Here is a 57,155-nt window from a genome sequence, read left to right on the forward strand (position 1 = left end):
GGGTCGGCGAGTCCACGATCCCGCAGATCAACATCTTCAACCGCATGCTGGGCCTGGACGAGAACGAGTTCGTCCGCCGGACCAAGGCGACCTTCAAGCTGGCCATCGACTTCGTCGACTGGAAACAGATCGGCCACAGGTACTACCACCCGTTCGGCCCCTACGGCGTCGACATGGAGGGCGTGTCGTTCCACGCCTACTGGCTGCGGCTGAAGGCCATGGGCGAAGCGGCCGACCTGACCGACTACTCGCTGCAGGCCCTGGCGGCCGACCAGGGCAAGTTCATGCGGGCCAACGGCCAGACCAACTCGCCGCTGGGCACGATCGCCCACGCCTATCACATCGACGCCGGCCTCTACGCCCAGTACCTGCGCGGCTATGCCGAGGATCGCGGCGTGCGCCGCCAGGAAGGTAAGATCGTCCAGGTCCACCAGCGCGCCGAGGACGGCTTCGTCGAGGCCGTAACCCTGGAAGGCGGCCAGCGCGTCGAGGGCGACCTGTTCATCGACTGCTCGGGATTCCGCGGCCTGCTGATCGAGCAGACCCTGAAGACCGGCTTCGAGGACTGGTCCCACTGGCTGCTCAACGACCGCGCCGTGGCCGTCCCCTGCGAGTTGGCCGGCTCGCGCCAGCCGGTGACCCGCGCCACCGCCCGCCCCGCCGGCTGGCAATGGCGCATTCCGCTGCAGCATCGCCTGGGCAACGGCTACGCCTATTCCAGCGAGCACATCGGCGAGGACGAGGCCACCACCTACCTGCTGGCCAATCTCGACGGCGCGCCGCTGCGCGATCCCTTCACCCTGCGGTTCAAGGCCGGGCGGCGTCTGAAGAGCTGGAACAAGAACGTCGTGGCCATCGGCCTGTCGGCCGGCTTCATGGAGCCGCTGGAGAGCCAGAGCATCCACCTGATCCAGGTGGGCATCTCGCGGCTGCTGGCCATGTTCCCCGACAAGCGGTTCGAGACCCCCGACATCGACCGCTACAATCGGGTCATGCGGTTCGAATACGAGAAGATCCGCGACTTCATCATCCTGCACTTCCACGCCACCCAGCGCAGCGACACGCCCTATTGGGATTATCTGCGGGAAATGCCGATCCCGGACTATCTGGCCGACAAGATGGCGGTGTTCAAAAGCTACGGCCGGGTGTTCCGCGAGAACGAAGAGCTGTTCAACGACACCAGCTGGTTCGCGGTGATGATCGGCCAGGGGATCGAGCCGCGCGGCCACGATCCGATGGCCGACGTGATGTCCGAGGAGGATCTGCGGGCCAAGATGGGCAACATCCGCGCCGTCATCGCCAAGTCGGCCGAGGTGATGCCCGACCACCTGAAGTTCATCGCCGACAACTGCGCGGCGATCTAGGACGCAAGGACGCCTTCTGTCGAACGTCTGCCCGAACGCGGTCGCGAAGCGCGGACCGCGCGCCCGCGCTTGCTTGAATTCGAGGATCTCTCGCGGAGCGCGCTATTGGTAAGACCAATAGCGAAGGTCATTGTCAGATATCTTCCCTTTTTCGGGCGATATCGCCTGTTCCCCGGACGTTCCCGGGTGGTCGGTCGGCAACACCTGTCGCAAATGGTCAAACATTGGTTTTTCAAGAGGTATGACCTCGTTGACTTGCGAGGCCTTACCTCGTAACCATCACCTCCTGTGACCGCTACCATGGCCGCCCCATTCGTCGCCAAACGCCGACGACCCGAGGACGGACTGGCGACGCGTAAAACGACAAGTGCGCAGAGCACTGAGACTTCAAGGGGAGAAACATGGTTCAAACACTTCAGTCGCGCGCCCTTCGCCTGGCGCTCATCGGGGCCAGCTGCCTGACCGGCCTGGCCGCCGCGCCGGCCTTCGCGCAGCAAGCCGCGCCGGCCGCCTCCAACGCCGATACGGTCGAGGAAGTGGTCGTCACCGGCTTCCGCAAGAGCCTGACCGACGCCACCAACGCCAAGCGCGACAGCATCGCCTTCACCGACTCGGTGTTCGCCGAAGACATCGGCAAGTTCCCCGACCTCAACATCGCCGAGTCGCTGAACCGCATTCCCGGCATCCAGCTGACCCGCGAAATCAACGGCGACGGCCTAAACATCGCCGTGCGCGGCCTGGGCACCAACTTCACCAAGATCCTGCTCAACGGCTCGCAGATCGCCGTGGCCTCGTCGGGCCGCACCGACGCCCAGAACCAGAACCGCGAAGTCGACCTGAACCTGTTCCCGACGGAACTGTTCACCCGCCTGGACGTCAGCAAGACCCCGATGGCCAGCCAGGTCGAAGGCGGCGTCGCCGGCGTGGTCAACATGCGCAACGCCCGTCCGTTCGACCGGGCCGGCCGCCACTTCACCTATTCGCTCCAGGGCGGCTATCAGGAGAGCGCGGGCAAGTGGAGCCCCCGCGGCGCCATCCTGGCCAGCGACACCTGGGACACCAGCCACGGTGAGTTCGGCCTGTTGCTCGGCTATGCCGGCGCTCGCACCAAGAGCCGCACCGACGGCTTCGAGACCATCGGCTGGACCAACGCCAACCTGACCTACGCCCAGTGCGGCACGACCCCGCCCGCCGGCACGGCCGCGACCGCCATCTCGCCCGCCTGCAACAGCGCCGTCGGCGGCAACGGCTACAGGATCCCCGACACCGTCCCAGCCACCGCCGGCAACGGCCTGGTGGCCGGCACGCCGATCACCGCCGCCTATCTGCAGAGCCTGAACCCAGGCACGACCGCCCAGCAACTGGGCGACGGCATTATCCCGCGCCTGGGCCGCCAGTCCTACAGCGAAGGCACGCGCAACCGCGACTCCGTGCTGATCTCGGGCGAATGGCGTCCGAACGACGCCCTGGCCTTCTATAGCGACCTGCTGCTGGGCCAGACCCACAACGACTTCAACCGCCTCGACATGGACTGGATCGTCCGCAACTCGGGCGGCATGGTTCCGATGAACGTCAAGGTCGACGCCAACAACGTCGTCACCAAGGGCACGTTCGCCAACTCCCAGTTCTTCCTGGAAGCGCGGCCCTATGACGAGAAGACCGACTTCTACAACTTCAACCCGGGCGGCTCCTGGCAGATCAATCCGTGGCTGCTGCTGGACGGCCAGTTCAACCTGAGCCGCAGCGTGTTCTTCCGCGAGGCCCCGACCATACTGGTCAACTCGCCCGCCGGCCTGACCGTCGACTTCGACAACACCGGCGGCGACATGCCGTTGATCAAGACCGGCGTCAACCTGAACGACCCGAACCTGGGTTGGACCTTCGCCGGCGGCCGCCTGAACATCCAGAACGAGAAGCGCGTCACCTCCAACAAGGGCACGCACTGGAACCTGAAGATCGGCGAGGACAGCGAGAACTACATCAAGGTCGGCGTCGCCTATGACGACATCAGCCGCTCGATCCAGGCCCTGGACAACAGCGGTGCCTGGCAGACCTTCACCTGCGGCGGCGGCCTGGTGAACAACGCCGTCCCCTCGCCCACCCCGCCCTGTAACGGTCAGGCCGGCTCGGCCATCACCCAGGCCCAGCTCGCCTCGTACCTGCGCCCGGGCCCGATCGGCTTCATCACGGTCGACTACGACTCGTTCAAGGCCGCCAGTTCGTTCGACCGCTTCAACGAAACCGCCCCGGCCGTGTCGTCGGCCGCCACCGCCGCCAGCTCGGGCTTCATCGAGGAAGAGAACATCGGCGCCTATATCGAGGCCAACGCGGTCACCCAGATCATGGATCGCGACCTGGCCTTCAACTTCGGCGGCCGTTACGTCACCACCGACCAGACGATCCGCGGCCCGCAGACCGTCAACGGCGTGACCTCCACCCTGGAGCGTCAGACCACCTACGACGCCTTCCTGCCGGCCTTCAACGCCGTCTACAAGGTGCGGGACGACGTCAATCTGCGCATGGCCGCCTCGCGGACCATCACGCGCGCCAACCCCAGCGCCATGCTGCCGGGCACGACCTTCAGCGACGTGTCGGCTCAGACGGCCAGCCAGGGCAACCCGGCGCTCAGCCCCTATACCTCCAACAACTTCGACATGGGCGGCGAGTGGTACACCGGCGGCGCGGGCTATGTCGGCGTGGCTCTGTTCCAGAAGGTGATCAACGGCTTCACGGTCCAGGGCACCAACACCATCCCGTTCACCCAGCTGGGCGTGGCCTACGCCAACCTGACGACCCAGCAGCAGCAGGCCATCGACCTGCGCGGCGGTCCGAACGTGGCCACGGTCACCGTCAACCAGCAGGTCAACGCCGGCGGCACCCTGACCATCCGCGGCTACGAACTGAACTGGGTCCAGCCGCTGGACTTCCTGATCCCGGGCACCGGCTTCACCGCCAACTACACCCGCATCAACCAGACCGGCAGCGGCAGCGGCGCCCCGGCCGTGGCGGTCGGCGTCTCGCCCTACACCTATAACCTGACCGGTTACTACGAAGGTCACGGGGCCTCGATCCGGCTGTCGTACAACTACAACGACGCTCAGATCAGCTCGGACCCCAACCAGCAGAGCATACCGGTCGCTCGCCTGAAGACCGACGCCTACAAGCAGGTCGACCTGTCGGCCAGCTACCAGCTGCCCTGGAAGCATGCGCCGCAGATCACCTTCAACGCGATCAACATCACCGACGAAGTGCAGCGTCAGACCTTCCAGTACTCGAACGCCGCATTCACTTACTACAAGCCCGGCTCGACCTATCTGATCGGCATCCGCGGTCAGTTCTAAACCTTACGCGAACGCCTTCCTTCCTTCGCGTTCCCCAGCGGCGTGTCTTCGGACACGCCGTTTTTTTGTGCCGAAAGCTATCGTGGATTGACCTAAACGCGCATAGCGCGCGAAGGTTGTCTTCGCGCCGCGGACAAGGGAGGGGCGAGATGAGGCTGGGCATACCCGTCTATGAGGGAGTCGATCTGCTCGACGTCACCGGTCCGGCCGAGATGTTCTACTGGGCCGGCAAGGCCCAGCCCCTGGAGACCCTGATCCTCTCCGAAGACGGCGGTCCGGTGACCGCGATGAACGGCGTCCGCTTCGAGGCCCATGCCAGTTTCGACGAGGTTCCGACCCTGGACATCCTCTGGACGCCCGGCGGCGACCCGGACGTGCTGGGCCGGATCATGAGCGATCCCTGCTCGCCCTATCTGGCCTATCTGCGCCAGGTGGCGGAGAACGCGACCTGGGTGTGTTCGGTGTGCGAGGGCGCGTTGCTGTTGGCCCAGGCGGGGCTGCTCGACAGGCACAGGGCCACGACGCACTGGGCGTTCATCGCCTGCCTGCAGAGCTTCTGCGAGATCGACGTCGACACCAGCAATCCGCGCTTCGTGGTGTGCGGCAACCGGCTGACCGGCGGCGGCATCTCCTCGGGTCTCGACGAGTCCCTGCAGCTGATCATGATGCTGTTCGGCCAGGCGGCGGCCGAGGCCGTCCAGGTGACGACCCAGTACTTCCCCGATCCGCCGGTGATGGGGACCATTCCGCCCACCCCGACCTGCCCGGTGACCTGGTCCTGACGCCACGCTAGTCGTCGGCGCGTAGGGGAAGCTCAGGCTCTCGCGATCGTCCAGCGAGAATGGGCCGACGGCGCTTCGCCGGCCGGTCGACGCCCGCCATGAAGATTGGCGAGCCCGTCTCAGGTGCTCACCCGAGAGAACACCGGGTCGCAACGGAGTGCGGCGCGCACGCCGTCCAGGCCTCAATGACCCAGGTCCTACGGCTTCGTCGAGCGACGGGCGCGCCCGCGTCGAAGCCAACCGGTGTGTCCGGGACAAATGGATGAGGGTCGAAGCTGTGAATGTGAAGCGTCTGACGTCGCGGCCTCGGGCCAGAGCAGCCCTTGTCGGTCTTGGCCTCGGCCTGCTCGGGCTCAGCGCCCAATCGGCCGGCGCGCAGACCGCGACCGGCGCCCAGCCCGCGCCCGTGCCCGTGCCCGACGCCCAGCGGCAACGCATGGAACAGCAGCTGCAGGAGCTGATCGACATGCGGGCGCAGTTCGACGGGCGCATTCGGGCGCTCGAGGTCGAACTCCACGGAAGTGCGGCGGCGCCGGCGGCGCCCGCCCCGGCCGTCGCCACCACCGCCCCCACGCCTGAGGCTGCTGAGCCCATCCAGACGCTCCCGACGCAGCGGGCCGAGGCGGCGGCGGAATACCCGGCCAAATGGGGAGGCTTCGAGCCCGGGAAAGGGCTCATCCTCATGAGGTCGGACGTCGGCGAGGTCGACCTCGGACTGGTGAGCTACCTGCGGTACCTCAACCAGCATGGCCTCGATAAGACCTACACGGACTCCTTCGGCAGGACCTCCACTGTCGTACCCAGGGAGGACCTCCAGCTGGCGAAGGTGCAGATCACCCTGCGAGGTTGGCTGTTCGATCCCAGATTCGGTTACAACGCCTACGTCTGGACGTCGCAGGCCAGCCAGGGGCTCGGCGCCCAGGTCGTGGTCGCCGGGAACATCAACTGGACCTTCAATGACGCCTTGAAGGTCTATTTCGGCATCCATTCCCTGCCGTCCACGCGCTCGACGAACCGGACCTTCCCCTACTGGCTTCGCAACGACAACCGGCCGATCGCCGACGAATTCTTCCGCGGCTCCTACACCCAGGGCATCTGGGCCGAGGGCAAGATCACACCCAAACTCGAATACCGGGCCATGATCGCCAACAACCTGAGCGCGCTCGGCGTCCAGGCGCGTCAGCTCGACGCCAAGATCAACACCTATTCGGGCGCGCTGACCTGGACGCCGACCACCGGAGAGTTCGGACCGGCCAACGGCTTCGGTGATTTTGAAAAGCACGAGAAGGTCGCGACGCTGTTCAGCGCCCACTACACCCGCAGCACCGAAACGCCGCAATCCCAGCCCGCCACGGATTCGATCGAAAACACCCAGCTTCGACTTTCCGACGGCACCCTGCTGTTCGCCAACGACGCCTTCAACACCCCGGGCAGGATCATCGAAGCCCGCTACCAGATGATGGCCCTGAACGCGGGGGTCAAACACAAGGGGTATGCCCTGGAACTTGAATACTATGCGAGATGGCTCGACAATTTCCGCACCGAAGGCCTGGTTCCCGTGGACGACCTGTTCGACAGCGGACTCCAGGTGCAGGCATCCGCCATGCTCATCCCCAAGACGCTGCAGCTTTACCTTTCCGGATCCAAGATCTTTGGCGAATACGGTGATCCCTACGACGTCGCCGTCGGCTTCAACTATTTCCCCTTCAAGCGCCGGGATCTGCGGGTCAACGTCATGGGGCTGTACACCGACAGGTCGCCGGTCGGCTACACGGCCTATCCCGTGCCGGTGGGCGCCAACGGCTTCACCCTCGTCACCGACTTCTCGCTCGCCTTCTGATCCGCATCCTCGCTAGTTCCCCGGCGCGTACGGGAAGCTCAGCCCCTCGTAGTAGTCCAGCGAATGGGCCGGAGCCGCCTCGCCGGCCGGCAGCGGCAGGCCCGAGAAGGTCTGGAAATAGGCGATCGAGGCGTCGCGCCACCACTGGGCTTCGTTGCGCTGGATGGCCAGGAAGTCGGCGACCTGGGCGTGACGCTCGGGGTCGACATAGGGCGCCAGATCCGCCCAGGTCTTGCCCATGCCGTCCACCGTGGCGACGCCGCGCGAATAGTGCGTGACCATGCCGTCCCACAGGGTCTGGCCGGACTTCAGCCTGTAGGTCCACGGCAGGTGGTGGAACCACAGCAGGTCCCGCTCGTCGACGGTCTTCAGGTCCGAGAAGCGCTTGGCGACCACAGGCGCGTACTGGGCCGTGGCGTTGCTGCCGGCGGCGGTGCGGTCGAAGCCGATCCCGTCCTTGCCGGCCTTGGCGTAGTAGACGCTGGTCCAGTCGGCGCGCGGTCCGCCGGTCACCCACGGGCCGGGGCCATAGTGGTGGCCGCGGCCCATCTGGTGGTGCAAGCCCAGCGGGGTCATGTAGTCGACCGCCGCCTCGCGCGAGCCCATCATCATCGCCACGGTCGGCGTGACGAAGCGCGGATCGGTCGAGAAGGTCATCCTGGCCCAGTCGGCGGCGATGTCCTTCGTCGAGGTCTCCGGATCCCAGGCCAGGCGGCCGAAGACGTACCAATTGGCCTGGTCGAACTGCGAACCGCTCCAGTTGCGGTCGCGGCCGATGTTCGACACCCCGGCCATCAGGGTCAGCGGGCGGTGATCCAACGTGCCGTCCACCACCTTGGCCACGGTCGAGCCCGCGCCGTGGGCGTAGGTGTCGGACTTCAGGGTCTCTTCGTAGAGCGGGCCCAGATAGACCAGGTGGGTGGCGAAGCCGAGGTATTCCTTGGTGATCTGGAACTCCATGCCGAGGTTGGTCTTGGGCATGGCCCCGAACAGCGGGTGGAACGGCTCGCGCGGCTGGAAGTCGATCGCCCCGTTCTTGACCTGGACGATGACGTTGTCGCGGAACTGGCCGTCGAACGGCTTGAACTCGCTGTAGCCCTGCTTGGCGCGGTCGTCCGGCTGCTCGTGCGAATAGACGAAGGCCCGCCACATCACGATCCCGCCGTGCGGCCCCACCGCGTCGGCCAGCATGTTGGCGCCGTCGACATGGGTGCGGCCGTAGTCCTGCGGGCCGGGCTGGCCTTCGGAATTGGCCTTGACCAGGAAGCCGCCGAAATCGGGGATGGCCTGGTAGATCTCGTCGGCCTTGGCCTTCCAGAAGGCGCGCACGGCTGGGTCCGCCGGGTCGGCGGTCTTCAGGCCGCCGATCTCGATCGGGGCCGAGAACCGGGCCGACAGATAGACCTTGATGCCGTAGGGCCGGAACACGTCGGCCAGGGCCGCGGCCTTGGCGATATAGGGCGCGATCAGGCTGTCGGCCTTGGCGTTGACGTTGTTCAGCACCGTGCCGTTGACGCCGATCGAGGCGTTGGCGCGGGCGTAGTCGACGTAGCGGGGGTCCTTGTAGTCGGGCAGCTTCCACCAGTCCCACAGCGAGGCGCCGGCATAGCCGCGCTCGACATGGCCATCCAGGTTGTCCCAGTGGTTCAGCAGGCGGTGATTGACCTTGGGGGCCGACAGGATGTCCAGCTTGTCGACGCCCTGCCCCGTCTGGATCAGGCGCAGATAGTGGAAGACGCCGTACAGCACGCCGACGTCGGTGTTGGCGGCGATGACCGTGGTCTTGCCCACGGTGCGGATCAGGTAGCCTTCGTCGCCCGCGCCCTTCAACGGCAGGTCCAGGGCCGCGACGGCGGGCGAGCCGGCGGGGGTGCCCAGCAGAATCGACGGCGCGTCCGTCGCCGGCGGGCCGCCGACCAGGCCGTCCAGCCCGCGCCGCAGTTCGGCGCGCGCGATCTTCAGCGTGGGGGTGTCGGCGCCGGGGGCGATCGTCCGGGCGGCCGGACGGTGGTCCGCCGGCAGCGGCCGATAGCGCAGCCACAGGTCATAGCCGTCCTCGGCCCGGGCCGCCGAAGCGCCCAGAGACGCTGAAATCAGGCCGGCCGCCAGGCAGAGCCCACGCACAAACGACACAAGACGCATGTTTTCTCCCTAACGACACCATGCCGTGCGACGCGAGGGGGCGCGACGGTCTTGATCTTGTGATACCGCTACCTTGATCAAAGGTCGAGACACCGTGACACCAGTGGTCAGACCAATAGGTTGACAACCGCCACGCCTGATTTAGACCGATACCGCTACCATCCGACTTTTGACGGTCGGGTCAACGAAAGCGTCCCATGCCGAAGATCACCGCCGCCAGAGTCATCGTCACCTCCCCGGGGCGAAATTTCGTCACCCTGAAGATCGAGACCAGCGACGGCGTCCATGGCGTCGGCGACGCCACCCTGAACGGCCGCGAGCTGGCCGTCGCCAGCTATCTGACCGATCACGTGATCCCCTGCCTGATCGGGCGCGACGCCCATCAGATCGAGGACATCTGGCAGTACCTGTACAAGGGCGCCTACTGGCGTCGCGGCCCCGTGACCATGGCGGCCATCGCCGCCGTCGACATGGCCCTGTGGGACATCAAGGCCAAGATCGCCGGCCTGCCCCTTTACCAGCTGCTGGGCGGCGCCTGCCGCACCGGCGTGATGGTCTACGGCCACGCCAACGGCGCGACGATCGAGGAGACCCTCGAGAACGCGGCCGTCTACGCGTCCCAGGGCTACAAGGCCATCCGCCTGCAGTCGGGCGTGCCCGGCCTGAACGGCGTCTACGGCGTCTCCAAGGACAAGTTCTTCTACGAGCCCGCCGACAGCCACCTGCCGACCGAAAGCCTATGGTCGACCGAGAAATACCTGCGCAGCGCGCCGGGCCTGTTCGAGGCGGCGCGCGACAAGCTGGGCTGGGACCTGCACCTGCTGCACGACGTCCACCATCGCCTGACCCCGATCGAGGCCGGCCGCCTGGGCAAGGACCTGGAGCCCTACCGCCCCTTCTGGATGGAGGACGCCGTCCCCGCCGAGAACCAGGCCAGCTTCCGCATCATCCGCCAGCATACGACCACCCCGCTGGCGGTGGGCGAGATCTTCAACTCGATCTGGGACTGCAAGCAGCTGATCGAGGAACAGCTGATCGACTACATCCGCGCCACCGTGGTCCATGCCGGCGGCATCACCCACCTGCGCAAGATCGCCAGCTTCGCCGACCTGCATCACGTGCGCACCGGTTGCCACGGCGCCACCGACCTGTCGCCGATCTGCATGGCCGCGGCCCTGCACTTCGACCTGTCGATCCCCAATTTCGGCGTCCAGGAATACATGCGCCACACCGAAGCGACCGACGCGGTGTTCCCGCACGCCTACAGCTTCGCGGACGGCATGCTGCATCCCGGCGAGGCGATCGGCCTGGGCGTCGACATCGACGAGGCGCAAGCCGCCAAGCACCCCTACAAGCGCGCCTACCTGCCGATCGCCCGCCGCGAGGACGGTTCCATGCACGATTGGTGAGGCTGCTTTGACGCCGGTCCCCGACAGGTTTTGAGGCTTAGGCCAAGCTTTGGGCGACCGGTGTCAGAAATAGCCCGCGCGGGCCAGGTCGGCTATGCTATCGCGAGTCCGAGGGGCCGTGCGGCCCGCCGCCGAGAAACTGACGAAAGCACATGGCCGAGAACGTCAAGCTCTACCGCCGGATCGCCGACTCGATCGCAGACGCCATCGAGAGCGGTCAGTACAAGCTTGGCGACCGTCTGCCCACGGAGCGCGAGCTGGCCGAACAGTTCGGCGTCAGCCGCCCCACCCTGCGCGAAGCGATGATCGCCCTGGAAATGCTGGGCATGATCGAGGCCCGCCACGGCCTGGGAATCTATGTCACCGGCGACGTCCGCCCGATCACCCCGGCCAGCGCCGAGCCCGCCCTCGAGATCGGGGCGTTCGAACTGATCGAGGCCCGCCGCCTGTTCGAGGGCGAGGCCGCCGCCCTGGCCGCCACCGCCATCACCGACGACCAGATCCTTGAGCTCGAGGCGCTGATGGAGCGCATGGCCCGCGAGGAGGAGATCCTTGGCGAGGACGCCGACCGCGAGTTCCACATGGTCATCGCCCGGGCCTCCGGGAACGGCGCGATCATCGCCACGATCGAGAACCTGTGGGACTGGCGCAACCGCTCGCCCCTGGCCCGCAACATCCTGACCCGCGCCCGCGGCATGGGGCTGGAGCCCCGCATCGTGGAGCACCGCCGGGTGTTCGAGGCCCTGAAGGCCCGCGACCCCGCCGCCGCCCGCCAGGCCATGCGCGACCACCTGGAGCGCGTCATCGACCACCTGCTGCACGCCACCGAGACCGAGGCCGTGGAGCGGGCCAAGCAGGAAACAGGCGCTAGGCGCAGCGCCATCGCCAAGCGCGTCGCCATCTGACTGCGCTATCGCGGCCCGTTCGGGCGATCTTCGGCTGGAGGCGGTCATGTTCGGTTTGATCTTTATGCTGCAGACGGCCCCGATCCAGGACGCGCCCTCGGCCGTGGACTCCGTGACGGTCTCTCCCGAGAAGCAGGCGACCCAGCGGATGCCGCTGTGGGCCGAGAAGATCCAGCCAAGGGACTGGCCGTTCATCGGCGGCGTCGCGGACCGATCGATCCTGGTGTTCGCCAAGACCGCCGCCACGCCGCCCGGATCGCCCTATCCGCGGGTCTGGATCCGCCACGAATACAGCGGCCCGCAAGCCGACGCCGCCGACGGGGTCGCCCTGGCGCCCTATCGCTCGGAAAAGCTGGTCGAGGAGGTCGATTGCGGCAAGCAGCTGTTCCGCCGGCTCAAGGCCTATCGCCACGGCGACAACAATCTGGAGGGCCCGACCCAGGCCCTGGGCTTCACCGAAGCGGCCTGGACGGTTCCCGAGCCCGACACCTTCGACGCCACGATCGTCCGCGACGCCTGTCTCTGAAGAATTTTCAAGCGAAGTGGATTCCGGTTCGCGTGAAGAACCCCGGCCTGATGCAGTCAGGTCGGGAAAGGCTCCAGGCGGCTACAGCCCCTGGATCTTCAACACGTCGGGGTCGATCGCCAGCCCGTAGAGATAGCGATGACGCGAGGCCGAGCCGCGCTTCAGCTGCTTCAACTGGGCGTTCTGCTCGTCGGTCAGCTTGAACGGCCGGTAGCCGCGCGATCGCAGACAGGACTCCAGCGCTGGCTCCAGCTGATCGGCGACGTTGTTCCACACCCGGTACTGGCTGCGCTTGGCGCTTTCCATCACCTCGAAGACGTCCTGGCCGTCCATGGCGAACACCTGGTCGACGCTCGCCACGGCAACCGGCGCGGCGCTGCCGGCCAGCCAGGCGCATTCGACCGCGTCGGTGCGGTACTGCAGGAACGAGATCCCGGGCTTGCCCCAGCTCTGGCGGTCCGGCGCGGGCTGGGCCTGGGCGGTCCCGGCCAGCGACGCGATCTGAGCGGCGGCGGCCGCGACGGCCAACGATCGGATAAAAGGACGCATCTTCAGCCTCCTCGTCTCGCCCCGATTATCGCAGGGCCCGGGATCGAAACAAAGTCCTAGCGCCGCGCGCCCTCGACCGGGCCCAGATAGCTTTCGGGCGCCTCGCCGCGCGAGATGACCAGCCGTTCGAACACCACGCCGGGATCCACCCGCCACAGCCGGATGCGATGGGCGCCGGCCCTGGCCGCCGTCAGCCGGATGGTCTGGACCCGGGCGTTGTCGGCCACGGCTTTCTCCCAGCTCTTCTGGCCTTCGCCCGTGCGCGTTTCGCCCTCGTGCAGGTTGGCGATCACCGGCGGCGCGTCGTCCAGCGAGACGGCGTAGCGCAGCCCGGTCCCGCCCCGGAAGTCCAGACTGGGCGCGGTGAAGACCCGCAGGTCGAAGTCGCCGGCCTGCTCCAGGTCGACGGCGTAGTCCAGGAAAGCCCCCTGCCCCGGCGCGCTGGACGGCGCGGTCGAGGGATAGCTGGCGACGCCCGACAGGGTCCGGCCCAGGCCCGGGATCGTCGTCCACGCCACCCCGCCCGCGCCGGTCGCGGCGACGTGATGCTCGGCCTCGATGGCCAGCGGGCCGCCGGCCTCGACGAAGGCGCCCTTGGCGACCTTGCGTCGCGCGCCGTCGACGACCGCCGTGACGACCACCGTCTGGTCATCCGGACCCGTGATGGTGATCGGAACGCGGCGCGCGCCCGTCGGGGCGGCCTTCCAGTCGACCGATACCTCCAGCCGCGTGTCGCCGTTGGCGGCGGCTGGGCCGGAAGCCACCTTAACCCAGGGCTCGCCGGCCTTGGCGGTGAAGGCCAGGGGCGCGGCGCCCCGATTGAACACGTCGATCCAGCGGCTTGCGGCGCCGTCGCGGGCCAGGGTCGGCAGGTCGGCGGCGGCGGCCACCGCCTCGGCCCGTCCCTCGACCGCGACGCCCCAGCCAGGCGCGGCCTTCACGGCCGCCGTCGCGGGCATGACGTTGGTCGGCGGCTGCTGCCAATAGGTGTAGCCGATGTGGGTCTGGCTCATCATCTTGCGCCACTTGCCGCCCGCCAGGTCCTCGTCCCACTGGCGGACCAGCTCGGCGTCGCGGGCGAACAGCGCCTGGACCTTGGCCGCCTGGTCATTGGCCGCCGCCCGGCCCTGCGCCGCGTAGAGCCTGTTGCGGCCGGCGGCGATATAGAGCCGGGTGTGGTTGGCGCTGGCCTGGATCGGGAACCAGACCAGCTGGAAGAAGGCGTCGTCCTGGTCCTTGGGCAGCACCCGACGCAACACGTCGGCGCGCCGCTCCAGGTCGGCCCACTCGGCCTCGACCCGCTCGGCCTCGCGGAAATTGACCAGGCTGAAGGTCGAGCCGTCGATCAGCTCGGGCTTGCGCCGGGCGTTCAGCCGCGTGTAGCCGTCCAGCAGGGCGGCGATCTCGTCGGCGTGCTCGGGCCCGAACTGGGCGGCGGCCCAGTCGCGCGTGAAGCCCGACATCTTCCCGACCGTCATGGCGTCCGGATCCCAGGCCATGTCGAGGAAGAACGCGATGGGCAGCTCCATCGGCTTGAGGTCGCCGACATTGACGATCCACAGCCGGTCGGCGCCGTAGTCCCGGGCCAGCTTCATCTGCTCCCAGGTGCGCGAGACCTGGTTGGTGTTGAGCCACTTGTAGTTCCGCGGCCCGCCCACATAGTCGAAATGGTAGTAGACGCCGTAGCCGCCCGGCCGGGTCTTGCCCGGTTCGGGAAGCCGGCGGATGTCGCCCCAATTGTCGTCCGAGAACAGCAGGGTCACGTCATCGGGCACGCGCATGCCGGCGTCGTAATAGTCCTGCACCTCCTTGTAGAGCGCCCAGACCTGCGGGGTGTTTTCTGGAGCTTTTCCAGTCACTTCGCCGATGATCTTGCGCTGGTCGGCGACGATGGACTCCAGCAGCTGGGTGGCCGTGCCCTGGGTCATCGGCTCGTCGCCGTCGCCGCGCATGCCCACCGTGACCAGGCTCTCGTTGGCCCCCAGACGCTTGACGCCCTCGCGCCAGAAGTCCCGCAGCGCCTCGGGGTTCTTGGCGTAGTCCCACGGCCCCTGGCCGTAGCGCTCCCACTCGACGTGGGCGCGGCCCAACGGCTCGTGGTGCGACGTGCCCAGCACCACGCCGTATTCGTCGGCCAGCGGCGCGCTCAGGGGGTCGTCGTCATAGATCGACTTGCCCCACATGGCCGGCCACAGGAAGTTGCCCTTCAGGCGCAAGGTCAGCTCGTAGACCTTGGCGTAGAAGTCGTGGTTCACCCCGCCAAACCGGACCTTGGCCCAGCCCGACAGGGCCGGGTCCTCGTCGTTGAGGAAGATGCCGCGATACTTGACCGCCGGCTTTTGCACGCGGCGGCCGGCGGCGACATAGGCCTGGTCCTTGACCGGGATCGGCGTGTCGGCCCACCAGCTCCACGGCGAGACGCCGGCCCGCTCGATCAGATCATAGGCCCCGAAGATCGTGCCGCGCTTGTCGGCTCCAGCGATGACCAGGGCCCGGGCCACGCCCGGGCGCGGATTCTCGACCACCTGCTGGACGAAGGCCTCCCACTGGCCGCCGACGCCGGTCGCGTCGAGCTTGCCGGAGGCGATCAGGGCGTCGATCGCGGCGCTCTTGCCGATGGTGCCGATGATCACGACCGGCGCGTCCTTGGCCGGCTCGGCCTCGGCCGACAGCTTGGCGAGGTCGCCGCGGACGTCGTTGACCGCCCGCAGCACGCCGGGCCAGTCGGTGATGTCGGTCTCGATCCGCGCCGAACGCCCCTGGGCGATCAGCGGAAAGGCGCCGGCCGCCGGCGCCGCGGTGATCGCCGCGGGCTCGGCGGCGCGCGCGGGCGCGGCGATGGCCACGCCGACCGCCAGGACGGCGGCCAGGGCCAGAGCGGAAATCGCGGCGCGGATCATGGGTTGGGCTCTCCGTGCAAGGCGACGCCCCCTCCGTCACGCGGCTGCGCCGCGCGCCACCTCCCCCGTTTCACGGGTGAGGAGAGTCTTCTCCTCCCCTGCGCAGCAGCGGAGGTGGCGCGGCGCGACGCGCCGTGACGGAGGGGCGTCCCTACTAGGCGACGACCGTCAGCGTCGCAGGCTTCAGCTGGGCCGAGTTCGGGCCCGACAGCAGGGTGAACTTGCCCGGCTCGACGACGCGCTTCATCTCCAGGTTCCACAGCGACAGGTCCAGCGGCGAAACCTCGAAGGTGACCGTGGTCTTGGCGCCGGGCGCCAGGGTCACGCGCTTGAAGTGCTTCAGCTCCAGCAACGGACGGGTCACCGAGGCGGCCTCGTCGTGGATGTAGAGCTGGACCACCTCGTCGCCGGCGACCTTGCCGGTGTTGGTCACGTCGACCTCGACCTTGACGCTCTCGTTGGCGCCGATCTCGGCCTTGGCCGGGCGCGGAGCCGAGATGTCGAAGGTGGTGTAGGACAGGCCGAAACCGAACGGATAGAGCGGCGTCGTCTCGTCGAACAGATAGCCCCGACGCGAGGTGGGCTTGCGGTTGTAGTAGATCGGCAGCTGGCCCACGTCGCGGGCGATGCTGACCGGCAGCTTGCCGCCCGGATTGGCCCGGCCGAACAGGATGTCGGCGGCGGCGTTGCCGGTTTCCTGGCCCAGGTACCAGCCCTCGACCAGGGCGTCGGCGCGTTCGGCCAACAGGTTGACCGACAACGGCCGGCCGTTGAGCAGAAACACGACGGTGGGCTTGCCCAGGTCGAAGATCGCCTTGGCCAGGTCGTTCTGCTGGCCCACCAGGTCCAGGCTGTCGCGGTCGCCCAGATGGTTGTCGCCCCAGCCCTCGCGGCTGGTCTGCTCGTTGTCCCCCAGCACCATGACGATGACGTCGGCCTTCCTGGCCACCTCGACGGCCTCGGCGATCAGCTTGGCGTTGACGGCCGGGTCGACCAGCTTGACCTCGTCGGCGGCCCACACGCGGCTTTCGGTGATGCGCACGGCCTCGGCGTAGTCGAGCGTGAAGCCGCTGGTCTTGGCCTCGGCCTGCAGGCCGTCGAAGATCGACACCACGTGGCGCGGCACGTCGCTGTAGCCGCCGATCGGCGTGTCCTTGGCATGGGTGCCCAGCAGGGCCATGCGCTTGAACTTCGAGGGGTCGAGCGGCAGCAGGCCCTTGTCGTTCTTCAGCAGCACCACCGCCTTGCGGGCGGCTTCGCGGGCCAGGGCGATGGCGTCGGGCGTGGCGGTCTTGGCGTCGGCCGTCTTCTCGTCGGCATAGGGGTTCTCGAACAGCCCCCCGTCGAACTTCATCTCCAGCACCCGGGCCACGGCCACGTCGACCGTCGCCTGCGGAATGCGCCCCGACTTCACCAGTTCGGGGATCAGCACATAGGCCTCGCCGTCCGGCAGCTCGACATCGACGCCGGCGTTCAGGGCCATCACGGCCGTGTCCGCGAGGCTGTCGGTCAGCTTGTGGCGGGCGATCAGTTCCTTGATCGCGAAATAGTCGCTCTGGACCGAACCCTTGTAGCCCCACTCGTTACGCAGGATGTCGGTCAGCAGCCAGTGGTTGGCGTGGGACGGCACCCCGTCGATCTCGTTGTACGACGGCATGACCGAGCGCACCGGCAGCTCCTTCACCGCCCGTTCGAACGGCGGGAAGAAGTTCTCGCGCAGGGTGCGCTCGGCGATCTGGGCCGGGCCCACATTGGTGCCGTTCTCGGGCTGGCCGTGGCCGGTCATGTGCTTGAGGGTGACGAACACCTTGTCGGGCGCCAGCGGCAGGGTCTTGCCCTGGAAGCCGCGGATCGCCGCCAGGCCGATCTCGGCGCACAGATGCGGATCCTCGCCGTAGGTCTCCTCGATACGGCCCCAGCGCGGGTCGCGGGCCACGTCGACCACCGGGGCCAGGGCCAAGTTGGAGCCGCGGGCGCGCATCTCGCGGGCGGCGACGGCGAAGACCTTCTCGGTCATCTCGGTGTCGAAGGTCGAGGCCAGGGCGATGGCCTGCGGGAAGCTGGTGGCGTCGCGCGCGACATAACCGTGCAGGGCCTCGTCGTGCATCAACATCGGAATGCCCAGGCGGGTCTTCTCCATCGCCCACTTCTGGGCGGCGTTGATGTAGCGCGCGGTTTCCTTGGCGTTGCGGTTGACCGAGCCGTCGTCGGCGCCGGCGGCGGCGTCGACCACCGTGGCGGGCTTCAGGCCCTTGCGGTCGGTCGGGCGCGAGATCTGGCCCAGGCCGTTGGGGAAGTTCTTGCTGGCCTCCGTGGGCGAGAAGTCGCCGCTGGGAGTCTGGATCTTGGCCTTGGTCAGCCAGATGCCGATCAGCTGGGCGGCCTTCTCTTCCAGCGTCATGCGCGAGAGCAGATCGCGCACGCGCAGTTCGACCGGCTGGGTCGGATCCTTGTACAGCGGCTTGCCGGAAGCGGGCGCGGCGGCGCGGGCCAGGGTCGAGGAGGCGGCCGCCAAGGCGGCCAGGCTGACGCCGAGCGTGCGGCGAGTGACGGCGGTCTGGCTCATGATCTTTTCGTTTCCCCACGAATGGAACGGACCGTCGAACGGTCGATGGCGGCGTTGGTCGCCGACGTTGAGGACAGTATGGAAGGTGAGGTCAGACCACTCAAGTTTTTTATGGTACCGGTCTCATTTCCTCGCCTAGGATCGAGGCGAACAAGCAAGACCCCTCGTCGGAAGGGCTGGAGGAAACATTGGATATCGGAAAACGGGCCCTGGTCGGGCTGGCGATCGCTGTTTCGATCGGCGCCGCCCCCCTCTCGATCGCCCAGGCCGCCGCGGCCAAGACGCCGGAAGCCGAGCGCTGGGTGGGGTCCTGGGCCTCGTCCCAGATGATTCCGGCGGCCAAGGACGCCCTGCCCGCCGCCGACGTCACCGACGGCACGCTGCGCCAGACCCTGAGGCTCAGCACCGGCGGCGGCAAGATTCGCGTGCGACTGTCCAACGCCTTCGGGACCGAGCCGCTGAAGCTGTCGGGCGTCCACGTCGCCCTGACCGTTGCGTCCGGCTCGGCCCGCATCGACCCGGCCAGCGACCGCGCCCTGGCCTTCCTCGGCCGCCCCGACGTGATCATTCCGGCCGGCGCTGAATATCTGTCCGACCCGATCGACTTCCCGGCCGCGCCCCTGGCGAACCTGGCGATCACGATCCGCTTCGACGGCGCGCCCCCCGTCCAGCAGACCAGCCATCCGGGCTCGCGCACCACCTCGTGGTTCGGGGCCGGCGACCAGCTGGCGGCCGCCGAGCTGACCGGCGCCAAGTCGGTGGAACGCTGGTTCCAGATCTCCGGCGTCGACGTGCTGCGTCCGGCCGGCGCCAGCCTGGTGACGTTCGGCGACTCGATCACCGACGGTCACGGCGTCACCACCAACGGCGACAATCGCTGGCCCGACATCCTGGCCGCCCGCCTGCAGGCCGATCCGCGCACCAAGGGCGTGGGCGTTCTGAACGCCGGCATCGGCGGCAACCGGCTGCTGCTGGACGGCCTGGGCCCCAACGCCATGGCCCGCTTCGAGCGCGACGTGCTGAACCAGGCCGGCGTCAAGTACGTCATCGTGCTGGAGGGCGTGAACGACCTGGGCACGCTGACCCGCGACAAGCCCGCCAGCCCCGAGGTCCATGCCGCCCTGGTGGCCCGGATGATCGCCTCGTACGACCAGATGATCCGTCGCGCCCGCGAGCGCGGGATCAAGATCTACGGCGCCACCGTCATGCCCTACGGCGGCTCGGGCTACTACCATCCCGACGCGGCCAACGAGCAGGACCGCCAGGCGATCAACGCCTGGATCCGCACGCCCGGCCGCTTCGACGCGGTGATCGACTTCGACAAGTTGACGCGCGATCCGGCCAATCCCAACCGCCTGGCGCCCGCCTTCGATTCCAACGACGGCCTGCATCCCGGGCCGGGCGGCTACAAGGCCATGGGCGAAGCGGTGCCGCTGGGCCTGTTCGTCCCCTGAGAGAGCGCCTTCAGGCGGCCGTCACCCCCGCTTCCGGCGAGACTGACGGCCGCGGCCGAGCCTTCGCCGGGGGACGGCGTGCTGCACTTTGACCCGGTTCCCAAAACCCTCTCGCACGGAAACAAACCTGCAATATCTAGGCCGTAAGTCTTGGCGCCGCTGGAATGACACCGGTTTCCATAACAGACTCGAAACGAGCGATTTCAGGGAGGGCGAATGGCCCGCGTAAGACACACCCTCAAGACCGCGCTGCTGCTGTCGGCCGCGCTGACCGTCGCCCCCGCCCTCGCCCACGCCGCTGACGACAGCGGCCTGCTGTTTCACCTGACGGGCGACAAGGGCCTGACCGCCGACGTCGCCGGCGGCGTGGCCGCGCCCAACTTCGCCGACAAGGTCAAGATCCAGAAGGACCCCATCCGCGGCGCCTATATCGAGGCGGCCGGCGACGAGACGCTCAGCTGGATGGCCCCGGGCAACATCTACGCCCAGCGCGGCACGCTCAGCTTCTACTGGCGGGCCCGCGATCCGGTCGGGACCACGCCCTTCCCGTTGTTCCGCGTCGGCTACGCCGACCACACCAGCTGGGACATGGCCTGGCTGCGCATCGACTGGAACGGCAAGGGCTTCGACGCCTTCGTCACCGACGACAACCTCTCGCGCGTGCGGGTCAGCGCCACCGCCGCGCCGCCCAAGCCCGACCAGTGGATCCTGGTGACCTTCACCTGGGACGAGGCCAAGGGCATCGCCCTCTACATCGACGGCAAGCCGGTGGCCTCGAAGGCCCAGACGGCCGCCCTGGACGCGGGCCTGGACCAGTTCGGCCCACACAGCCGGGTGATCTCGCCCCACCAAGTGCAGAGCGCCTACCAGTTCGTCCGCGGCGGCGACGTCGACGACATCCGCGTCTACGATCGCGCCCTGGACGAGGCCGCCGTGGCCGGCCTGGCCGCCGGCAAGGACCCCGCCCCAGGGAGCGCGACCACCGACGCCCAAGAACGCTCGAAGACCTGGCTCTATCGCTACGGCTGGAACCGTCCCGCCGATCCGCCGCCCTACCTGGCCGACGCCAGGACGGTGATCCGCAAGGTCGAGTTCGCCGACCAGTACGACCGCCAGCAGCGGATGAGCCAGGGCTCGGACGGCATCGCCGAGACCACCTGGCCCGGCGTCTATAACCGTTCGAAACTGCCCGGCCGCCACGACTATTTCGAGCTGCCCGACTGGAACACCTATGTCGAGGGCGGCAAGGCCGTCACCTTCATCCTGCCCGACGAGCCCTATAACCGCCTGGAGTTCCAGGGCGCGGCCTACGGATCGCTGACCACCATCGACGCGGCCGGCAAGGAGACCCCGCTGGCCAAGCGCGCCAAGGGCGAGCTGCGCACCTTCAACCAGTTCGCGGCCCTCAGGGGCGGCAAGCTGCGCTTCGACAACGTGGTGCAGGAGACCCCGATCCAGGAGCTGGCGGCCTACAACGTCACGGCCGCCGCTGAACCGGACGAGTTCACCCTGGCCTACGTCGTGCGCCCCGGCGCCGACCCGGCGACCTACCCCTCGCTGGACGAGCTTTCGACCTTCGTGAAGGGCCGGTACGCGGCCGGCGAGCGGACCATCGTGACCGCCCTGCCCGCCTCCGCGCCCAGCAAGCCCCGCGCCGACGCGGCCGCGGCTCCCGGCCAGCCGATCGTCCACGTGCTGATCCCCGCCGACTTCCGCCAGAACCGCCCCGGCGGTCCGGTCGGCAAGTTCCAGTACGGCTGGCAGGGCATGGACGCGGGCCTGGACGGCGTGGCGCTCGACATCCCCGCCCTGAACGTCAAGGCCACCCACGGCGGCCTGTTCCCGCTGAACATCAAGATCAAGGACCCGCTGTGGCCGGGCCGGGACCTGATCGACGTCAACGTCTCGGTCAAGCCGGGCGAGGCCCGCACGGTCTATCTCGACACCCGCGACCGCATGCTGCCCGAAGGCAAGAGCCTGTATCTGAGCATCGCCGCGGCCGGCGTCGACTTCGACGCCAAGTCGCTGGACGGCATGGCCGTGCGCCTGAAGTTCAAGCCCTCGGCCGACGCCAAGGCCGAGCACGTCGCCGACCGCCTGGCCCAGGCGCGCGACAACCTGGCCTTCCTGGTCGAGGAGCACGACGTCTCCAAGCGCCTGGCCCGCTACGCGCGGCTGGACCTGGAGCTGTCGGACTTGCTGCGCGTCGATCCGACCAACCCGCACGGCCGCGAGATGTGGTTCGAGCTCAATCCCGAGCAGCCGGGCCCGGCCGTCACCGTGCCGACCGCGCCGGCCGGCGTGCCCAAGTGGGCGTTCCTGCAGGTCGAGGATCTCAAGCGGGTGCGCCACTTCATCGAGTGGTGGATCGACAAGCGCCAGGACGCCTATGGCGACTTCGGCGGCGGGATCTCGGACGACGACGACCTGACCGCCCAGTGGCCGCCTCTGGCCCTGATGGGCGACATCCCCGACAAGACCACCGCCTCGCTGAACGCCCTGCTCGACGCGGCCTACAAGAACGACATGATCCCGGCCGGTCTGTCGAAGATCAAGACCGACGAGCTGCACTCGTACGAAGAGGCGATCAACCTCAAGGCCGAGGCCATGTACACCAGCTACGGCGACCCCAAGATCGTCGAGCGGATGATGGAGACGGCCCGGGCCTATCCGATCGTCGCCAACAAGGGCGAGGACGGCCACGTCCACATCCTCAGCCGCTACTTCTCGGCCACCGACGTGTCGCGCGACGGGCCCTGGGGCTGGTCGCATCCCTATTCGTACCTGATCCTGCATCCCGGCATGCTGCTGGGCGACTTCAACGGCGATCCGACGATGCGCAAGCTGATCGTCGAGCTGGCCGACGGCCATCTGGCGCACGGCAAGCAGGATCCGGACGGGACCTGGCGCTATCCGGAAGACATCAACGCCGCCACCGGCCAGTCGCGCGGCGAACTGACCGGCAAGGGCCGCGGCAACGTCGCGACCATGCAGCTGTTCTGGGCCGCCTGGCGCTGGACCGGCGACGAGAAGTACCTGCGCCCCCTGAGGGGCGAGATCGTCCACCAGTCGGGCCGCGGTCTCGAGGAGCTGAACAGCGACGTGATCGACATGCTGGGCCTGCGCGCCCAGGCCACGCCGATGATCAAGTCCATGGTCGCCAAGGGCTCGGACGATCCGTTCACCCTGTACGAGGCCTGGCGCTCGACCGGCGACACCGCCTATCTGGAAAAGGTCTACGGCGACGAAATCACCACCGCCGAGCAGCGAATGTGGATGATGACCGAGGCCCACTGGTGGAGCGACCGGGTGGAGCTGTTCAGCGACATCCTGCAGCGCTCGCGCCTCGGCGGCATGGCTCTGCGCCGCAATCAGATGTTCCCGGGCCATCTGGTCAGCTGGCGGTTCGATACGCCGACCGCGGCCGAGGACGTCGGCATCCTGGTCACCGGCGGACAGAAAAGCTTCAAGGTCGCCGGCTACAACCTGACCGGCCAGCCGCTGCACGCGGTGATGACGGGGTGGGACATCGCGGCCGGCCAGTGGTTGGTGACGCGCGCCGTGGAGGGTTCGGCCGAGCCGGCTTCGTCGGTCGCCTTCGAACGCACCACCGGCCTGGACCTGACCTTCGCCCCCGGCAAGACCACGACCTGGGAGTTCACCCTGCAGACCCCCGCCGCCACGCCCGTGACCGAACGTTCCGACCTCGGGATCGGCCGAGACGACGTCAAGGCCGGCAAGTCGGGCCTGACCGTCACCGTGCACAGCCTGGGCGCCAAGCCCGCCCCGGCCTCGGTGGTGGTGGTGGAAGACGCCTCGGGCAAGGAATTGGCGCGGACGACCACGCCCGTGCTGCCCGCGCCCCTGGACTTGAAGCCCAAAACCGTTCAGGTCGCCCTGAAGGCCAACTGGAAGACCGGCTACCGCGTCCGCATCCTCACTCCGGCCGGCGCGCCGGAGATCACCCAGCTCAATAATATCGTCGCCGCCCCCTGACCTTAGCTTGGAGACCCCGGAGCGGAGGCGTTCCGGGGGCGTTGCTTACCCCATGGCCGAAACCCTCACCGTTCCTCGCGACATCGTCCAGCGCCTGCGCGCCCGCCTTCCCGCCGTGACGCGCGAGCACCTGTTCGACTGCTACGCGATCAGCGAGACCACCTGGACCAAGCTGCGCGACGGCAAGCCGATCAAGCGCTCGACGCTGGATCGGATCCTCCAGCGCTACGAACGGCTTCTGTCCCTGGCGGCGTGATCCCGGACCGACGTCACGACGTTCCAGAACGACGTGTCGCCGGCGCCGCCGACGGGCTCCCGTCTCCTGGCGGAACGAGATTCCGCCGCTGCTCCGAGGACCAGATCGCACCGCCCGGTCGGGCCTCCAGCGAATCCTCGGAAGCGGGTTTGCGAGTCGATTCTGAGGATCCGCCGCCTCTCTTCGCAGACGCACAATCGGTTCGCACTTGCGCAAAGGCCGCCACGCGCCCTGAGAGACCCTCCGTTAACCACCAATAAAGGGTTGTTATAGCGAGGATTTTCCGCAACCTAGCGCCCGCCAGCCGTCCTCGGGAAGGCGCGTTAACCCTCGCTTTTATGATGAGGTGACAAAGCGCGTTCAGCCCGGCAGGGTTGGCTCTCTTTTGATTCCAGCAGATGAGCTGATTTATGAACGTTTCGGATCTGGTCGACGCCGCCGTGGCCGCCGACGACAAGCTGACCAAGACTCAGGCCAAGGCCATCATCGACGGCGTCTTCAAGTCGCTGACCGACGCCGCCGTGAAGGGCGAAGAAGTCTCGATCCCGGGCTTCGGCAAGTTCAAGGTCCAGGCCAAGCCGGCCCGCACCGGCCGCAACCCCTCGACGGGCGCCGCCATCCAGATCGCGGCCAGCAAGAAGGTCGCCTTCACGCCGGCCAAGCAACTGAAGGACGCCGTCAACGGCTAATCCCTCGGCGAGCGGCCGGCCTCACCGCCGGCCGCTCATCCGGCCTTCCAGCGCGAAAGCCTGAAGCGCCCGCCCGTCGGTTCGACCGATGCGGCTTTTCCGGACGGCCCCTGGCCTCCGACGCGGTGGTTCCGCCCCCGCGCTCTGTCTTCCAAGACAATCAAAGACGCTAGCCAGCTCAATCGACATTAGGCTTCGGCAGCGAAGACCTCGTCCTTCGACAAGCTCAGGATGAGGTTTTCTATTGCCGCCGCCTGCACACTGGTCCTCATCCTGAGCTTGTCGAAGGACGAGGGCCACGCACCAGGCTTGACGGTCGATAGACCTACGACGGCTCGGACCTCCCCGCCCGTCCCGACGACCGGCGGAACAGCCGTCGCACGGCCGCGGCATGGCTGCGGCCCACCGCCGGCCGGGCGCCCGTCGACAGCACCGCCGTCAGCCCGCCACCCGGACGCGGCGCCAGCTGGGCCACCCGGTCGCGCTGGACCACCGCCGACCGATGGATGCGCACGAAGGCCTCCGGGTCCAGCCGTTCGACCAGGCCGCGGATCGAGTCCCGGACCAGATAGCTGCGCGTCCCGACATGCAGGCGGACATAGTCGCGCTCGGCCTCGATCCAGTCCAGGTCGCGCACCAGCACCCGCTGGGCCCCGCCCCGGCCCTCGATCCACAGCTCGGTCTCGAAGTTGCTCGCCGCGCCTCGCCCCTCGGCTCTGAGGTCCTGGACGATGGCCCGCAGCTCGCCGATCCGCTGCTCGGCGTCGCGGGCGCGGATCTGGGCCCGGGCCCGAGCCAGGGCCTCGGCCACCCGCGGCCCGTCGAACGGCTTGAGCAGATAGTCCACCGCCGCCAGGTCGAAGGCCTGGATGGCGTAGCGGTCGAAGGCGGTGGCGAAGATCACCACGGGGCCGTCGGGACCGGCCAGGGCGCGGGCCACGCTGACCCCGTCGCGGCCGGGCATCTTGATGTCGATGATCACCACCTGGGCGGCGGTCTCGCGCGCCAGGGCCAGGGCCTGGTCGCCGTCGGCGGCGGTCGCGACGATCCGCACGTCCTCGACCTCGGCCGTCAGGCGCCGCAGGCGGCGCAGGGCCAGGGGCTCGTCGTCGGCCAGCAGGACGGTCAACGCCTCGTCGCTCATGGCGCGCGCTCCAGCGGCAGGTCCAGCCGCACCTGGAAACCCCTGGGCTCGCGCGAGCCGCAGGTCAGGGCCGCCTGGTCGCCGTAGCGGGTCTCCAGCCGCCGGCGGACGTTCTCCAGCCCCACGCCCAGGCCCGGCGGCCCGCCCACCGCCCCGACCCCGTCGTCGGTGACGGTGATCGACATCCGGCCGTCGCGCTGGGCGGCGACCACCTCGATGACGATGGGCTCGCTGGTGCGCGCCAGGCCGTGCTTGACGGCGTTCTCGATGATCGGCTGCAGGATCAGGTTGGGCACCAGGGCGTCGGCCAGGGCCTTGGGCGTGCGCTCGACGTAGCGCAGGCGCTCGCCGAACCGGATCTGCTCGATGGCCACATACTGCCGCTCGCCGTCCAGCTCCTCGGCCAGGGTGACCATCTCGCGCACGTCGCGCTCCAGCGAGCGGCGCAGGAAGCCCGACAGGCCCAGGATCATCTGCTCGGCGCGGTCGTTCTGCCGCTCCATCACCAGGGTGGCCAGGGCGTTGAGGGTGTTGAACAGGAAGTGCGGACTGATCTGGTAGCGCAGCATGCGGTTCTGGGTCTCGGTGGCCAGCACCCGCGCCGCCTCCAGCTTGAACCGGGCTTCGCGCGCGGCCAGATCGGCGTGCACGGCCATGAAGATCGCCGCCCAGGCCGCGAAGAACCAGAACACCGTGCGGCTGATCGACATCACGCCCCAGAAGGTCGACTCCGGCCAGCGCGGCAGGATGGCGCAATAGACCGTGTAGTCGACCACGCCGAACACCAGCGAGCCGACCAGCGACAGGCCGGCGACCAGGGCCAGGCGCCGCACGAACGGCCAGGGCGTCGAGCGCAGCAGCACCGGCCCCATGGCCTGGCACATCAGGGCGCCGATCAGGCAGACCACCGCGCGCCGGAACGCCCCGTCCCAGAAATGCGGGGCCTTGGCGCTGACCCAGCCCAGGGTCATGGCGGCGTAGGCCAGCAGCCAGACCCCCGTCGTGGCGATCAGGATGGTCCGGGTCTGCTGCTGGGCGGCCGGCGTCGACGTCATGGGCCATTGTCGCCGCTGGGGGCTCGCGCGCAAAGCGCCGTTCGCAGACATGACGAGACCGTTGGCAGACGATCGCGCCGCTCGCAGCAGAACGCCGACCGTTGGTCTCCGAGCGCCTGACAGGCCGGTCCCGGCGGGCAAGATCAACGGGCCAAGATTCTCATGCTCACGGAGGGAGCCCAGATGACCGCGCGCTCCAACATTCCGATGCTGACCCTGCGGGCGCAGATCACCATCGAGGTCTCGGCGCTGGACTATGTCGAGGCGGCCGAGCACCAGCGGCGGGCCGAGGCCCTGTTCGCGGCCGTCCGCGCCGAATACCCCGCGGCCGCCTTCGCCTTCCACCACCTGCGGCCCAAGCTGGCGGGCGAGGCCAAGGCCGGCGAACCCACCGCGCCGCGCCGCTACAAGACCCGTCCGCGCGTCCTGGCGGTCTATCATGACAGCTGAGGTCGTGCGCATCCGCCGCCGCGACGCGGTGCTGGCCGCGCTGGAAAGCTTCCGGCGGATCCACCCCGCCATCAGCCTGACCAGCGTCCGGGCCTTCCTCTATGTCGCCGAGAACCCGGGCATCAACGTCACCGAACTGGCCGTGGCCTGCGGGCTGACCGACGCCGGCGCCTCGCGCGTGTCGCGCGCCCTGGCCGGACCGCAGATCGACCGGCCGCTGCCGCCGTCCCTGGGTCTGCTGGCGTGCGAGGTCAGCGCCGTCGATCCGCGCGAGCGCCTGCTGTGGCTGTCGCCGCGCGGCCAGGCCCTGGTCGAACGCATCGAGCAGTTGATCGCCGCCCAGACGCCGATCGCCCTGCCCGCCGCCGCCCTGTCCGACGACCAGCCGGACCCCGAATCCGCCCCCATCCTCGCCACGCGCTCGCACTGAGAGACCCCATGCGAATATCCTTTCGGAAGACCGAAATCGGCCCCCTGACCGCGATCCTGGGCGGCGGGCTCACGGCCGCCTTGCTGGACATCACCTACGCCTTCGTCTTCTTCGGCCTGCGCGGGGCAAATCCGGTCCGGATCCTGCAGACGATCGCCAGCGGCGTGCTGGGCAAGGCGGCCTATCAGGGCGGGGCCGGCGCGGCGATCCTCGGCGCCTTCCTCCATGCCGGCATCGCCGTGGTCATGGCCGCGGTCTATGTCTCGGCCAGCCGCGTGCTCCCCGCGTTGAACAGGCGGCCCTGGCTGTGGGGACCGCTGTACGGGATCGGCTGCTATCTGGTCATGAACTACGTCGTGCTGCTGCTGAGGTTCGGCCCCAGGCCGGCTCCGCACCTCGAGGTGCTGGCGGGCGGCGTGGCCATCCACATGTTCGGCGTCGGCCTGCCGATCGCCCTGTTCGCGGCCCGCGCGGCGCTTTCGTCCCGCCTTCCCGGCTCGACCTCCACGCCCCAGCCCGCCGCCTGACCCCCGCCGGCTCGCGTCAAAACCGGTTCAGCTCTCATCGACCTCGTCGATGAGAGCTTTCGCGCGTCATTACTTGAATATATAGCCCCGTAGTTATCCATAATTCAAATGTACTTACCGATCAGTATTGAAATTCAACCGTGTCGACGCTGTGACAACATTTCAGTATTTCAATAATAAGCGTAAGTTCTATTGACCCGACACGCCGTAATTCGCTGTCTGAAGGTATCGCGAAAGCTTTTCGCCTTCCACGAACAGGGGGTTACATGTCCGCCAATTCGAACTCATCCAACCGACGATTCCAGTCTCCGGCCGCTTCCCGGCGCGCGCGGCTCCTGGCCTCGACCATGGCGGCGGGCCTGGCCTGCGTCGCCGCGCCCGCGGGTCTGGCAGTCCTGATCGGCCTGGCGCCGCAGGCGGCCCTGGCCCAGGACTACAGCTCCGGCGCCCTGGCGGGTACGGTCGCCGACGCCAACGGCACGCCGGTGGCCGGCGCCTCGGTCAAGGTCAAGTCGCTGGCCCAGGGCTTCGAGCGCGACCTGACCACCGACGCCGACGGCCAGTTCCGCATCGCCCTGATCCCGTCGGGCGGCTACTCGGTCTCGATCAGCAAGGCCGGCTACCAGGCTGTCAACAACCCCAACGTCCGCGTCACCGTCGGTTCGACCGCCAATTTCGGCTTCACGATCAACGAGGAAGGCGCGGCGGTCTCGGAGGTCGTCGTCACCGGCACGGCCAATCCGCAGCTGGACTTCGCCGGCACCACGACGGGCCTGGTGGTCGATGTCGAGACCCTGACCAAGCAGGTGCCGATCTCCCGCAACCTCACCGCCCTGGTCCTGCTGGCCCCGTCGGCGATCCCCGGCGACTCCAGCACCAACTTCGTCGTCCAAGGGCAATCCCAGCCCGCCGTCGGCGGCGCCTCGGTCGGCGAGAACGTCTTCTATATCAACGGCTTGAACATCAGCAACTTCGTCAACGGCATCGGCGCGGCGGTCGTGCCGTTCGAGTTCTACAAGTCGGTCGAGGTCAAGACCGGCGGCTATCCGGCCGAATTCGGCCGCGGCACCGGCGCGATGATCAACGCCGTGACCAAGTCGGGCTCCAACGACTTCATGTTCGCCCTGCACGGCAGCTACGAGCCGGACAAGTGGCGCGAGCAGATGCCCAACACCACGATCGCCCGCAACTCGCTGGCCCATCGCACCGACAACAGCTTCACGGTCGAGGCCGGCGGCCCGATCATCCGCGACCGCCTGTTCTTCTACGGCCTGGCCAGCTTCCAGAACCTGGAGGCCCAGAACGCGACCAACAACACCTCGCCCACCGCGGTGCGCAGCAGCGTGACCAAGGACCGCACGGCCGACCCGTTCTACGCCTTCAAGCTGGACGGCTACATCACCGACAGCCAGCACCTGGAGCTCACCTATTTCGACACCAGCCGCAAGCGTAAGCGCGACAGCTATCAATACACCCTGGCCGACGAGCAGATCCTGCCGGAGCGCGCCAGCGCCGACAGCCTCTACCAGGGCGGCGAGAACTATGTGGCGCGCTACACCGGAACCTTCACCGACTGGCTGACGATCTCGGCCGCCTATGGCCGCAGCGAGGTCGACAACAAGTCGATCAGCAATCTGCTCACCGAGTCCCTGGTGCAGGACAACCGCACGGGCACGGCCTCGACGGTCAGCCGCCAGACCGCCAGCTCGGCCACCGTGCCGTCCCTGGCCCAGCGCGAGTTCTATCGCGCCGACGCCGACCTCTATTTCAAGTTCTTCGGCGACCACCACATCCGCGGCGGGTTCGACGAGGAGAAGACCCTGCTGACCCAGTTCACCGTCCGCAACGGCGAGCGCAACTGGATCTACCGCAAGGCCGGCGCCAGCGGCGCCCAAGGCGGCGCGATCGGGCCGAACCAGGAATATGTCGAGATGCGCCGCTTCGAGTCCGGCGGCGGCTACAGCGGCAAGAACAAGGCCTATTACATTCAGGACGCCTGGGACGTCACCAACGCCCTGACCCTGAACCTGGGCGTCCGCAAGGACCAGTTCTCGGTGATGAATCCGCTGGGCCAGGTGTTCTCGTCGTTCGACGACGAGATCGGCCTGCGCCTGGGCTTCGCCTACGACCTGTTCGGGGCGCGCACCGACAAGCTGTACGGGTCCTACGGCCGGACCTATCTGCCGGTGGCGTCCAACACCGCCTTCCGCGCCGCCTCGCCCGCCATCGACGCCTCGGAGTTCTTCTTCCCGATCGGCGGCCCCGGCTCGACCTTCACCCTCGATCCGAAGACCGGCAAGCCCATCGGCGGCGTGGGCACCCAGGCCACCGGCGGCAGCCTGGTGCCTTGCGTGGCGACGGTGAAGAGCATCGCGCCGGTCGGGACCCAGGCCTGCGTGATCCGCAACAACGGCTTGGCGCCCGATCCGGACACGGTCTCGGCCCTGAACCTCAAGTCCACCTATCAGGACGAATACATCCTGGGCTTCGAGCACCGCTTCAACGCCCTGTGGAGCGGCGGCGTCAACCTGACCTACCGCGACCTGGGCCGGGTCAGCGAAGACGCCGTGATGGACCAGGGCATCCGGGTCTGGTGTTCGGCCAACGGTTTCGCCCAGACCAACGCGGCCAAGACCGGCTGCACCGACGTCTGGAACGGCACCCACCAGTTCCTGATCATCAACCCGGGCAGCGACGTGAAGGTCAAGCTGTCCAACCCCTTGCCCGGCGAAACCACCGCCCGGACGATCACCATCACCGCCCAGCAGATGGCCTTCCCCAAGGCCAAGCGCGAATATCTGGGGCTGGAATTCAACTTCGACCGCGAGTTCGACGGCAAATGGGGGCTGAGGGGCTCCTACATCCTGTCGGAGTCCAAGGGCAATTTCGAAGGGGCGGCCCGCTCGGACAACGGCCAGACCGACGCCGGCATCACCGTCGACTTCGACCGTCTGGCCTACATCCCCGGAGCCTATGGCCTGCTGCCAAACCACCGGGGCCACCAGATCAAGCTGTTCGGCTCCTACGCCGTCCTCGAGGACCTGCTGTTCGGCGGCAATCTGTCGGTGCTGTCGCCGCGCAAGTACGGATGCATCGGCCTGGCCGCGCCCAACTCGGCGCCGGACTGGCAGGAGGCCAACGCCGACGGCGCCAACGCGCGCTTCTGCGGCGGCAAGATCGTCAATCGCGGGACCTCGTTCGAAAGCGACTGGGTCACCCGCTTCGACGTCTCGATGCGCTACACGGTCCCGGCCAAGTATGTGCCCCTGATGCCGGGAGTGGGCAGCGAGGGCGACAGCAACCTCGTGCTGCGGGCCGACATCTTCAACGTCTTCAACCTGCAGGGCGCCACCGACTTCGACGAGTTCGGCGAAACCGCCGGCGGCCAGGCCAGCGCCACGTACGGCAAGGTCAGGGCCTACCAGGCGCCGCGTTCGGTGCGCCTGGGCTTCGACTGGCAGTTCTAGGCCAAGTGTCCCCCACGGCCTGAATCGGGAGGCCGTTTCCGATCCGTCGGAAGCGGCCTCTTGATCTCGCCGGCCATTTTGCCGACACCGGTTTCCATAACAGCTCTGCGCGAGCGATCTTGGGAAGGAAGCCATGGCTGTCGCAGCGAACCAGACCCGGGCCGCGCTCGCCCCCGCCCTGCTGTTCGCCGCCGGCCTGCTCTGCGCGCCCTCCGCCGACGCCCTGGCCGCCACCGCGACCCGCGCGCCCTACGGCGTCACCGCCGCCGGCGCCCCCGTCGAGATCTTCACGCTGAAGAACGACCACGGCATGACGGTCAAGGTGCTGTCCTACGGCGGCGTCATCACCCAGGTCGACGTCCCCGACCGCCAGGGCAGGATCCAGAACGTCGCCCTGGAGCTGGCCGATCTGAAGACCTACGAGGCCCGGGCCAATTTCAGTTCGCTGCTGGGCCGCTACGCCAACCGGATCTCGAACGGCGGCTTCTCGATCGACGGCGTCCGCCACGACCTGCCCAGCAGCGCCGAGGGCGTCTCCTCGCACGGCGGCCCCACGGGCTTCTCCACGCGGCTGTGGACCGGGACGCCGTTCAAGCGCCACGGCGCGGCCGGCGTCACCCTGGCCTACACCGCCGCCGACGGCGAAGGCGGCTATCCCGGAACCCTGAAGGCCGCCGTGACCTACACGGTCACCCGCCAGAACGTCCTGCGCATCGACTATCGCGCGACCACCGACAAGCCCACGGTGATCAATCTCAGCCACCACGTCTATTTCAACCTGGCGGGCGGCGGGACCATCTACGACCAGACCGCCCAGGTGCTGGCCCAGAGCTTCACCCCGATCAACGCGCGCAAGCTGGCGACCGGCGAGATCGCGCCCGTCGCCGGCACGGCCCTGGACCTGCGCGAGCCGGTCCGCCTGGGCGACCGGGTCACGGCCGACGATCCCCAGATCAAGTTCGCCAACGGCTTCGACCACAACTTCGTCGTCGACGGCGGCGGGCGCGGCAAGCTGGTCCCCGCCGTCCGCGTGGCCGACCCGGCCAGCGGCCGCACCCTGGAGGTCGCCACCACCCAGCCGGGCGTCCAGCTGTTCACCGCCAACAGCTTCAATGGAACCCTCAAGACGCCCGACGGTCGTCCGCTCGAGAAGGGCGCGGGCCTGGCCATCGAGACCCAGCACTTCGCCGACAGCCCCAACCACCCCAACTTCCCGTCGACCGTGCTGCGGCCGGGGCGGACGTTCAAGCAGACGACGGAGTTCCGGTTCGGGGGGAACCCATGACCAGGACCTGGCTGATCACCGGCGTCTCCGGCGGGCTGGGACGCGAGATCGCCCGAGCGGCCCTGGCGCGCGGCGACATGGTGTTCGGCACGGTGCGCCAGGCGGCCGACGCCGACGCTTTCGCGCGGCTGGGCGGCCAGGCCCTGATCCTCGACGTCACCGACGAGGCCGCCGTGAAGGCGGGCGTCGCCCGGGCCGAGGGCGTCGCGGGCCGGATCGACATCCTAGTCAACAACGCCGGCTACGGCCTGGTCGGAGCGGTGGAGGAGGCCTCGCTCGACGAGGTTCGCGCCCAGTTCGAGACCAACCTCATCGGCCCGCTGGCGATGCTGAAGGCGGTGCTGCCGGCCATGCGCGCCCGCCGCGCCGGGCGGATCATCAACATCACCTCGGTCTCGGGCTTGGCGGTCTGGGCCGGCACCGGCGTCTATTGCGCCAGCAAGTGGGCGCTGGAAGGCCTGACCCAGACCCTGGCCGCCGAGGTGGCCGAGTTGGGGATCAAGGTGACCAATGTCGCCCCGGGCGGCCTGCGCACCGGCTTCTCCGCCGGCTCCAAGGCCGTCGTCGCCGGCAAGATCGCCGACTATGACGGTCTGGCCCGCGACGCCGAGCGGATCATGGCCGACCACGCCGGCCGCGAGCCCGGCGACCCGGCCAAGGCGGCCCAGGCCATCCTGACCATCGCCGACGAAGAGGCCCCGCCCCTGCACCTGTTGCTGGGCGAGGACGCCCTGACCTACGCCGGCCGCGCCGCCGCCGGCCTGCAAGCCGACATCGACGCCTGGAGGGATCTGAGCCTGTCGATCGGCTTCGCCGCGCGCTAGGGCGCGCCGCTCCTAACTCCGGTGCGTGGTCCTCGTCCTTCGACAAGCTCAGGATGAGGACCAAGTGTAGGCGGTGGCCGTAGAAAACCTCATCCTGAGCCTGTCGAAGGACGAGGTTTTCGCTGCCGAGGCCGACGGTCGGCGATCACGCTCTAGACGCCGTCCCCGGCATCCGCCCGCCCGCAGATCGCCAAGGCCGTCAGGGCGTAGACCAGGGCGCTGTCGACCAGGTCCTGGGGCGTGGGCCGCCAGCGGCGGAAGCCGGTGGTGATGGCCGGGATGCGCTGCATGTTGAACACGTTGTGGTCGCGCCACATGCTGGAATAGACCGGGTCGGCCAAGGCGACCGGATGGCCGAGGCTGAGCCTGGTGGCGTCGTCGACGGCGGCGACCAAGGGGGCCACCTCGCGGGCGTCGGCCTCGAAGCCGTGGCGCGCCACCACCGGCTCGATGTCGATCCGGCCCAGGCCGTTGTCGCGGACCATGGCCTCCAGCGAGCGCTGGACGTCGGCCACCCGCTGCTTGGGGGTCAGGCCGACCTCGAGATAGAGGTTCACCACTTCCGTCCCCGCCCCGAAGGCGAACGGCACGCCGCCGCGGATCGAGTCGATCTGCGACCTGGGCTGGGCCACGCCGCCGGGGCTTTCGTAGCGATTGTTCGTCTCGTACGCGCCGCTCCAGGCGTGGATGGCGTCGGTCAGCTTGCCGATCCTGTAGATCGGATTCGGATGCTGGGCCGCCGTGGCCGGATGCTCAAGCAGCGGGGTGAACACCCCCTCCCCCCAGACCCGCAACCGGAACACCGCATAGCCGCAGCCCACCCAGGTCAGGCCGAAATCGCAGCCCTCGGCGGCGATGGCGTAGTCCGGGGCCACGCCCCCATGGTGGAACAGGTAGTGGGCCCCGATGTCCTTGCCCATATAGGCGACGCCCCGGTGCTCCTCGATCGGCTCGGGGCCGATCTCGCCGGGACAGGCGGTCAGATAGAGTTTGCCCGCCAGGTCGTAGCCGGCCGTCTTCAGCGCCTTGGCGGCGATCATGAAGCAGCTCATCGGGCCGCGATCGTTGGCGATCGGATAGCCGTACAGCTTGCCGTCCTCCAGCCAGCACTTTTCCCATTCGGGATTGGCCAGGGTCTCGGGCGCGTACTTGTAGGCGTCCAGATCCGGGTTCCAGGTCGGGGCCTCGGTGTCGAGGTGGGCGGTGAACAGCAGGTTCTTGCCCCCAATGGTGTTGGAGCCCTTGCCGCCGTAGGTCCCGATGATGTTGGGGCGCTCGGGCGTGGCCCCCACCTTGCGCGGCGAAAAGCCCTCGCGCGCCATCCAGTCGTGGACGTAGTTGGCGACTTCGAGCTCCTTGCCGGAGGGCGCGGGGATGTTGCCCAGGGTCAGGGCCAGTTCGACGATCTCGTCCTGGCTGATGGCGGCGGCGATGGCGGCGCGGTCGGCGTCGGTGACCTGGTAGGGCGCGCGGGCGTCCAGGGGCGGAAATCCGTCGGCCATGCTCAGGCGGTCCCTTTCCACGCGGCCGCCACCGCGGCCGTGTCGGTCAGGATCGCGCTGTTCAGCGCCATCACCTTCAGCGACGCGGCGTGGATGTCCGCCTCGTAGGCGGCGCAGGCGTCGGCGGCGACGAACACGTGGTAGTCCAGGTCGAAAGCGTCGCGGACCGTGCCGTCGACGCAGCACTCGGTGGTCAGGCCCGCCACCACCAGGGTGTCGACGCCCATCCTGGTCAGCCGCATGTCCAGATCGGTGCCGACGAAGCCGCTGTAGCGGGTCTTGGACACCACCAGTTCGCCCGGCGCCGGCTTGGGGCCGTAGAACTCCGAGCCCGCCTGCCCGGCCCGGCACAGGGCCGCGCCGACCTCGGGGTCGCCGCCGCGCCGGCGCATGCGCTCGCTCCAGGCCGCGGAGTCGGTCTCCGGCGTGGTCGACAGGCCCACGAACACCACCGGCACGCCGGCCGCGCGGGCCGCGGCGACCAGCTTTTCGGCGGCCGCCAGGGCGGGCTCGACCACGCTCATGTCGATGAACGCGCCCAGAACCCCGTCCGGCGAGGCGAAGTCGACCTGCATGTCGATCACCAGCACCGCCGTGCGGCCCGGCGCGATCCAGGCGGCCAGGCCGTCAGCGGTCTCGGCGCTCGCGGCGCTCACGAATAGACCGCCCGCAGGCTCGGCAGGATGTCGCCCCCGAACATGGTCAGGCCCTCGACATAGTCGGGGAAGATCAGCATCAGCCCGTCCAGCTGGCAGTAATCGACGAACGCCTCGATCTGCTCGGCGCAGGTCTTCGGCGCGCCGACCACGGTGTGGGTCATGAAGGCCCCCTGCTGGGCCGCGACGCTCGACAGCTTCTCGGCCGGCACGCCCCAGCTGGCCAGCATGGCCAGGATCGCGGCCATGTCGGCCCCGTCCTTGTAGTGCTCGACCATCGCCTGGGCCTTGGCGTCGGTGTCGCCGTGGACCACCGTGCACATGGCGTAGGTCTTGATGCTCTTGCCCAGGGCCCGCGCGGTCTTCTTGGCGCGCAGCGAGGCGTCGCGGCGCTCGTCGGCCGTGCGGCCGCCGATGAAGCAGACGTCGGCCTCGCGCACCGAGAACTGGAAGCCCCGGTCGCTCATGCCCGCGCAGATCAGCTCCGGACGCGGCTTGGCCAGCGGCTTGGGCTTGGACTGGCAGTCCTTCATCGTGAAGAACTTACCGGCGAAATCGACGCTGTCCTCGGCCCACAGGCGCTTGACGATGCAGGTCCATTCCTCGGTCAGGGCGTAGCGGTCGTCGTGCGAGAGGCTGTCGTCCCAGGCGCCCATCTGGTCGAACTCGCCCTTGTAGGCGCCGGCCACGATGTTCAGGCCCGCGCGGCCGCCGCTGACGTGGTCGAGGGTGGAGATCAGCTTGGCCGCCACGGCCGGGTTCTGCAGCAGCGGGTGGAGGGTGGCCCAGATGCGCACGCTCGACGTGGCCTCGGCGATGCCGGCCATCATGGTCACCGACTCCAGGGCCGTGCCCCAGTGGTCGGTCTCGCCGCCGAAGCCGCGGAACTTGGCCATGGACATCACGAAGTCCATGCCGACCTGGTCGGCGAGAACCGCCGCGGCCCTGTTCTGCGGATAGAGGCCGTCGAGGACCGGCGTGGTCTTTGAAATGATCCAGCCGCCGTTGGCGACCGGCAGGAACACGCCGAAGTCCTTGTGCTTGGATGGGCTGTGAAACAAGGCGGCTCCTCCTTACGCGACGTCTGGAAGCATACTGGGAACCGGTTCCGGTCTCGAAGCCATATTCCTTTCGTCACATATTTCGATCATATTGGAAGTATGGAATCAAAAGCCGCCGCCGCGACTCTCTCCGCCCTGGGCCACGAGGGCCGACTGGCGATCTTCCGCCTGTTGGTGCAAGCCGGCGCGCAAGGCGTCGCGGCCGGCGAGATCGCCCGCCGCCTGGACATGATTCCCAACACCCTGTCGGCCAATCTGAACGTCCTGTCCCACGCCGGCCTGATCGGCTCGCGGCGCGAGGGGCGCTCGATCATCTATGCGGCCGACTACGGCGCCATGAGCGGCCTGCTGGGTTTCCTGATGCAGGATTGCTGCGACGGAGCGCCCGAGATCTGCGCGCCGCTCGGCGACATTCTGGCCAGGGCCGCCGCCTGCGATGCAACCTGCCTGGCCGAACCGGAGACCGCATGAGCGACCAACCCGATCACCGCCCGCTGAACGTCCTGTTCCTCTGCACCCACAATTCGGCGCGATCGATCTTCGCCGAAGCCATCATGAACCGCGTGGGCGCGGGCCGCTTCCGGGCCTTCTCCGCCGGCTCGGCGCCCAGCGGAACGGTCAATCCGCACGCCCTGAACCTGTTGAAGCACCTCAACCACAAGACCGACGGCCTGCGCTCCAAGCCCTGGGACGAGTTCGCGGTGTTGAACAATCCCGACGCGCCCGAGCTCGATTTCGTGTTCACCGTCTGCGACAACGCGGCCGGCGAGGTCTGCCCGATCTGGCCCGGTCAGCCGATGAGCGCCCATTGGGGCGTTCCCGACCCCTCGGCCGCGACCGGCACGGACGCCGAGATCGCCCTGGCCTTCGCCGAGGCCTATCGCCAGCTGAACAGCCGCATCACCCTGTTCTGCGCCCTGCCCATGGCCTCGCTGGACCGGCTGTCGCTGCAACGCCGCCTGGACGAGATCGGCAAATCGACCGCCTCCGACAAAGCGGGCGCCTCGGCGCGATGACCGTCTTTTCCCTGTCGCGCCGCCTCGCCGCCGAAGCCCTCGGCTCGGCCCTGCTGCTGGCGGTCGTCATCGGCTCCGGAGTCATGGGCGAGCGGCTGTCCGGCGGAAACGTCGCCATCGCCCTGCTGGGCAACACCCTGGCGACCGGCGCCGGGCTGGTGGTGCTGATCACGGTGTTCGGACCGATCTCGGGCGCGCATTTCAATCCCGCCGTCACCCTGGTCGCCCTGCTGCGCCGCGACATCAAGGCCCAGCAGGCCCTGCTCTACGCCGTCGCCCAGATCGTCGGCGCGGTCGCGGGCGTCTGGCTGGCCCACGCCATGTTCGCCGAGCCCATCCTGCAGGTCTCGACCAAGCTGCGCGACGGCCCCGCCCAGATGCTGGCCGAGACGGTCGCCACCTTCGGCCTGGTCGCCACGATCCTGGGCGTCGTTCGCTTCCGCCCCGACTTCACGGCCGTCGCGGTCGGGCTTTACATCACCGCCGCTTACTGGTTCACCGCCTCGACATCCTTCGCTAATCCGGCGGTCACCGTGGCGCGCAGCCTGTCGAACACCTTCGCCGGCATAGCGCCCGCCTCGGCCCCCGCCTTCATCCTCGCCCAGTTCGTCGGCGCCCTGACGGCGGCCTTGACGTTCGGATGGCTTCTCAAGGAAAAACCCGCCCCATGACCGACGCCGATTTTCCCATCACCATCTTCCACAATCCCGGCTGCGGCACCTCGCGCAACACTCTGGCGATGATCCGGGCGGCCGGATACGCGCCCTCGGTGGTGGAGTATCTGAAGACCCGCTTGACCCGCCAGCAACTGGCCGAGCTTCTGGCCCAGGGCGGCGTGCGGCCGCGCGAGTGGCTGCGGGTCAAGGGCACGCCCGCCGAGGCCCTGGGCCTGACCGCGCCCGAGGTTTCCGACGACGCGATCCTGGACGCCATGATCGCCGAGCCGATCCTGGTCGAGCGCCCGATCGTGGTCAGCCCCAAGGGCGTGCGGCTGTGCCGGCCTTCGGAGCGGGTGTTCGACCTGCTGGAGACCGCGCCGGAAAGCTTCACCAAGGAAGACGGCGAGGTCGTCCGCCCACGCGGCTAGCTTTCGGGGGCGCGGGATTGTCCGTGAACGGAGACTGTCGCAAATCTGTCGCCAAACTGTGACAAATGACGGCGGCACAGGACGTACAGTTTGTTCGTTCCCTCCTTATCGCCCCCGAAAGTAGGAATGCCCCCATGAAGACCCTGCTCGGAGCCGCCGCCGCGCTCGGCCTGCTGGCCGGCGCGTCCAGCGCCCACGCCGCCCGCGACTATGTCTGGGCCGCCGGCTCGTCGACCGTGTTCCCCTTCTCCACCCGCACCGCCGAGAACTTCGCCAAGAAGACCGGTAAGAAGGCTCCGAAGATCGAGAGCCTGGGCACCGGCGGCGGGATCAAGATGTTCTGCGGCGGCATGGGCGAGAAGTTCCCCGACATCGCCAACGCCTCGCGTCCGATGAAGAAGTCCGAGTTCGAGGCCTGCAAGGCCAAGGGCGTCAACAACATCGTCGAGCTGAAGATCGGCTTCGACGGCATCGTCGTGGCCATGGACAAGTCCGCGCCCGACTACAATTTCAAGGTCGAGCACCTGTTCCTGGGCCTGGGCCAGAACGTGCTGCGCGGCGGCCAGTTCGTGGCCAATCCCTACAAGACCTGGAAGGACGTCGGCGCCGGCCTGCCGGCCAACCGCATCCTGGTCTACGGCCCGCCGCCCACCTCGGGCACCCGCGACGCCTTCATCGAGCTGGCCGTCGAGGCCGGCGCCAAGAAGTTCCCCACCGCCAAGGCGCTGGCCGACAAGGACGAGAAGGGCTTCAAGGCCAAGGTCGATCCCCTGCGCACGGACGGGTCGTGGGTCGACGCCGGCGAGAACGACAACGCCATCATCGGCACCATCGAGAAGACCCCGGGCGCCCTGGGCGTGTTCGGCTACAGCTTCCTCGAGGAGAACGCCAACCGCATCAAGGGCGCCAGCGTCAACGGCGTGAAGCCCACGGCCCAGACGATCGCCAGCGGCCAGTATCCGCTGTCGCGCTCGCTGTACCTCTACGTCAAGAAGGACCAGGTCGGGGTGACCCCGGGCCTGAAGGAGTTCGTCGCCGAGTTCGTGTCCGACTCCGCGACCGGCCGGGGCGGCTATCTGCAGGGCCGCGGCCTGATCCCCCTGCCCCCGGCCCAGCACGAGGCCATGAAGGCCGCCGCCGGCAAGCTGACGCCGATGGCCGCGCCGAAGTCGTAGGGTTTCGGTCTCGCCGAAACAGGAAAGGCCCCGGAGCGATCCGGGGCCTTTCGCTTTTCAGGTGCAAATGCACAAATCTTGACCCGCGAGGGTCATCGGGGTTCGATAGGCGGCGCGAGCGGAGGACGCCATGAGAGACCCCATCGAAGAGCGCCTGCAGGACCTGGAACGCCTCGTCCTCAAGCAGGCCGAACGCATCGACGCGCTGGAGGACGCCCTGACGGTCATGCACCGCGCGGCCCAGCGGGACCTTCTGGCCAAGATGAAGGAAACCTCCGGGACGAAGGCGGCCTAGTTGGTCGGCTGCTCCGCCGGCGCCCGCGAGGTCATGCCCGCGGCGGCAGCGTCGTCGGCCATCTGGGCGTCGACGGACGGTTGGGGAGCGGCCGGAGCCGGGACGGCGGCGACCGGCGCCGGCTGTTCGGGCTTGGGCGCCGTGGCCACCGGGGTGGGCCGTGCCGAGGCGGCGGCGTTGTCGGCGGCCGTGCCGATCTCGGTCGGCCCCTGTTCATAGCCTCGGTCGAAATCAATCGAGGAGGCCATCAGCAGCACGCCGGCGGTGGCGATGGCGCCGACCAGGGCTCCCAGGAGAATCCATCCGAACGGGTTGCTCTTGCGTTCGGCCTTGGCCATCCGGGCTTTCCTCTGGTGTGCGGCCCTCTTAGGAGCCGACCCAACGCCGGACGGGTCCGACGTCGACGTGGACGAAATTGCTGACGGGGTAATAACCCACGCCGCCGCGTCCGAGATCCAGGGCCGCGGCCCTCAAGCGATCCAGCGCGACATCCTCCAGATAGACATCCATCGCCTTGCCGTCCATGTGCAGGCTGCGTTTGGCGACCTGACCGCTGCGTTCGTGCAACATCGCGTTGGTCCTGGGCGAGCGGTAGCCGGAGATCACCTGGAAGTGCGACTTGGAGCCGGTCTTCTGAGACAGGGCCGAGAGGGTGTCGAACAGCTCCGGATGCATCGAATAGACGTCGCCGGTGCGGTAGTCGCGCAGCACGCGGTCGAGGGCCTGGACGGCGTCGGGCACGTACTCGCCCTTGTCGAAATAGACCGCTTCCAGCTTTTCCTGGGTGTGGATGTTGTGCAGCTTCAGCCAGCGGGGGGCGTGCGAGGCGGTGCGGACCTGGGAGACCGGGGCGGCGATCGGCGCGGCGACGGCGGCCGGAAGCTCGTCTTCGGCCATGCCCTCGGCGAGGTCGGACTGGCGCTGGAGAAGGTCGGCGATGGGATCGGAGATCCCCAGCTTGGCCTGGGCGAAGGCCGCCATCGGCCCGATCGCGCTCGCGCCGAGCACGCCAAGGCCTAGCCCCAACAGCTTACGTCGTTCGATCATTTACGCTTCCCCGGACTGACCTCGCGAGAGCCGGAAGGCTGGATCGCCGCACTTGGCGACCCTCACACGAGCACTAAAGACGCCTGAGTCTTTCCAAACTGGAAAGGTTCTGACGGGGAAGAGGCCTCACGTGGACCCGGGGGTCAAGCTGAGCCAGGGGCTCCTGCGGCGATACGCTGCACCAGCACGCTGTCCCAGCCATAGGGGTCGTCGCGGAAGTTCATCTGCCCGTCTGGGGTCATGTAGGCCGTCCAGTAGAGCAGAAATACGGCGATTGGCTGAGCTAGCTGGGCGCGCACGGTCTTGCCCGCCGCGATGGTCGCGTCGACCACGTCCGGCTGCCAATCGGGGCTGGAGGCCAGCAGCTGCTTGGCCAGCGGGATCGGCTTTTCCAGGCGCACGCAGCCGTGGCTGGCCAAGCGGCTGAAGCTGGCGAACTTCGAGCGGCTGGGGGTGTCGTGCAGATAGACGCCGTAGGGATTGTCGAAATCGAACTTCACCAGGCCCAGGGCGGCCTTGGGTCCGGCCTTCTGCTGCAGCCGCGAGGTCCCCTCGCCGGTCGAGATGACGATGAAGTCGTTGCGCGCCAGATAGCCGGGATTGGCCCGCTCCTTGGGCCACAGCTCCTTGGCGGCGATCGACGACGGCACGTTCCACGGCGGATTGAGCACGATCGAGTGGATCGTCGACTGCAGCATCGGCGTTTCGTCGCCCGGACGGCCGGTCACCGCCCGCATGGTCAGGTTCGGGGCGTCGTCGTGGAAGACGCTCATCACCGCGGCGGCGATGTTGACCTGGATGCGGTCGGCCGGCAGCTGCTGGGGCAGCCAGCGCCAGCGCTCCATATTGGCCAGGATCTGGCCGATCCGCCGCTCGACGGAAACGTTCAGGGCCGCCAGGGTCGCCGGACCCAGGCTGGCGTCGGGATTGAGGCCGAAGCGCTTCTGGGCGCGCATCAGGGCCTGTTGCAGGGGCTCGTCGAACACCGGCGCTCCGTCGACGGCCACGGTCGCGTCCTCGACCGCCAGCCTGGCCTCCAGCGCGGCGATGCGCGGATCGCCGGTCGCGCCCGGCTTCAACGCCTCGCCCGCCGGGATGGCCTTCCAGCCGCCCTTGGCGGCGATGTCGCGATAGGTCGCCAGGCCCTTCCGCAGGGTCTGGTACCCGGTATAGGGCGGCGGCAGGCTGTCCAGCCACGGACCCAGGCGGTCCTGGGCGACCGCCTGCACGAAGTCGGGACCCGGATCGTAGGGCAAGGGGCGCAGGCCCCAGTCGTTGAGGAAGGCGTCGGGGGCCAGGCGGCCGGTGCGCACGGCCTTGGCGTAGCGAAGGGTCAGGTCGATCAGCTGGGCCTGGGCGCCCTGACGGGTCAGCGCGTCGCGGGCGCTGAGCAGCGGCAGGATGGCGTCGGGCGCGAAGGCGACGGACTCGAAGCCGTGGGTGTAGGCCTGATTCAGGGTCTTTAGCAGCAGGTCGACCTGGTCGGGCCGCAGCGCCACGCTCGTCGGCGGCGGAATAACCGGCTGCTGCGGCGCCCTCACCAGCGGGGCATTTTGGATCTGCGCCGCCGCCGACGACAGGGTGAAGAGGGAAAGCGCGCCGCCAAGCAGTGCGTCACGTTTGGTCCAGGACTTGATCACCGTCGAAAGGTCTCGCCGCACGCTCGCGCGCGGCCAGCCCGCGCGCCTTCAGATGGCCGTCGCGATACCGGCGCGTCAACGCCCGTATCGTGGAAGGCGAACGGTTCAGACCGCTTATGGTTCTTTATTTCCTATGCGGAACCTTAACGCCACACAGACGGTTTGATCCGAGGTCTAGGCGCGCCGTCGCGCCCTTCCAGCGTCAGGATTCCATCCATGAGGATCGCCCAGGTTCCGCCCCTGTACGAAGCCGTCCCGCCACGCTTTTACGGCGGCACGGAACGAGTCGTCGCGCACTTGACCGACGCCCTGGTCGACCTGGGACACGACGTCACCCTGTTCGCGTCCGGCGACGCCCGCACCAAGGCCGAGCTGGTCGTCGTGCGCGACCAGGCCATCCGCCTGGACCCCGCGTTGCTGAAGTCGGACCTGGCCGCCCACATGGCGATGCTGTCCGAGGTCCGCCGCCAGGCCCACCGTTTCGACGTGATCCATTTCCACACCGACATGATCCATTTCCCGATGTTCGAGGACATGGCGCACAAGACCCTGACGACCCTGCACGGGCGCCTGGACCTGAAGGACCTTCCGGGCGTCTACCGCCGCTGGCCGCAGTTCCCGCTGATCTCGATCTCGGACGACCAGCGCCAGCCCCTGCCCTTCGCCAACTGGGCCGGCACGGTGCTGCACGGCATGGCTGAAGAGATCTATGATTTTCGCCCGAAATCCGAAGGTTACCTGGCTTTCCTCGGCCGCATCTCGCCCGAGAAGGGTCCGGACCGGGCGATCGCCATCGCCAAGCGCCTGGGCAAGAAGCTCAAGATCGCCGCCAAGATCGACGCGGCCGACCGCGCCTATTTCCACGACGAGGTCGAGCATCTGATGGACCATCCGCTGATCGAGTATGTCGGCGAGATCGGCGATCATCAGAAGTCCGACTTCCTGGGCGACGCCGACGCCCTGCTGTTCCCCATCGCCTGGCCCGAGCCTTTCGGCCTGGTGATGATCGAGGCCATGGCCTGCGGCACGCCGGTGATCGCCTACAACTGCGGTTCGGTGCCCGAGGTGATCGAGGACGGCCTGACCGGCTTCATCGTCCACGACGAGGACAGCGCGGTCGCGGCGGCGCATCGCCTGGGCGAAATCAGCCGCTTCGAGGTTCGCCGTCGGTTCGAGAACCGATTCTCGGCGACCGCCATGGCCCACCGCTACCTGGCGATCTATGATCGCCTGGAAGAAGCGTCCGCGCCGAAGCGCCTGACGCTGGCCCAAAGCGCCTGACCCTGCCCCGCGCGGTCGCCGCGTCAGAGACATGATCAGGTTTTAGGAAACTGGAACCCGCCCGCCGCAGACACGCGGCGCGGCGGGTTTTCGAGGGACCTCAGCGCAAGAGGCCGAAAGACATGGACGATCTCACACCGGGCCCAACGCCGAGCGGCGCCGTCGAGCAAGGCGAGACAGGGGAACCGCGCGTTCCCTATCGGCTGTTCGCGCTGAAGGACAAGGACACCTTCCTGGTGGCCGACGCGTTCGGCGACGTGCTGGGCGCCGCCGACGGCCTGTTCCACGACGACACCCGCCTGCTGTCCAAGCTGCGCCTGCTGCTGGGCAACCGCTCGCCGGCCCTGCTCAGCGCGGCGGTGTCGCAGGACAACGTGTTCTTCACCTCGCACGCGACCAACGAGCCGCTTCCGGCCCTGGGCGGCGCCGCCGCGCCGCACGGCGCGATCCATGTCGAGCGCAAGCGGTTCCTGTGGGACCAGCGGCTGTACGAGCGCCTGCGTTTCGTCAACTACAGCCGCGACATGGTCATCCTGCCGGTCAGCCTGGAATACGACGCCGACTTCCACGACATGTTCGAGGTGCGCGGCTCCAGGCGCCCGGCCCGCGGCCGGGTCCTGCCCGCCGAGACGAACGGCCGCTCGGTAACCTACGCCTATGACGGCCTGGACGGCGTGCGGCGCACCAGCATCATCGCGTTCTCCGAGCCGCCGGGGCGCCTCGGGCCCCAGCGCGCCGACTTCATGTTCATGCTGACGCCGGAGACCCATTTCGACCTCTATGTCGAGGTGGGGGTCGACCACGCCCATCCGCCGACCCGCGAGCGCTGGCGGGCGGCGGCGGCGCGGGCCCGGATCGACATGCGCAAGCGGCGGCGGCACGGGGCGCGGCTGCGCACCTCGGGTCGGCTGTTCAACGACTGGCTGGAGAAGTCGCGGGCGGACCTGGCCCTGCTGACCACCCAGTTCGCCACCGGCCCCTATCCCTATGCCGGCATCCCCTGGTTCTCGACCCCGTTCGGCCGCGACGCGATCATCACCGCCTGGCAGGTGCTGTGGATCGAGCCCGGCCTGGCCAAGGGCGTGCTGGGCTACCTGGCCGAGCACCAGGCCGAAGAGGTCAGCGCCTTCCGCGACAGCGCGCCGGGCAAGATCATGCACGAGACCCGCAAGGGCGAGATGACCGCGCTGGGCGAGCTGCCGTTCGGCCGCTACTACGGCGGGGTCGACACCACGCCGCTGTTTGTGGCCCTGGCCTGCGCCTATGCCGAGCGGACCGGCGATCTGGAGTTCATCGAACGCCTGTGGGAGCCGCTGATGGCGGCCATCGCCTGGATCGAGCATTTCGGCGACAGCACGGGCGACGGCCTGATCGACTACGCCCGCGGCCTGGAGTCCGGCCTGTCGAACCAGAACTGGAAGGACAGCGAGGACAGCGTCTTCCACGAGGACGGCAAGTTCCCCGACGGGCCGATCGCCGTGGTCGAGGTCCAGGGCTACGCCTTCGCCGCGTTCAGGGGCATGGCGGACCTGGCCCAGCGGCGCGGCGACGCCGAAAACGCCGTCCGCTGGCGCGAGAAGGCCGAGCATCTGCGCCGCCAGGTCGAGGATCGCTACTGGATGGAGGACAAGGGCTTCTACGCCATGGCCATCGACGGCCACGGCAACCCCTGTCGCGTGCGCGGCTCCAATCCCGGCCATCTGCTGTTCTGCGGCCTGCCCTCGCCGGCCCGGGCCAAGAAGGTGGCCGACGCCCTGCTGTCGGCGGCCTTCCATAACGGCTTCGGCGTGCGGACCCTGGCCCAGGGCGAGCCGCGCTTCAATCCGATGAGCTATCACAATGGCTCGGTCTGGCCGCACGACACGGCCATCTGCGCCATGGGCCTGTCCCGCTACGGCCATCGCGACGGGGTGGTCGAGATGACCTCGGGCCTGTTCGAGACCGCCGCCCACTACGAGATGCGCCTGCCCGAGCTGTTCTGCGGCTTCCCGCGCCAGCCGGGCGAGCCGCCGGTGGCCTATCCGGTGGCCTGCCTGCCGCAGGCCTGGGCGGCCGGCTCGGCCTTCATGATGCTGCAGGCCTGCCTGGGCATCACCATCGACGGCTGGCGGGGCGAGGTGCACCTGACCGATCCGCGCCTGCCGATCGGCATCGACCACCTGCAGATCGACGGCCTGCGGATCGGCGCGGCCTCGACCGACATCACCTTCGAGCACATCGGCGCCCACGTCGCGGCCCATACGAGCAAGCAATCGCCGGTGCCTATCCTGATGCGACGGTGACCCTTCTTCTCTTGTTCCGCTCATCCCGGCGAATGCCGGGACCCAGATGGCAAGGCTGGGCGCGGGCTCCAAAGGCTCGGCGCTTTTCCAATCAGCCTCTCGACTTTGGGATCTGGGTCCCGGCATTCGCCGGGATGAGCGGCTTGAAAAACTGAAGCACGATACGAGCGGGACCAAACCATGCCGCAAAACCTCGACCTCTTCCCGATCGGCAACTGCGCGGTCAGCGCCCTGATCGACCGCAGCGGGCGCTTCGTCTGGGCCTGCGCGCCGCGCATCGACGCCGACCCGGTGTTCAGTTCGCTGCTGGGCGGCCTGGAGCCCGGCGATCCGACCGCGAAGGGCGTCTGGGAGGTCGTGGTCGACGGCGCGCGGACGGTGGAGCAGGACTATCTGCGCAACACCCCGATCCTGCGCACGGTGATCACCGACGCCGACGGGGCCAGCGTCGAGATCATCGACTTTTCCCCGCGCTACCAGCAGTACGGCCGCAATTTCCGCCCCACCGCGTTCATCCGCCTGATCCGCCCCCTGACCAGCGTGGCGCGCATCACCATCCGCCTGCGCCCGACCGCCGACTGGGGCGCGCGGGCGGCCGAGAACACCCACGGCTCCAACCACATCCGCTTCCTGTGCTCGGACATGACCCTGCGCCTGTCGACCGACGGCCCGGTCTCGCACATCCTGGAGGAGCGCACCTTCCGGCTGGAAAAGCCGATCGCCATGTTCCTGGGCGCCGACGAGGGCTTCAACGCCGACATCGGGGCCACCTGCAACCGCATGCTGCAGCAGACCCAGGAATACTGGATGGACTGGGTGCGCGGCCTGGCCGTGCCGCTGGACTACCAGAGCGCGGTGATCCGCTCGGCCATCACCCTGAAGCTCTGCATGCACGAGGAGACCGGGGCGATCGTCGCGGCCATGACCACCTCGATCCCCGAGCACGCCGACAGCGGCCGCAACTGGGACTACCGCTACTGCTGGCTGCGCGACGCCTATTACGTGGTCCAGGCCCTGAACCGCCTGGGCGCGGTCGACATCCTGGAGAACTATCTGGGCTACCTGCGCAACATCGTCGACAGGGCGGCCGGCGGCCACATCCAGCCGCTGTTCGGGGTGGGCTTCGAGCCGCAGCTGACCGAGCGCTTCGCCCCCGCCCTGCCCGGCTATCGCGGCATGGGCCCCGTGCGGATCGGCAACCAGGCGTTCGAACACCAGCAGCACGACGTCTACGGCCAGATCATCCTGTCCACCGTCCAGGCCTTCTTCGACGAGCGTCTGCTGCGCCCCGGCACGGTGGAGGACTTCCACAACCTCGAGCCGGTCGGCGAGCGGGCCTTCCATCTGCACGACCAGCCCGACGCCAGCCTGTGGGAGTTCCGCGGCCGGGCCAATGTCCACACCTATTCGGCGGTGATGTGCTGGGCGGCCTGCGACCGGCTGGGCAACGCCGCCGCCCGCCTGGGCCTGACCGAACGGGCCGAATTCTGGAACGCGCGCGCCGCCAAGGTGCGTCAGACCATCGACGAGCGGGCCTGGAACGAGACCCTGGGCCGCTTCGCCGCCACCTTCGAGGGCGAGGAGCTGGACGCCAGCCTGCTGCAGCTGGTCGACCTGCGCTTCATCGAGGCCAAGGACCCGCGCAACGTCGCCACCGTGGCGGCCATCGAGGCGGGCCTGCGCAAGGGGTCCTATCTGCTGCGCTACGCCATCCCCGACGACTTCGGCGCCCCGCAGACGGCGTTCAACATCTGCACCTTCTGGCTGGTAGAGGCCCTGTACCTGGCCGGCCGCATCGACGAGGCCCGCGACCTGTTCGAGGAGATGCTGGCCCGGCGCACCACCGCCGGCCTGCTGTCGGAGGACATCGGCTTCGCGGACGGCGAGCTGTGGGGCAACTATCCGCAGACCTATTCGCTGGTCGGGCTGATCAACTGCGCGGTGCTGCTCAGCCGGCCGTGGACGTCGGTGCGCTGATCCTCTCCTCCCCCGCGCCGCGGGGGAGGTGGCGCGGTGCGGATACGCGCCGTGACGGAGGGGGCGTTGCGGCGGCTGGACGCCCCCTCCGTCCGCTTCGCGTCCACCTCCCCCGTTTTACGGGGGAGGAGATGAGGGCTTGACCCCGTAGGCCCAGCCCCAGTCCTCCATCGCGTCCAGCAGCGGGCCCAGCGTCAGCCCCCGCTCGGTGAAGGCGTACTCCACCCAGGGCGGCACCACCTCGTGGACGGTGCGCGAAACGATCCCGTCGTCCTCCAGGGCTCGCAGCTGCAGGGTCAGCATGCGTTGGGTGATGTCGGGCATCAGGCGGCGCAGTTCGTTGAAGCGCCGCGGCTGGTCCTTCAGGTGGAACAGGATGGTCGGCTTCCACTTGCCGCCGATCACGTCGACGGTCGCGGCGACCGGGCACCAGGGGGCGGGCTGCTTGGACATGGCGGCCTTCCGAACGATCGTGCGAACAAGGCGGACGGTATAAAAATAGTGCGTACTTATTAGCGGGAAACCACCGGTCTATGGAGTCGCCGTCCAACCGATGGAGACCCCCATGACGCGTCGATGGCCGCCCGTGATCCTGGTGATCCTGCTGACGATGACCGCCTCGCCGGCCCTCGCCGGCCCGCCGACCGGCGACCCGGCCCGGGGCGAGCGGCTCTACGCCGGACGCTGCGGCTTCTGCCACAGCCTGGACGCCAACCGCTTCGGTCCCCGTCATCGCGGGGTCTATGGCCGCCGCGCCGGCGCCGTGGCGGATTTCCACTACAGCAAGGCCCTGGCGTCGCGCGACGTCACCTGGAACGCCGAGACCCTGGACGCCTGGCTGGCCGATCCCAAACGCTTCGCGCCCGGAACCGCGATGGGGGCCAGAACCCCCTCGCCCCAGGACCGCGCCGACCTGATCGCCTACCTGCGCGCCCATCCCTGAGGCGCGAGCCTTACATGACAGGGCTTTAAGTCGCCGAACGCCGATTTCCGGCTATGCTTCGATCATGCCCCTCCGCTCCGCCCTGATCCCCGGCGAGACCATCCCGCGCCACGTCCATGACGAGGCCTACGCCGCCGTCGTGCTGGACGGCGGCTATGAGGAGGCCGGCGAGCGGGGGCGCTGGCGGGTGCGGGCCGGCGACGTGCTGCTGCACGGCCGCTTTTCGGGCCACTGGAACCGGCGACCGGGCAAGACCCTGGTGCTGAACCTGCCGCTGGCCGAGGCCGCGGCCGAAACGGCGATGGCGCGGACCGTCGATCCCGATCTGTTGGCCCGCCTGGCCGAGCGCGATCCCGTCGAAGCCGCCGCCGCCCTGCTGGAGACCCTGCGGCCAGGCCAGGCCGGCCTGGCCGACGTCCCCGACCAGCTGGCCCAGGCCCTGTCCGGCGACGAGGCTCCGACGGTCGAGGCCTGGGCCCGCGACCAGGGCGTCAGCCGCGAGACCGTCTTCCGCTGGTTCCGCGACGCCTATGGCGTGGGCCCGGCCCGGTTCCGCGTCGAGGCTCGGGCCCGGCGCGCCTGGCGGTCGATCGTCGAGGGCGAGGCCCCGCTGGCCGAGATCGCCGCCGAAGCCGGCTTCGCCGACCAGGCCCACATGAGCCGCGACGTGAAGGACCTGACCGGCCGTTCGCCCGGGGCCTGGCGCGCCCAGTTCCGGCTGCAACATAGCTTCAAGACCCGGGCGGCCTGAGGCTGGCATTCAGGTCGGCATGACCGATCTCGCCCTGCCCCCGTCGCGCCGCCCGTTCGTCGAAGTCACTGGCTTGCGGTTCCGCCCCTGGTCGATCCTGTGGATCGTGCTGACCGCGGTGCTGATGCAGCTGCTGCTGGTTCCCGGCCGCGCGGCGGGGGCCTGGCTCTACAAGCACAATATCGAGCTCTTCCAGCATCAGATCTGGGTCTTCGTGGCCCTGGCCACCCTGTTCCAGATCATCACGGGCCTGGTCGCCCTGGCGGTGATGCGCCGGGTCCTGCCCCAGGCCGACAACCACCTGCGCTGGCCGCCGGGGCGGACCTATGCCGGCCTGTCGATCGCGGTCGGCGCGGCCATGGGCCTGATCATGCTGGTCGCCGACTACTGGCCCCAGCTGCTGGCCCACACCGCGCCAGACGGCGGCTACGACATCACCTCGGCGGGCGCGATCGCCGGCTGGCTGGGCGTGATGGCGGCGGCGGGCCCCAACGAGGAAATCATCTTCCGCGGCCTGCTGGTCGGCATGCTGGCGGTGCTGGTCCCCGGCCGCCTGAGGATCGGGCGGCTGGACCTACCGGTGGCCGCCTATGTCGTGGCCCTGCTGTTCGGCCTGGCCCACTACGACAGCTTCCTGCACAACCCGCTGAACCTGGCGATCGCCCAGCAGATCTACGCCTTCGCCTGGGGCCTGACCTATGTCTGGCTGATGGAGCGCTCGCGCAGCCTGCTGGCCCCGATGATCGCCCACGGCCTGGGCGACGCGGTCGAGGTGGGGATCGTCATGCTGCTGATGGCGGCCTGGGGGTAGGCGGCGGTGCCATTCAACGAGAAGCGCCCACCCGGATCGTCGCGTCGCGGGTTCCCTAGCCCCTCTTGCGAAAACCCCCGCGATCCTGAAAGTCCGACGGGTGAGGGAACACGAAACACAGCGGTTCGCCGCCCTGGACGGCCTGCGGGCGGCGGCGGCGCTGGGGGTGCTGCTCTATCACGTGGCCGGGTGGACGGGGCGTCCGGGCTGGTTCGCCCATGGCTATCTGGCGGTCGATTTCTTCTTCTGCCTCAGCGGTTTCGTCCTGGCCCACGCGTTCGAGCGACGCCAGATCGGCTGGCCGGCCTATGTGTGGATACGCGTCGTGCGGATCTGGCCGCTGCTGGTGCTGTCGACCGTGATCGGGGCGGTCCTGACCTCGCGGCACAGCCCGCCGTTCTGGCCGAACCTGGCGCGCGGCCTGCTGCTGGTCCCGCGCCTGGGCCATCCGGCCGACTGGACCTTTCCCTCCCTCTTTCCGTTCAATCCGCTGGCCTGGTCGCTGTGCCTGGAGGTGATCGTCAGCGTCCTGTGGTTCCCCCTGCGGCGATTGCCCGATCTGGGGCTGATGGCCGTCGTGCTGCTCAGCGGGGCGATGATGGTCTATGTGGCGTCGACCCTGAACGGGATCGAGACCGGCTGGGACCAGGCGACCTTCTGGTGGGGCGTCGCCCGGGCCAGCTTCAGCTTCAGCCTGGGCTGGGTCTGCTGGCGCTATCGGGCCCTGGCGCCCAAACCGCGCCTGCTGGCGCCGGTTCTGGCCCTGCTGGCCGCGATGGCCGTGCCGCTCCTGCCCGGCCCGCCCTGGACCGGCCTGGCCTGGAACGGCGTTCCCTGGAACGGCCTCTATGACCTCGCCTGCGTGGCGATGCTGTTTCCGATGCTGGTGCTGGTCGGCGCCCACGACCCCCAGGGCGTGGCGGGCGCGGTTTGTCGGACGACGGGCGACGTCTCCTACCCGCTCTACGCCATGCACTGGGCGACCTGGGCGGTGATGCTGCGGCTCTATCCCTATCGGTGGGAGCTGCCGCTGCCGGCCTGGTTCGGCGTCCTGGGCGTGTTCGTGGCGCTGGCGACGGCCTGGGCGGCGTTCCGGTTCTACGACGCGCCGGTGCGGCGATGGCTCACGGCTCGATCCTAGATCCGGGCGGGTCCGGGCACCGCGCCACGCCCGCCGCCGGCCGCTCGCCGTTCAGCCACCCGACCGCCTCCGCCACATAGTCGCGCTGGGCGTCGAGGATGGAGGTGTGGCTGGCCCGGGCGTCGAGCACCAGCGCGCGGCAGGCCCGCAGGGCGGGGGCGATCTCGGCGGCGCGCCAGTCGCGGTCCAGCGCCGCGGACGGGGTCCGGCTGGCGACGATCACCGCCACGGGGATGGTCGGGCGCAACGGCGGCAGGGCGTCGACGGCGGCCAGGCCCGGCAGGAAGGCCCTCACCTCCGCCACCCCCGCCTGAACGCTGGTCCGCCCGGTCCAGGCCGACCGCCGCCGGGCCGCCGCCTCGGCCGCCGGCGAGATGTCGTCCATCAGCGGGACCAGGCGCGTCAGGCCGACGGCGCGGGCGGCCGGCGTGAAGGCCGCCAGGCGCGCCTCGTGCTCCAGGTCGGCCAGGGCCAGCGGGTGGTCCTTGACGTCGGTCCCGACCGCGTCGACCAGCACCAGACCCGCCGTGCGCTCGGGCCACGCGCGGGCGAAGGCCTCGACATAGAGCCCGCCGTTCGAATGGCCCGCCAGGATGACCGGCGCGTCGCCCTCCTGCTGGGCCACCATCGCCTCCAGCCGGGCGGCGATGGCGACCGGAGAGCGGTCGAGATCGTGGATCGTCGACACCCCCATGCCGTCGCGGTCGTAGGCGCAGACCCGGCCGCCCGCGGCCAGCCTCTCGGCCACCAGCGACCAGTCAGCCGCCCCCCCGAACGCGCCCGCCTCGAGGATCACGGTCGGACGAGACGTCCTGGCGCCCACGCACTCCAGCCCACCGCTGACGCCGACCGCCGTGTCGAGCCCGCCGCGCGTCGCGCATCCGACCAGCAGCAGGGCCGCCAACACGACGCTCTTGGATTTCATCGGAGGTTCCCGGTCGCTCGCCGCCATTCGACGGCGATACGTCGCAAAGTCAAACCCCCGGGCGAACGCTGGCGTGACGAGCGCCGTCGATGATGCTTTGCTGTTCACCGACACGTCGCGAGGGTCCATGCCGACAAGCCTTCTGATCGCCAGCCTGCTGGCCGCCGCCTCGACCGAACCTTCCACCCCCAATCCGCTGGCCTATTTCGAAGGCGCCTGGACCTGCGACGGCCATTTCGAGCCGTCGAAGAAGCCCCTGGCCTCGGCGATGGTCTTCAGCCGCGACCCCGACACCGGAGCCTTGCTCAAGCAGCATCGCGACGCGGCGCCGGGAACCTACAAGGCGGCGGAAACCTGGAGTTTCGCGCGCGTCGCCGGCGGCTTCCGCGCCACCATCGCCGACGGCTTCAGCGGCCTGCGCTGGTACGCCTCGCCGGGCTGGGAGGGCGACCGCTGGACCTGGAGCCGCCAGGGGGCGGGCGAGCCGGGCGAGCAGTTCGTCTACATCCGCACCGGTCCGACAACGATGACCGTGGACTGGATGATCTCGCGGGCCGGCGCGCCCCTCGTCCTGGGCGACACCCTGGCGTGCACGAAGGCCTAGGCAGGACCGCTTCTAGGACGCCTTCTTGCGCGCCGCCGACTTCTTGGCCGGCGCCTTCTTGGCCGGCGTCTTGGCGGCCGCCGCGCCCGGCTTGTGGCCCAGGCTCTTGCGAAGGGCCTCCATCAGGTCGACGACGTTGGTGTTCTCCGGCTCCTCGACCGTCACCTTGGCCTTGCCGCCCTTTTCCTTCTGCTTGATCAAGGCCCGCAGGGCGTCCTCGTAGCGGTCCTTGAACTGGCTGGGATCGAACGGACCCTGCTGCTGATCGATGATCTTCTCGGCGATGGCCACCATCTGGGGATCGGCCTTGCGGTCGGGAATGTCGTCGAACAGCTCGCCCGCGTCGCGCACCTCGTCATGGCTGCGCAGGGTGTAGGCGACCAGCCCGTTGTCGCGCGGCTCGATGGCCAGCAGCCGTTCGCGGGTGTGCATCACCACCCGGCCCAGGGCGATCTTGCCCGCCCCGGCCATCGCGTCGCGGATCACGGTGTAGGCGTCGACCGCCAGCTTGCCGTCCGGGACGAGGAAATACGGATTGTCCCAGTAGAGCCGGTCGATGGCGTCGGCGTCGACGAAGCGCTCGATGTCGATGGTGCGGGTGCTTTCCAGCCGCACGCTTTCGATCTCTTCCGGCGTCAGGATCACATAGTGGTCCTTCTCGTACTCGTAGCCCTTGACCAGGTCGGCGCGGTCCACCGGCCCCAGGTCCGGATCGGTGGCGATCATCTTGATGCGGTTGTGGGTCTTGGGGTGCAGCAGGTTGAACCGCACCTCGCCGCCGGGCGCCACGGCCGTGTACAGCGCCACCGGACAGGTGACGAGCGACAGCCGCAGGTGGCCCTGCCAGGTGGGACGGGAAACCATGGCTAGCCCCTCCCCCCGGCCCGCAAGGTCAAGGCGGGCGGGATCTTGATCATCGGCTTGGACGCGACGACCGGCGTGGGGTCGCGCAGCTGGGCCACGAAGTCGTCGCGCCAGGCGGTGACGTCCTGGCGGGTGACGTTGTCGATCAGGCTTTCGAACCGCCGCTTGCGCTCGTCGAGGTCCATGTTCAGGGCCCGGGTCAGGGCGTCGGAGATCTCTTCGGGGCTGTTGGGATTGATGATCAGCGCCTCCTTCAGCTGCCGCGCCGCGCCGGCGAAGCGCGACAGGATCAGCACGCCCGGATCCTCGGGCGTCTGCGAGGCGACATATTCCTTGGCCACCAGGTTCATGCCGTCGCGCAGCGGCGTGACCAGGGCGGCCCTGGCGGCGCGATAGACCCCGGCCAGCTCGTCGCGGCGGTAGCTGCGGTTGAGGTAGCGGATGGGGTTGTAGTCCATGTCGGCATAGGCGCCGTTGATCCGGCCGATCAGGCCGTCGAGGCGTCCGCGCAGATCCTGGTAGGCCCCGACCTCGTCGCGCGACAGCGGGGCGATCTGCAGCAGCATCACCTCGCGGCGGGCGTCCGGATTGTCGCGCAGGAACTTCTCGAAGCCGATCAGCCGCTCCTCCAGCCCCTTGGAATAGTCCAGCCGGTCGACGCCCACGACCATCTTGCGGAACACGCTGTGGGCCATCAGCCGGTCGTAGACGCGCACGGCGCGCGGGCTTTCCTTGATGCGGGCGAAGTCCTCGGCGTCGATGCCGATCGGGAAGGCGCCGACCCGGGTGGTCTGGCCGAACGCCGTCAGCCGCCCGTCCTCGGTCCGCTCGCCGCCGACCTCGTTGAACACGTAGCCCTCGAAGGCCTGGACGCTCTCCTCGGTCTGGAAGCCGACCAGGTCGTAGTGGAACAGCGCCTCGACCAGCGGCCGGTGGCGCGGCAGGGTCACGACCAACTGGTGGGCCGGCCAGGGGATGTGCAGGAAGAAGCCGATGCGGTTGGTCACGCCCAGCCGCCGCAGCTCCCGCGCCATCGGGATCAGGTGATAGTCGTGCACCCAGATCACGTCGTCGGGCTCGATCAGCGGCAGCAGGGTCTCGGCGAACCGCTTGTTGACCCGGTCGTAGCCCTCGCCGAACGAGCGGTCGTAGGCGGTCAGGTCGACGCGGTAATGGAACAGCGGCCACAGGGTCTTGTTGGCGTAGCCGTTGTAGTATTCCTGGTAATCGCCTTCCTCGAGGTCGACGGTCGCGACCGTGACCCCGTCGGTCTTCTGCATGTTCAGTTGGCCGGTGAATTCGGTGGTGGTCTTGCCGCTCCAGCCGAACCAGATCCCGGAATATTCGCGCAAGGCGGCGGCCAGGGCCATGGCCAGGCCGCCGACGCTCTCGTCGCCCTTGCCCGTCGGCGGGTTGACCCGATTGGAAACGACGATCAGACGGCTCATGCGGCGGTCCTCCCCGCGAGGGCGTCCAGGCCGGCGCCCAGCCAGCCGAACACCGCGTCGCAGTCGCTCAGGCGATAGGCCGCCTGGGTGGGACGTTCGGGACCGACCAGCACGCCGTAGCCGCCCAGCCGGGCGGCGGCGGCGAAGCCGTCCTCGTCGGTCAGATCGTCGCCGACGAACACCGGCGTCGCCCCGTCGAACGGCGCCTCGCGCAGGAAGGCCGCGACCGACTTGCCCTTGTCCTGGCCCGGCGTGCGCAGCTCGGCGACCATGTCGCCCAACTGAAGCACAAGATGTGATGATCGCGCCAAACGCTCGGCGGCCTCGATCACCGCGTCGGCGGCCGAGGGCACGTTGCGATAGTGCAAGGCGACGCTGAGATCCTTGTCCTCGAACAGCAGGCCCTTGTCGCCGCGCGACAGGTCGCGCAGCACGTCGCGAGCGTGGTCGAGGTCCGGGTGCGGCTGGATGCGGTCGACACCGTGGGCGCCGCGCCGCACCAGGCCGTGCACGGCGGCGACGGACTTCACGCGGTCTTCCAGAATGCGGTCGACGTCCGCCAAGGCGCGGCCGCTGACGACGGCAACCCGGCCTTCGAGGGCGCGCGTCAGGTCGTCCAGCAGCGCCGCGCGGCGTGCGTCGGGCCCGACCTGTTCGGGTCGGGGCATGATCGGGGCCAGGGTTCCGTCGAGGTCGAGAAACAACGCCGCGCGAAGCGGCAAGGCGGCTGGGGGTGGCGGCAAATCAC

General features: G+C 68.7%; 48 protein-coding genes (2 of these 48 only partly in view). 31 read left to right on the top strand and 17 right to left on the bottom strand.

All coding sequences use genetic code 11. The annotated features are described in order from the left end of the window. The 4 genes from ASD21_RS22800 to ASD21_RS22815 form a co-directional block, all read left to right on the top strand. On the top strand, window positions 1-1,364 hold the 3' portion of the coding sequence (locus ASD21_RS22800) for a tryptophan halogenase family protein (protein WP_056447102.1). 142 nt of this gene lie to the left of the window's left edge; only the last 1,364 of its 1,506 coding nucleotides appear in the window; the start codon falls outside the window, past its left edge; its stop codon occupies window positions 1,362-1,364. A gap of 401 nt (window positions 1,365-1,765) precedes the next feature. Then, window positions 1,766-4,705: a TonB-dependent receptor gene (locus ASD21_RS22805; protein WP_082554922.1), complete on the top strand. Its 2,940-nt coding sequence runs from the start codon at window positions 1,766-1,768 to the stop codon at window positions 4,703-4,705. Window positions 4,706-4,854: 149 nt separating this feature from the next. Beyond that, window positions 4,855-5,487, top strand: coding sequence for a DJ-1/PfpI family protein (locus ASD21_RS22810; protein WP_056447104.1), 633 nt, complete (start codon window positions 4,855-4,857; stop codon window positions 5,485-5,487). A 283-nt stretch (window positions 5,488-5,770) separates the two neighbouring features. Beyond that, window positions 5,771-7,327 carry a hypothetical protein gene (locus tag ASD21_RS22815; RefSeq protein WP_200941471.1) on the top strand — a complete coding sequence of 519 codons (1,557 nt, stop codon included), beginning with the start codon at window positions 5,771-5,773 and terminating at the stop codon, window positions 7,325-7,327. 12 nt (window positions 7,328-7,339) lie between these two features. Here the strand turns inward: ASD21_RS22815 and ASD21_RS22820 are convergent, their stop codons facing one another. Further along, complete coding sequence (locus ASD21_RS22820) at window positions 7,340-9,451, bottom strand: alpha-glucuronidase family glycosyl hydrolase (protein WP_056447302.1); 2,112 nt, start codon at window positions 9,449-9,451, stop codon at window positions 7,340-7,342. A 215-nt stretch (window positions 9,452-9,666) separates the two neighbouring features. On the opposite strand from ASD21_RS22820, the gene manD reads away from it, so the two are divergent. From manD to ASD21_RS22835, 3 genes are all read left to right on the top strand, one after another. Beyond that, window positions 9,667-10,878, top strand: a complete 1,212-nt coding sequence (gene manD, locus ASD21_RS22825; protein ID WP_056447107.1) for a D-mannonate dehydratase ManD — start codon at window positions 9,667-9,669, stop codon at window positions 10,876-10,878. 152 nt (window positions 10,879-11,030) lie between these two features. Continuing rightward, entirely contained in the window at window positions 11,031-11,783 is a 753-nt protein-coding gene (locus ASD21_RS22830; protein WP_056447110.1) for a FadR/GntR family transcriptional regulator, read from the top strand. Between the two features lie 46 nt (window positions 11,784-11,829). Continuing rightward, window positions 11,830-12,309: a surface-adhesin E family protein gene (locus ASD21_RS22835; RefSeq protein ID WP_056447113.1), complete on the top strand. Its 480-nt coding sequence runs from the start codon at window positions 11,830-11,832 to the stop codon at window positions 12,307-12,309. An 81-nt stretch (window positions 12,310-12,390) separates the two neighbouring features. Here the strand turns inward: ASD21_RS22835 and ASD21_RS22840 are convergent, their stop codons facing one another. The 3 genes from ASD21_RS22840 to ASD21_RS22850 form a co-directional block, all read right to left on the bottom strand. Then, window positions 12,391-12,858, bottom strand: coding sequence for a hypothetical protein (locus ASD21_RS22840; protein ID WP_156398474.1), 468 nt, complete (start codon window positions 12,856-12,858; stop codon window positions 12,391-12,393). A gap of 56 nt (window positions 12,859-12,914) precedes the next feature. Then, window positions 12,915-15,758 (bottom strand): glycosyl hydrolase 115 family protein, encoded by a 2,844-nt coding sequence (locus ASD21_RS22845; RefSeq protein WP_056447120.1) that lies wholly within the window; start codon window positions 15,756-15,758, stop codon window positions 12,915-12,917. A gap of 154 nt (window positions 15,759-15,912) precedes the next feature. Continuing rightward, a complete protein-coding gene (locus tag ASD21_RS22850; protein ID WP_056447123.1) occupies window positions 15,913-18,324 on the bottom strand; it encodes a glycoside hydrolase family 3 N-terminal domain-containing protein in 2,412 nt (803 codons plus the stop codon). Window positions 18,325-18,512: 188 nt separating this feature from the next. On the opposite strand from ASD21_RS22850, the gene ASD21_RS22855 reads away from it, so the two are divergent. The 4 genes from ASD21_RS22855 to ASD21_RS22870 all read left to right on the top strand — a co-directional run bounded on the left by ASD21_RS22855 (window position 18,513) and on the right by ASD21_RS22870 (window position 24,719). Beyond that, a complete protein-coding gene (locus ASD21_RS22855; protein WP_056447126.1) occupies window positions 18,513-19,778 on the top strand; it encodes an SGNH/GDSL hydrolase family protein in 1,266 nt (421 codons plus the stop codon). Window positions 19,779-19,994: 216 nt separating this feature from the next. Then, window positions 19,995-23,774: a LamG-like jellyroll fold domain-containing protein gene (locus ASD21_RS22860; RefSeq protein ID WP_082554923.1), complete on the top strand. Its 3,780-nt coding sequence runs from the start codon at window positions 19,995-19,997 to the stop codon at window positions 23,772-23,774. A gap of 52 nt (window positions 23,775-23,826) precedes the next feature. After that, window positions 23,827-24,030, top strand: coding sequence for a hypothetical protein (locus ASD21_RS22865; protein WP_056447129.1), 204 nt, complete (start codon window positions 23,827-23,829; stop codon window positions 24,028-24,030). A 410-nt stretch (window positions 24,031-24,440) separates the two neighbouring features. After that, the gene (locus tag ASD21_RS22870; protein ID WP_056447131.1) at window positions 24,441-24,719 is read left to right on the top strand and encodes an HU family DNA-binding protein; all 279 of its coding nucleotides are present in this window, start codon (window positions 24,441-24,443) and stop codon (window positions 24,717-24,719) included. A 325-nt stretch (window positions 24,720-25,044) separates the two neighbouring features. Here the strand turns inward: ASD21_RS22870 and ASD21_RS22875 are convergent, their stop codons facing one another. Together ASD21_RS22875 and ASD21_RS22880 are read right to left on the bottom strand one after the other, a co-directional pair. Beyond that, complete coding sequence (locus ASD21_RS22875; RefSeq protein ID WP_056447135.1) at window positions 25,045-25,863, bottom strand: LytR/AlgR family response regulator transcription factor; 819 nt, start codon at window positions 25,861-25,863, stop codon at window positions 25,045-25,047. Beyond that, window positions 25,860-26,918: a sensor histidine kinase gene (locus ASD21_RS22880; protein WP_056447137.1), complete on the bottom strand. Its 1,059-nt coding sequence runs from the start codon at window positions 26,916-26,918 to the stop codon at window positions 25,860-25,862. Before ASD21_RS22880 ends, ASD21_RS22875 begins: the two co-directional genes overlap by 4 nt. 183 nt (window positions 26,919-27,101) lie before the next feature. Between ASD21_RS22880 and ASD21_RS24330 the strand changes: the two genes are divergently transcribed. The 6 genes from ASD21_RS24330 to ASD21_RS22910 all read left to right on the top strand — a co-directional run bounded on the left by ASD21_RS24330 (window position 27,102) and on the right by ASD21_RS22910 (window position 33,901). Further along, window positions 27,102-27,368: a hypothetical protein gene (locus ASD21_RS24330; protein ID WP_162250272.1), complete on the top strand. Its 267-nt coding sequence runs from the start codon at window positions 27,102-27,104 to the stop codon at window positions 27,366-27,368. Next, window positions 27,358-27,798 (top strand): hypothetical protein, encoded by a 441-nt coding sequence (locus ASD21_RS22890; RefSeq protein ID WP_056447143.1) that lies wholly within the window; start codon window positions 27,358-27,360, stop codon window positions 27,796-27,798. Before ASD21_RS24330 ends, ASD21_RS22890 begins: the two co-directional genes overlap by 11 nt. Before the next feature lie 8 nt (window positions 27,799-27,806). Continuing rightward, window positions 27,807-28,325, top strand: coding sequence for a hypothetical protein (locus ASD21_RS22895; RefSeq protein WP_056447147.1), 519 nt, complete (start codon window positions 27,807-27,809; stop codon window positions 28,323-28,325). A gap of 266 nt (window positions 28,326-28,591) precedes the next feature. Continuing rightward, window positions 28,592-31,792, top strand: coding sequence for a TonB-dependent receptor (locus ASD21_RS22900; protein WP_056447150.1), 3,201 nt, complete (start codon window positions 28,592-28,594; stop codon window positions 31,790-31,792). Between the two features lie 133 nt (window positions 31,793-31,925). After that, complete coding sequence (locus ASD21_RS22905; protein WP_056447153.1) at window positions 31,926-33,077, top strand: aldose epimerase family protein; 1,152 nt, start codon at window positions 31,926-31,928, stop codon at window positions 33,075-33,077. Further along, window positions 33,074-33,901, top strand: coding sequence for an oxidoreductase (locus tag ASD21_RS22910; protein WP_056447156.1), 828 nt, complete (start codon window positions 33,074-33,076; stop codon window positions 33,899-33,901). Before ASD21_RS22905 ends, ASD21_RS22910 begins: the two co-directional genes overlap by 4 nt. Before the next feature lie 152 nt (window positions 33,902-34,053). On the opposite strand, the gene ASD21_RS22915 is transcribed toward ASD21_RS22910, so the two are convergent. The 3 genes from ASD21_RS22915 to ASD21_RS22925 are packed head-to-tail and all read right to left on the bottom strand — an operon-like array spanning window position 34,054 to window position 37,120. After that, window positions 34,054-35,403, bottom strand: a complete 1,350-nt coding sequence (locus ASD21_RS22915) for a hypothetical protein (RefSeq protein WP_056447157.1) — start codon at window positions 35,401-35,403, stop codon at window positions 34,054-34,056. A 2-nt stretch (window positions 35,404-35,405) separates the two neighbouring features. Further along, complete coding sequence (locus tag ASD21_RS22920; RefSeq protein ID WP_056447161.1) at window positions 35,406-36,059, bottom strand: cysteine hydrolase family protein; 654 nt, start codon at window positions 36,057-36,059, stop codon at window positions 35,406-35,408. Continuing rightward, window positions 36,056-37,120 carry an LLM class flavin-dependent oxidoreductase gene (locus ASD21_RS22925; RefSeq protein WP_056447164.1) on the bottom strand — a complete coding sequence of 355 codons (1,065 nt, stop codon included), beginning with the start codon at window positions 37,118-37,120 and terminating at the stop codon, window positions 36,056-36,058. The genes ASD21_RS22920 and ASD21_RS22925 overlap by 4 nt, the downstream gene beginning before the upstream one ends. A 99-nt stretch (window positions 37,121-37,219) precedes the next feature. Here ASD21_RS22925 and ASD21_RS22930 point away from each other — a divergent pair, with 99 nt between their 5' ends. From ASD21_RS22930 to ASD21_RS24230, 6 genes are all read left to right on the top strand, one after another. After that, on the top strand, window positions 37,220-37,591 hold the full coding sequence (locus ASD21_RS22930; RefSeq protein ID WP_056447167.1) for an ArsR/SmtB family transcription factor: 372 nt from the start codon (window positions 37,220-37,222) through the stop codon (window positions 37,589-37,591). Continuing rightward, complete coding sequence (locus ASD21_RS22935) at window positions 37,588-38,136, top strand: arsenate reductase ArsC (RefSeq protein ID WP_056447170.1); 549 nt, start codon at window positions 37,588-37,590, stop codon at window positions 38,134-38,136. Before ASD21_RS22930 ends, ASD21_RS22935 begins: the two co-directional genes overlap by 4 nt. Further along, entirely contained in the window at window positions 38,133-38,807 is a 675-nt protein-coding gene (locus ASD21_RS22940; protein ID WP_056447173.1) for an MIP/aquaporin family protein, read from the top strand. The genes ASD21_RS22935 and ASD21_RS22940 overlap by 4 nt, the downstream gene beginning before the upstream one ends. After that, window positions 38,804-39,223, top strand: coding sequence for an arsenate reductase (glutaredoxin) (arsC, locus tag ASD21_RS22945; protein ID WP_056447176.1), 420 nt, complete (start codon window positions 38,804-38,806; stop codon window positions 39,221-39,223). The genes ASD21_RS22940 and arsC overlap by 4 nt, the downstream gene beginning before the upstream one ends. Before the next feature lie 134 nt (window positions 39,224-39,357). Then, complete coding sequence (locus tag ASD21_RS22950) at window positions 39,358-40,398, top strand: substrate-binding domain-containing protein (RefSeq protein ID WP_056447179.1); 1,041 nt, start codon at window positions 39,358-39,360, stop codon at window positions 40,396-40,398. 130 nt (window positions 40,399-40,528) lie between these two features. Further along, on the top strand, window positions 40,529-40,693 hold the full coding sequence (locus tag ASD21_RS24230) for a hypothetical protein (protein ID WP_156398475.1): 165 nt from the start codon (window positions 40,529-40,531) through the stop codon (window positions 40,691-40,693). On the opposite strand, the gene ASD21_RS22955 is transcribed toward ASD21_RS24230, so the two are convergent. The 3 genes from ASD21_RS22955 to ASD21_RS22965 all read right to left on the bottom strand — a co-directional run bounded on the left by ASD21_RS22955 (window position 40,690) and on the right by ASD21_RS22965 (window position 43,377). Beyond that, window positions 40,690-41,031 carry a hypothetical protein gene (locus ASD21_RS22955; RefSeq protein WP_056447182.1) on the bottom strand — a complete coding sequence of 114 codons (342 nt, stop codon included), beginning with the start codon at window positions 41,029-41,031 and terminating at the stop codon, window positions 40,690-40,692. The genes ASD21_RS24230 and ASD21_RS22955 overlap by 4 nt on opposite strands. Window positions 41,032-41,059: 28 nt before the next feature. Beyond that, on the bottom strand, window positions 41,060-41,740 hold the full coding sequence (locus ASD21_RS23690) for a DUF882 domain-containing protein (RefSeq protein ID WP_082554926.1): 681 nt from the start codon (window positions 41,738-41,740) through the stop codon (window positions 41,060-41,062). Between the two features lie 143 nt (window positions 41,741-41,883). Then, window positions 41,884-43,377, bottom strand: a complete 1,494-nt coding sequence (locus ASD21_RS22965; protein WP_056447310.1) for a L,D-transpeptidase family protein — start codon at window positions 43,375-43,377, stop codon at window positions 41,884-41,886. Window positions 43,378-43,596: 219 nt separating this feature from the next. On the opposite strand from ASD21_RS22965, the gene ASD21_RS22970 reads away from it, so the two are divergent. The 3 genes from ASD21_RS22970 (at window position 43,597) to ASD21_RS22980 (ending at window position 48,920) form a co-directional block, all read left to right on the top strand. Further along, window positions 43,597-44,661, top strand: a complete 1,065-nt coding sequence (locus tag ASD21_RS22970; protein ID WP_056447185.1) for a glycosyltransferase family 4 protein — start codon at window positions 43,597-43,599, stop codon at window positions 44,659-44,661. A gap of 122 nt (window positions 44,662-44,783) precedes the next feature. Next, a complete protein-coding gene (locus tag ASD21_RS22975) occupies window positions 44,784-46,943 on the top strand; it encodes an amylo-alpha-1,6-glucosidase (RefSeq protein ID WP_056447188.1) in 2,160 nt (719 codons plus the stop codon). A 180-nt stretch (window positions 46,944-47,123) separates the two neighbouring features. After that, window positions 47,124-48,920, top strand: a complete 1,797-nt coding sequence (locus ASD21_RS22980; RefSeq protein ID WP_056447191.1) for a glycoside hydrolase family 15 protein — start codon at window positions 47,124-47,126, stop codon at window positions 48,918-48,920. A gap of 117 nt (window positions 48,921-49,037) precedes the next feature. On the opposite strand, the gene ASD21_RS22985 is transcribed toward ASD21_RS22980, so the two are convergent. After that, window positions 49,038-49,373, bottom strand: a complete 336-nt coding sequence (locus tag ASD21_RS22985) for a winged helix-turn-helix transcriptional regulator (RefSeq protein WP_056447195.1) — start codon at window positions 49,371-49,373, stop codon at window positions 49,038-49,040. A 112-nt stretch (window positions 49,374-49,485) separates the two neighbouring features. Here ASD21_RS22985 and ASD21_RS22990 point away from each other — a divergent pair, with 112 nt between their 5' ends. From ASD21_RS22990 to ASD21_RS23005, 4 genes are all read left to right on the top strand, one after another. After that, window positions 49,486-49,863 (top strand): c-type cytochrome, encoded by a 378-nt coding sequence (locus ASD21_RS22990; protein ID WP_056447198.1) that lies wholly within the window; start codon window positions 49,486-49,488, stop codon window positions 49,861-49,863. Window positions 49,864-49,927: 64 nt separating this feature from the next. Beyond that, window positions 49,928-50,614 (top strand): AraC family transcriptional regulator, encoded by a 687-nt coding sequence (locus ASD21_RS22995; protein ID WP_056447201.1) that lies wholly within the window; start codon window positions 49,928-49,930, stop codon window positions 50,612-50,614. Between the two features lie 19 nt (window positions 50,615-50,633). After that, window positions 50,634-51,425, top strand: coding sequence for a CPBP family intramembrane glutamic endopeptidase (locus ASD21_RS23000; RefSeq protein ID WP_056447204.1), 792 nt, complete (start codon window positions 50,634-50,636; stop codon window positions 51,423-51,425). A gap of 100 nt (window positions 51,426-51,525) precedes the next feature. After that, window positions 51,526-52,566: an acyltransferase family protein gene (locus ASD21_RS23005; protein WP_056447208.1), complete on the top strand. Its 1,041-nt coding sequence runs from the start codon at window positions 51,526-51,528 to the stop codon at window positions 52,564-52,566. Here ASD21_RS23005 and ASD21_RS25110 read toward each other — a convergent pair. Continuing rightward, complete coding sequence (locus ASD21_RS25110; protein WP_056447210.1) at window positions 52,550-53,491, bottom strand: alpha/beta fold hydrolase; 942 nt, start codon at window positions 53,489-53,491, stop codon at window positions 52,550-52,552. The genes ASD21_RS23005 and ASD21_RS25110 overlap by 17 nt on opposite strands. A gap of 127 nt (window positions 53,492-53,618) precedes the next feature. On the opposite strand from ASD21_RS25110, the gene ASD21_RS23015 reads away from it, so the two are divergent. Then, window positions 53,619-54,095 (top strand): hypothetical protein, encoded by a 477-nt coding sequence (locus ASD21_RS23015; RefSeq protein WP_082554928.1) that lies wholly within the window; start codon window positions 53,619-53,621, stop codon window positions 54,093-54,095. 12 nt (window positions 54,096-54,107) lie between these two features. Here ASD21_RS23015 and ku read toward each other — a convergent pair whose 3' ends face one another. The 3 genes in view from ku to otsB are tightly spaced (at most 2 nt apart) and all read right to left on the bottom strand, a layout consistent with a single transcriptional unit that may run on beyond the window. Further along, the gene (gene ku, locus ASD21_RS23020; protein WP_056447216.1) at window positions 54,108-54,959 is read right to left on the bottom strand and encodes a non-homologous end joining protein Ku; all 852 of its coding nucleotides are present in this window, start codon (window positions 54,957-54,959) and stop codon (window positions 54,108-54,110) included. A gap of 2 nt (window positions 54,960-54,961) precedes the next feature. Continuing rightward, entirely contained in the window at window positions 54,962-56,407 is a 1,446-nt protein-coding gene (locus ASD21_RS23025; protein ID WP_056447218.1) for an alpha,alpha-trehalose-phosphate synthase (UDP-forming), read from the bottom strand. Further along, window positions 56,404-57,155, bottom strand: partial view of a trehalose-phosphatase gene (gene otsB / locus ASD21_RS23030; RefSeq protein ID WP_082554929.1) — the 3' portion only. It continues 37 nt past the right edge of the window; only the last 752 of its 789 coding nucleotides appear in the window; its start codon lies off the right edge, out of view; the stop codon is at window positions 56,404-56,406. The genes ASD21_RS23025 and otsB overlap by 4 nt, the downstream gene beginning before the upstream one ends.

This window comes from Caulobacter sp. Root1455 (assembly GCF_001426905.1).
Taxonomy (GTDB): Bacteria; Pseudomonadota; Alphaproteobacteria; order Caulobacterales; family Caulobacteraceae; genus Caulobacter.

Excerpts from the sequence above, each read along its gene's own strand:
- ASD21_RS22805 (WP_082554922.1), top strand. The coding sequence starts at position 1,766 with ATGGTTCAAACACTTCAGTCGCGCGCCCTTCGCCTGGCGCTCATCGGG.
- ASD21_RS22810 (WP_056447104.1), top strand. The coding sequence starts at position 4,855 with ATGAGGCTGGGCATACCCGTCTATGAGGGAGTCGATCTGCTCGACGTC.
- manD (WP_056447107.1), top strand. The coding sequence starts at position 9,667 with ATGCCGAAGATCACCGCCGCCAGAGTCATCGTCACCTCCCCGGGGCGA.
- ASD21_RS22830 (WP_056447110.1), top strand. The coding sequence starts at position 11,031 with ATGGCCGAGAACGTCAAGCTCTACCGCCGGATCGCCGACTCGATCGCA.
- ASD21_RS22835 (WP_056447113.1), top strand. The coding sequence starts at position 11,830 with ATGTTCGGTTTGATCTTTATGCTGCAGACGGCCCCGATCCAGGACGCG.
- ASD21_RS22840 (WP_156398474.1), bottom strand. The coding sequence starts at position 12,858 with ATGCGTCCTTTTATCCGATCGTTGGCCGTCGCGGCCGCCGCCGCTCAG.
- ASD21_RS22845 (WP_056447120.1), bottom strand. The coding sequence starts at position 15,758 with ATGATCCGCGCCGCGATTTCCGCTCTGGCCCTGGCCGCCGTCCTGGCG.
- ASD21_RS22850 (WP_056447123.1), bottom strand. The coding sequence starts at position 18,324 with ATGAGCCAGACCGCCGTCACTCGCCGCACGCTCGGCGTCAGCCTGGCC.
- ASD21_RS22860 (WP_082554923.1), top strand. The coding sequence starts at position 19,995 with ATGGCCCGCGTAAGACACACCCTCAAGACCGCGCTGCTGCTGTCGGCC.
- ASD21_RS22865 (WP_056447129.1), top strand. The coding sequence starts at position 23,827 with ATGGCCGAAACCCTCACCGTTCCTCGCGACATCGTCCAGCGCCTGCGC.
- ASD21_RS22870 (WP_056447131.1), top strand. The coding sequence starts at position 24,441 with ATGAACGTTTCGGATCTGGTCGACGCCGCCGTGGCCGCCGACGACAAG.
- ASD21_RS22875 (WP_056447135.1), bottom strand. The coding sequence starts at position 25,863 with ATGAGCGACGAGGCGTTGACCGTCCTGCTGGCCGACGACGAGCCCCTG.
- ASD21_RS22880 (WP_056447137.1), bottom strand. The coding sequence starts at position 26,918 with ATGACGTCGACGCCGGCCGCCCAGCAGCAGACCCGGACCATCCTGATC.
- ASD21_RS24330 (WP_162250272.1), top strand. The coding sequence starts at position 27,102 with ATGACCGCGCGCTCCAACATTCCGATGCTGACCCTGCGGGCGCAGATC.
- ASD21_RS22890 (WP_056447143.1), top strand. The coding sequence starts at position 27,358 with ATGACAGCTGAGGTCGTGCGCATCCGCCGCCGCGACGCGGTGCTGGCC.
- ASD21_RS22895 (WP_056447147.1), top strand. The coding sequence starts at position 27,807 with ATGCGAATATCCTTTCGGAAGACCGAAATCGGCCCCCTGACCGCGATC.
- ASD21_RS22900 (WP_056447150.1), top strand. The coding sequence starts at position 28,592 with ATGTCCGCCAATTCGAACTCATCCAACCGACGATTCCAGTCTCCGGCC.
- ASD21_RS22905 (WP_056447153.1), top strand. The coding sequence starts at position 31,926 with ATGGCTGTCGCAGCGAACCAGACCCGGGCCGCGCTCGCCCCCGCCCTG.
- ASD21_RS22910 (WP_056447156.1), top strand. The coding sequence starts at position 33,074 with ATGACCAGGACCTGGCTGATCACCGGCGTCTCCGGCGGGCTGGGACGC.
- ASD21_RS22915 (WP_056447157.1), bottom strand. The coding sequence starts at position 35,403 with ATGGCCGACGGATTTCCGCCCCTGGACGCCCGCGCGCCCTACCAGGTC.
- ASD21_RS22930 (WP_056447167.1), top strand. The coding sequence starts at position 37,220 with ATGGAATCAAAAGCCGCCGCCGCGACTCTCTCCGCCCTGGGCCACGAG.
- ASD21_RS22935 (WP_056447170.1), top strand. The coding sequence starts at position 37,588 with ATGAGCGACCAACCCGATCACCGCCCGCTGAACGTCCTGTTCCTCTGC.
- ASD21_RS22940 (WP_056447173.1), top strand. The coding sequence starts at position 38,133 with ATGACCGTCTTTTCCCTGTCGCGCCGCCTCGCCGCCGAAGCCCTCGGC.
- arsC (WP_056447176.1), top strand. The coding sequence starts at position 38,804 with ATGACCGACGCCGATTTTCCCATCACCATCTTCCACAATCCCGGCTGC.
- ASD21_RS22950 (WP_056447179.1), top strand. The coding sequence starts at position 39,358 with ATGAAGACCCTGCTCGGAGCCGCCGCCGCGCTCGGCCTGCTGGCCGGC.
- ASD21_RS24230 (WP_156398475.1), top strand. The coding sequence starts at position 40,529 with ATGAGAGACCCCATCGAAGAGCGCCTGCAGGACCTGGAACGCCTCGTC.
- ASD21_RS22955 (WP_056447182.1), bottom strand. The coding sequence starts at position 41,031 with ATGGCCAAGGCCGAACGCAAGAGCAACCCGTTCGGATGGATTCTCCTG.
- ASD21_RS23690 (WP_082554926.1), bottom strand. The coding sequence starts at position 41,740 with ATGATCGAACGACGTAAGCTGTTGGGGCTAGGCCTTGGCGTGCTCGGC.
- ASD21_RS22970 (WP_056447185.1), top strand. The coding sequence starts at position 43,597 with ATGAGGATCGCCCAGGTTCCGCCCCTGTACGAAGCCGTCCCGCCACGC.
- ASD21_RS22975 (WP_056447188.1), top strand. The coding sequence starts at position 44,784 with ATGGACGATCTCACACCGGGCCCAACGCCGAGCGGCGCCGTCGAGCAA.
- ASD21_RS22980 (WP_056447191.1), top strand. The coding sequence starts at position 47,124 with ATGCCGCAAAACCTCGACCTCTTCCCGATCGGCAACTGCGCGGTCAGC.
- ASD21_RS22985 (WP_056447195.1), bottom strand. The coding sequence starts at position 49,373 with ATGTCCAAGCAGCCCGCCCCCTGGTGCCCGGTCGCCGCGACCGTCGAC.
- ASD21_RS22990 (WP_056447198.1), top strand. The coding sequence starts at position 49,486 with ATGACGCGTCGATGGCCGCCCGTGATCCTGGTGATCCTGCTGACGATG.
- ASD21_RS22995 (WP_056447201.1), top strand. The coding sequence starts at position 49,928 with ATGCCCCTCCGCTCCGCCCTGATCCCCGGCGAGACCATCCCGCGCCAC.
- ASD21_RS23000 (WP_056447204.1), top strand. The coding sequence starts at position 50,634 with ATGACCGATCTCGCCCTGCCCCCGTCGCGCCGCCCGTTCGTCGAAGTC.
- ASD21_RS25110 (WP_056447210.1), bottom strand. The coding sequence starts at position 53,491 with ATGAAATCCAAGAGCGTCGTGTTGGCGGCCCTGCTGCTGGTCGGATGC.
- ASD21_RS23015 (WP_082554928.1), top strand. The coding sequence starts at position 53,619 with ATGCCGACAAGCCTTCTGATCGCCAGCCTGCTGGCCGCCGCCTCGACC.
- ku (WP_056447216.1), bottom strand. The coding sequence starts at position 54,959 with ATGGTTTCCCGTCCCACCTGGCAGGGCCACCTGCGGCTGTCGCTCGTC.
- ASD21_RS23025 (WP_056447218.1), bottom strand. The coding sequence starts at position 56,407 with ATGAGCCGTCTGATCGTCGTTTCCAATCGGGTCAACCCGCCGACGGGC.